This window comes from Brevirhabdus pacifica (genome assembly GCF_002797755.1).
Classification (GTDB): domain Bacteria; phylum Pseudomonadota; class Alphaproteobacteria; order Rhodobacterales; family Rhodobacteraceae; genus Brevirhabdus; species Brevirhabdus pacifica.
In genome coordinates this window covers 1-54,946 of record NZ_PGFI01000014.1, presented here as the reverse complement: position 1 = coordinate 54,946, position 54,946 = coordinate 1, and the positions used below count along the sequence as shown (strand labels likewise).

At 64.5% G+C, this 54,946-nt stretch carries 61 protein-coding genes and 1 tRNA gene (1 of these 62 cut by a window edge); 4 read left to right on the top strand and 58 right to left on the bottom strand.

The genetic code is table 11. From position 1 onward, the window contains the following. Window positions 1–168 carry the 3' end of a SixA phosphatase family protein gene (locus CLV77_RS14055; protein ID WP_076980191.1) on the top strand. 333 nt of this gene lie to the left of the window's left edge, so 168 of the gene's 501 nt are visible here — the last part of the coding sequence; its start codon lies off the left edge, out of view; it ends in the stop codon at window positions 166–168. Between the two features lie 27 nt (window positions 169–195). Here CLV77_RS14055 and CLV77_RS14050 read toward each other — a convergent pair whose 3' ends face one another. From CLV77_RS14050 to CLV77_RS13805, 50 genes are all read right to left on the bottom strand, one after another. Continuing rightward, the gene (locus CLV77_RS14050) at window positions 196–906 is read right to left on the bottom strand and encodes an amino acid ABC transporter ATP-binding protein (RefSeq protein WP_198764196.1); all 711 of its coding nucleotides are present in this window, start codon (window positions 904–906) and stop codon (window positions 196–198) included. A gap of 100 nt (window positions 907–1,006) precedes the next feature. After that, a complete protein-coding gene (locus tag CLV77_RS14045) occupies window positions 1,007–2,323 on the bottom strand; it encodes an amino acid ABC transporter permease (RefSeq protein ID WP_076980189.1) in 1,317 nt (438 codons plus the stop codon). A 1-nt stretch (window position 2,324) separates the two neighbouring features. Then, window positions 2,325–3,581 carry an amino acid ABC transporter permease gene (locus CLV77_RS14040; RefSeq protein ID WP_076980188.1) on the bottom strand — a complete coding sequence of 419 codons (1,257 nt, stop codon included), beginning with the start codon at window positions 3,579–3,581 and terminating at the stop codon, window positions 2,325–2,327. A 126-nt stretch (window positions 3,582–3,707) separates the two neighbouring features. Continuing rightward, entirely contained in the window at window positions 3,708–4,733 is a 1,026-nt protein-coding gene (locus CLV77_RS14035) for an amino acid ABC transporter substrate-binding protein (protein WP_076980187.1), read from the bottom strand. Window positions 4,734–4,994: 261 nt separating this feature from the next. Further along, entirely contained in the window at window positions 4,995–5,714 is a 720-nt protein-coding gene (locus tag CLV77_RS14030) for an ATP12 family chaperone protein (RefSeq protein WP_076980186.1), read from the bottom strand. Further along, entirely contained in the window at window positions 5,711–6,385 is a 675-nt protein-coding gene (locus CLV77_RS14025) for an HAD-IA family hydrolase (RefSeq protein ID WP_076980185.1), read from the bottom strand. Before CLV77_RS14025 ends, CLV77_RS14030 begins: the two co-directional genes overlap by 4 nt. Then, on the bottom strand, window positions 6,382–7,425 hold the full coding sequence (locus CLV77_RS14020; RefSeq protein WP_076980184.1) for an RluA family pseudouridine synthase: 1,044 nt from the start codon (window positions 7,423–7,425) through the stop codon (window positions 6,382–6,384). The genes CLV77_RS14025 and CLV77_RS14020 overlap by 4 nt, the downstream gene beginning before the upstream one ends. After that, window positions 7,422–7,799 (bottom strand): fluoride efflux transporter CrcB, encoded by a 378-nt coding sequence (gene crcB, locus CLV77_RS14015; protein ID WP_076980183.1) that lies wholly within the window; start codon window positions 7,797–7,799, stop codon window positions 7,422–7,424. Before crcB ends, CLV77_RS14020 begins: the two co-directional genes overlap by 4 nt. 31 nt (window positions 7,800–7,830) lie before the next feature. Then, window positions 7,831–9,159: a replication-associated recombination protein A gene (locus tag CLV77_RS14010; protein WP_076980182.1), complete on the bottom strand. Its 1,329-nt coding sequence runs from the start codon at window positions 9,157–9,159 to the stop codon at window positions 7,831–7,833. 99 nt (window positions 9,160–9,258) lie between these two features. Further along, entirely contained in the window at window positions 9,259–9,675 is a 417-nt protein-coding gene (rplQ, locus tag CLV77_RS14005) for a 50S ribosomal protein L17 (RefSeq protein ID WP_076980181.1), read from the bottom strand. A gap of 168 nt (window positions 9,676–9,843) precedes the next feature. Then, window positions 9,844–10,860, bottom strand: a complete 1,017-nt coding sequence (locus tag CLV77_RS14000; protein ID WP_076980180.1) for a DNA-directed RNA polymerase subunit alpha — start codon at window positions 10,858–10,860, stop codon at window positions 9,844–9,846. A 113-nt stretch (window positions 10,861–10,973) separates the two neighbouring features. Beyond that, a complete protein-coding gene (gene rpsK / locus CLV77_RS13995) occupies window positions 10,974–11,363 on the bottom strand; it encodes a 30S ribosomal protein S11 (protein ID WP_076980179.1) in 390 nt (129 codons plus the stop codon). Window positions 11,364–11,378: 15 nt separating this feature from the next. Beyond that, window positions 11,379–11,747 (bottom strand): 30S ribosomal protein S13, encoded by a 369-nt coding sequence (gene rpsM, locus CLV77_RS13990; protein WP_076980178.1) that lies wholly within the window; start codon window positions 11,745–11,747, stop codon window positions 11,379–11,381. Between the two features lie 242 nt (window positions 11,748–11,989). Next, window positions 11,990–12,637 (bottom strand): adenylate kinase, encoded by a 648-nt coding sequence (locus CLV77_RS13985; RefSeq protein ID WP_076980177.1) that lies wholly within the window; start codon window positions 12,635–12,637, stop codon window positions 11,990–11,992. Then, window positions 12,634–13,989 carry a preprotein translocase subunit SecY gene (gene secY / locus CLV77_RS13980; protein ID WP_076980176.1) on the bottom strand — a complete coding sequence of 452 codons (1,356 nt, stop codon included), beginning with the start codon at window positions 13,987–13,989 and terminating at the stop codon, window positions 12,634–12,636. The genes CLV77_RS13985 and secY overlap by 4 nt, the downstream gene beginning before the upstream one ends. Window positions 13,990–14,095: 106 nt before the next feature. After that, the gene (gene rplO / locus CLV77_RS13975; protein ID WP_076980175.1) at window positions 14,096–14,584 is read right to left on the bottom strand and encodes a 50S ribosomal protein L15; all 489 of its coding nucleotides are present in this window, start codon (window positions 14,582–14,584) and stop codon (window positions 14,096–14,098) included. 122 nt (window positions 14,585–14,706) lie between these two features. Then, window positions 14,707–14,895, bottom strand: coding sequence for a 50S ribosomal protein L30 (gene rpmD, locus CLV77_RS13970; protein WP_076980174.1), 189 nt, complete (start codon window positions 14,893–14,895; stop codon window positions 14,707–14,709). A gap of 12 nt (window positions 14,896–14,907) precedes the next feature. Then, complete coding sequence (gene rpsE, locus CLV77_RS13965; RefSeq protein ID WP_076980173.1) at window positions 14,908–15,477, bottom strand: 30S ribosomal protein S5; 570 nt, start codon at window positions 15,475–15,477, stop codon at window positions 14,908–14,910. A gap of 11 nt (window positions 15,478–15,488) precedes the next feature. Beyond that, the gene (rplR, locus tag CLV77_RS13960) at window positions 15,489–15,848 is read right to left on the bottom strand and encodes a 50S ribosomal protein L18 (RefSeq protein WP_076980172.1); all 360 of its coding nucleotides are present in this window, start codon (window positions 15,846–15,848) and stop codon (window positions 15,489–15,491) included. Between the two features lie 11 nt (window positions 15,849–15,859). Beyond that, window positions 15,860–16,393: a 50S ribosomal protein L6 gene (rplF, locus tag CLV77_RS13955; protein ID WP_076980171.1), complete on the bottom strand. Its 534-nt coding sequence runs from the start codon at window positions 16,391–16,393 to the stop codon at window positions 15,860–15,862. Window positions 16,394–16,405: 12 nt separating this feature from the next. After that, window positions 16,406–16,798 carry a 30S ribosomal protein S8 gene (rpsH, locus tag CLV77_RS13950; RefSeq protein WP_076980170.1) on the bottom strand — a complete coding sequence of 131 codons (393 nt, stop codon included), beginning with the start codon at window positions 16,796–16,798 and terminating at the stop codon, window positions 16,406–16,408. Between the two features lie 12 nt (window positions 16,799–16,810). Further along, window positions 16,811–17,116 carry a 30S ribosomal protein S14 gene (gene rpsN / locus CLV77_RS13945; protein WP_076980169.1) on the bottom strand — a complete coding sequence of 102 codons (306 nt, stop codon included), beginning with the start codon at window positions 17,114–17,116 and terminating at the stop codon, window positions 16,811–16,813. A gap of 21 nt (window positions 17,117–17,137) precedes the next feature. Next, window positions 17,138–17,701, bottom strand: coding sequence for a 50S ribosomal protein L5 (rplE, locus tag CLV77_RS13940; RefSeq protein WP_076980168.1), 564 nt, complete (start codon window positions 17,699–17,701; stop codon window positions 17,138–17,140). Further along, window positions 17,701–18,006 carry a 50S ribosomal protein L24 gene (gene rplX / locus CLV77_RS13935; RefSeq protein ID WP_076980167.1) on the bottom strand — a complete coding sequence of 102 codons (306 nt, stop codon included), beginning with the start codon at window positions 18,004–18,006 and terminating at the stop codon, window positions 17,701–17,703. Before rplX ends, rplE begins: the two co-directional genes overlap by 1 nt. After that, entirely contained in the window at window positions 18,006–18,374 is a 369-nt protein-coding gene (gene rplN / locus CLV77_RS13930) for a 50S ribosomal protein L14 (RefSeq protein ID WP_005621870.1), read from the bottom strand. Before rplN ends, rplX begins: the two co-directional genes overlap by 1 nt. 76 nt (window positions 18,375–18,450) lie before the next feature. Next, the gene (gene rpsQ / locus CLV77_RS13925) at window positions 18,451–18,681 is read right to left on the bottom strand and encodes a 30S ribosomal protein S17 (RefSeq protein WP_076980166.1); all 231 of its coding nucleotides are present in this window, start codon (window positions 18,679–18,681) and stop codon (window positions 18,451–18,453) included. Between the two features lie 14 nt (window positions 18,682–18,695). Beyond that, window positions 18,696–18,902, bottom strand: coding sequence for a 50S ribosomal protein L29 (gene rpmC, locus CLV77_RS13920; RefSeq protein ID WP_076980165.1), 207 nt, complete (start codon window positions 18,900–18,902; stop codon window positions 18,696–18,698). A gap of 324 nt (window positions 18,903–19,226) precedes the next feature. Further along, complete coding sequence (gene rplP, locus CLV77_RS13915) at window positions 19,227–19,640, bottom strand: 50S ribosomal protein L16 (protein ID WP_076980164.1); 414 nt, start codon at window positions 19,638–19,640, stop codon at window positions 19,227–19,229. A gap of 12 nt (window positions 19,641–19,652) precedes the next feature. Further along, on the bottom strand, window positions 19,653–20,354 hold the full coding sequence (gene rpsC, locus CLV77_RS13910) for a 30S ribosomal protein S3 (RefSeq protein ID WP_076980163.1): 702 nt from the start codon (window positions 20,352–20,354) through the stop codon (window positions 19,653–19,655). Continuing rightward, complete coding sequence (rplV, locus tag CLV77_RS13905) at window positions 20,354–20,734, bottom strand: 50S ribosomal protein L22 (RefSeq protein WP_076980162.1); 381 nt, start codon at window positions 20,732–20,734, stop codon at window positions 20,354–20,356. Before rplV ends, rpsC begins: the two co-directional genes overlap by 1 nt. Window positions 20,735–20,739: 5 nt before the next feature. Continuing rightward, on the bottom strand, window positions 20,740–21,018 hold the full coding sequence (gene rpsS, locus CLV77_RS13900; protein ID WP_076980161.1) for a 30S ribosomal protein S19: 279 nt from the start codon (window positions 21,016–21,018) through the stop codon (window positions 20,740–20,742). Between the two features lie 2 nt (window positions 21,019–21,020). Next, complete coding sequence (gene rplB / locus CLV77_RS13895) at window positions 21,021–21,863, bottom strand: 50S ribosomal protein L2 (protein WP_076980160.1); 843 nt, start codon at window positions 21,861–21,863, stop codon at window positions 21,021–21,023. 96 nt (window positions 21,864–21,959) lie between these two features. After that, a complete protein-coding gene (locus tag CLV77_RS13890; protein ID WP_076980159.1) occupies window positions 21,960–22,256 on the bottom strand; it encodes a 50S ribosomal protein L23 in 297 nt (98 codons plus the stop codon). Continuing rightward, the gene (rplD, locus tag CLV77_RS13885; RefSeq protein WP_076980158.1) at window positions 22,253–22,873 is read right to left on the bottom strand and encodes a 50S ribosomal protein L4; all 621 of its coding nucleotides are present in this window, start codon (window positions 22,871–22,873) and stop codon (window positions 22,253–22,255) included. The genes CLV77_RS13890 and rplD overlap by 4 nt, the downstream gene beginning before the upstream one ends. Further along, on the bottom strand, window positions 22,863–23,717 hold the full coding sequence (rplC, locus tag CLV77_RS13880; protein WP_076980157.1) for a 50S ribosomal protein L3: 855 nt from the start codon (window positions 23,715–23,717) through the stop codon (window positions 22,863–22,865). The genes rplD and rplC overlap by 11 nt, the downstream gene beginning before the upstream one ends. Before the next feature lie 15 nt (window positions 23,718–23,732). Beyond that, window positions 23,733–24,041, bottom strand: a complete 309-nt coding sequence (gene rpsJ, locus CLV77_RS13875; RefSeq protein ID WP_076981124.1) for a 30S ribosomal protein S10 — start codon at window positions 24,039–24,041, stop codon at window positions 23,733–23,735. 487 nt (window positions 24,042–24,528) lie between these two features. Next, entirely contained in the window at window positions 24,529–25,704 is a 1,176-nt protein-coding gene (gene tuf, locus CLV77_RS13870; protein WP_076980141.1) for an elongation factor Tu, read from the bottom strand. A gap of 93 nt (window positions 25,705–25,797) precedes the next feature. Next, window positions 25,798–27,915 carry an elongation factor G gene (gene fusA, locus CLV77_RS13865; protein WP_076980156.1) on the bottom strand — a complete coding sequence of 706 codons (2,118 nt, stop codon included), beginning with the start codon at window positions 27,913–27,915 and terminating at the stop codon, window positions 25,798–25,800. Window positions 27,916–27,939: 24 nt separating this feature from the next. After that, a complete protein-coding gene (gene rpsG, locus CLV77_RS13860; RefSeq protein WP_076980155.1) occupies window positions 27,940–28,410 on the bottom strand; it encodes a 30S ribosomal protein S7 in 471 nt (156 codons plus the stop codon). Between the two features lie 12 nt (window positions 28,411–28,422). Then, entirely contained in the window at window positions 28,423–28,794 is a 372-nt protein-coding gene (gene rpsL / locus CLV77_RS13855; protein WP_076980154.1) for a 30S ribosomal protein S12, read from the bottom strand. A 335-nt stretch (window positions 28,795–29,129) separates the two neighbouring features. Beyond that, window positions 29,130–30,032: a DMT family transporter gene (locus tag CLV77_RS13850; RefSeq protein ID WP_076980153.1), complete on the bottom strand. Its 903-nt coding sequence runs from the start codon at window positions 30,030–30,032 to the stop codon at window positions 29,130–29,132. Window positions 30,033–30,333: 301 nt separating this feature from the next. After that, window positions 30,334–34,572 (bottom strand): DNA-directed RNA polymerase subunit beta', encoded by a 4,239-nt coding sequence (gene rpoC, locus CLV77_RS13845; RefSeq protein WP_076980152.1) that lies wholly within the window; start codon window positions 34,570–34,572, stop codon window positions 30,334–30,336. Window positions 34,573–34,656: 84 nt separating this feature from the next. Beyond that, window positions 34,657–38,793 carry a DNA-directed RNA polymerase subunit beta gene (gene rpoB / locus CLV77_RS13840; protein WP_076980151.1) on the bottom strand — a complete coding sequence of 1,379 codons (4,137 nt, stop codon included), beginning with the start codon at window positions 38,791–38,793 and terminating at the stop codon, window positions 34,657–34,659. Window positions 38,794–39,038: 245 nt separating this feature from the next. Continuing rightward, window positions 39,039–39,419, bottom strand: a complete 381-nt coding sequence (rplL, locus tag CLV77_RS13835) for a 50S ribosomal protein L7/L12 (RefSeq protein ID WP_076980150.1) — start codon at window positions 39,417–39,419, stop codon at window positions 39,039–39,041. Between the two features lie 61 nt (window positions 39,420–39,480). Continuing rightward, window positions 39,481–39,999 carry a 50S ribosomal protein L10 gene (rplJ, locus tag CLV77_RS13830; RefSeq protein WP_076980149.1) on the bottom strand — a complete coding sequence of 173 codons (519 nt, stop codon included), beginning with the start codon at window positions 39,997–39,999 and terminating at the stop codon, window positions 39,481–39,483. 248 nt (window positions 40,000–40,247) lie between these two features. After that, entirely contained in the window at window positions 40,248–40,946 is a 699-nt protein-coding gene (gene rplA / locus CLV77_RS13825; protein WP_076980148.1) for a 50S ribosomal protein L1, read from the bottom strand. Window positions 40,947–40,950: 4 nt separating this feature from the next. Further along, window positions 40,951–41,379 (bottom strand): 50S ribosomal protein L11, encoded by a 429-nt coding sequence (gene rplK / locus CLV77_RS13820; RefSeq protein ID WP_076980147.1) that lies wholly within the window; start codon window positions 41,377–41,379, stop codon window positions 40,951–40,953. 104 nt (window positions 41,380–41,483) lie between these two features. After that, entirely contained in the window at window positions 41,484–42,017 is a 534-nt protein-coding gene (nusG, locus tag CLV77_RS13815) for a transcription termination/antitermination protein NusG (protein ID WP_076980146.1), read from the bottom strand. Between the two features lie 188 nt (window positions 42,018–42,205). Continuing rightward, complete coding sequence (gene secE, locus CLV77_RS13810) at window positions 42,206–42,403, bottom strand: preprotein translocase subunit SecE (RefSeq protein ID WP_076980145.1); 198 nt, start codon at window positions 42,401–42,403, stop codon at window positions 42,206–42,208. Between the two features lie 136 nt (window positions 42,404–42,539). Further along, window positions 42,540–42,615 (bottom strand) — tRNA-Trp (locus CLV77_RS13805). A 118-nt stretch (window positions 42,616–42,733) separates the two neighbouring features. Between CLV77_RS13805 and CLV77_RS13800 the strand changes: the two genes are divergently transcribed. Continuing rightward, a complete protein-coding gene (locus tag CLV77_RS13800) occupies window positions 42,734–43,582 on the top strand; it encodes a hypothetical protein (RefSeq protein ID WP_143815139.1) in 849 nt (282 codons plus the stop codon). Window positions 43,583–43,698: 116 nt separating this feature from the next. Continuing rightward, window positions 43,699–45,120, top strand: coding sequence for a sensor histidine kinase (locus tag CLV77_RS13795; RefSeq protein ID WP_158086726.1), 1,422 nt, complete (start codon window positions 43,699–43,701; stop codon window positions 45,118–45,120). A 38-nt stretch (window positions 45,121–45,158) separates the two neighbouring features. Here the strand turns inward: CLV77_RS13795 and CLV77_RS13790 are convergent, their stop codons facing one another. The 7 genes from CLV77_RS13790 to parC form a co-directional block, all read right to left on the bottom strand. Continuing rightward, on the bottom strand, window positions 45,159–46,127 hold the full coding sequence (locus CLV77_RS13790; protein ID WP_076981123.1) for a zinc transporter ZntB: 969 nt from the start codon (window positions 46,125–46,127) through the stop codon (window positions 45,159–45,161). Window positions 46,128–46,213: 86 nt separating this feature from the next. Next, complete coding sequence (locus tag CLV77_RS13785; RefSeq protein ID WP_076980142.1) at window positions 46,214–46,513, bottom strand: hypothetical protein; 300 nt, start codon at window positions 46,511–46,513, stop codon at window positions 46,214–46,216. Between the two features lie 163 nt (window positions 46,514–46,676). Next, window positions 46,677–47,852, bottom strand: coding sequence for an elongation factor Tu (gene tuf, locus CLV77_RS13780; RefSeq protein ID WP_076980141.1), 1,176 nt, complete (start codon window positions 47,850–47,852; stop codon window positions 46,677–46,679). Window positions 47,853–47,941: 89 nt separating this feature from the next. Beyond that, entirely contained in the window at window positions 47,942–48,583 is a 642-nt protein-coding gene (locus CLV77_RS13775) for a hypothetical protein (RefSeq protein ID WP_197685740.1), read from the bottom strand. An 84-nt stretch (window positions 48,584–48,667) separates the two neighbouring features. Next, window positions 48,668–50,026: a M48 family metallopeptidase gene (locus CLV77_RS13770; protein ID WP_076980140.1), complete on the bottom strand. Its 1,359-nt coding sequence runs from the start codon at window positions 50,024–50,026 to the stop codon at window positions 48,668–48,670. Then, window positions 50,023–51,288, bottom strand: a complete 1,266-nt coding sequence (locus CLV77_RS13765) for a DUF898 domain-containing protein (RefSeq protein ID WP_233128178.1) — start codon at window positions 51,286–51,288, stop codon at window positions 50,023–50,025. The genes CLV77_RS13770 and CLV77_RS13765 overlap by 4 nt, the downstream gene beginning before the upstream one ends. 1 nt (window position 51,289) lies before the next feature. After that, window positions 51,290–53,521 carry a DNA topoisomerase IV subunit A gene (parC, locus tag CLV77_RS13760; protein ID WP_076980139.1) on the bottom strand — a complete coding sequence of 744 codons (2,232 nt, stop codon included), beginning with the start codon at window positions 53,519–53,521 and terminating at the stop codon, window positions 51,290–51,292. A 132-nt stretch (window positions 53,522–53,653) separates the two neighbouring features. Here parC and CLV77_RS13755 point away from each other — a divergent pair, with 132 nt between their 5' ends. Further along, window positions 53,654–54,268, top strand: coding sequence for an SH3 domain-containing protein (locus CLV77_RS13755; protein ID WP_076980138.1), 615 nt, complete (start codon window positions 53,654–53,656; stop codon window positions 54,266–54,268). Window positions 54,269–54,387: 119 nt separating this feature from the next. Here CLV77_RS13755 and CLV77_RS13750 read toward each other — a convergent pair whose 3' ends face one another. Next, on the bottom strand, window positions 54,388–54,696 hold the full coding sequence (locus CLV77_RS13750; protein ID WP_076980137.1) for an H-NS histone family protein: 309 nt from the start codon (window positions 54,694–54,696) through the stop codon (window positions 54,388–54,390). Between the last annotated feature and the right edge of the window lie 250 nt (window positions 54,697–54,946).

Below are 54,946 nucleotides of genomic sequence, written 5' to 3'. Positions count from 1 at the left end.
GCCAATTTCGCGTCCAAGCTGTTGGCCCGCGCGCCCGGCGACATGCGTTTCGATCAATACCCCTCGGGGACGACGACGGTGATCGGCTTTCCAAACGAAAACTGGCCGGCCCTCGAATTCGGGACCGGCCAGCTTCTGGAATTCATCGTGCCGCGCGACCTGACCTGAGGGTCGGACGCGCGGGCACTATATGGATCAGTGACCCAGGATCTGGCTGAGGAACAGCTTCGTCCGCTCGGACTGCGGGTTGTTGAAGAATTCCTCGGGCTCGTTCTGCTCGACGATCTGGCCCTGGTCCATGAAGATCACCCGGTCGGCGACCTGACGGGCAAAGCCCATCTCGTGGGTGACGCAGAGCATGGTCATGCCGTCGTGCGCCAGCTCGATCATGGTGTCCAGCACCTCCTTGATCATCTCGGGGTCGAGGGCCGAGGTCGGCTCGTCGAAGAGCATGATCCGCGGCTTCATGCAGAGCGAGCGCGCGATGGCCACCCGCTGCTGCTGACCGCCCGAAAGCTGACCGGGGTACTTGTTGGCCTGCTCGGGGATCTTGACCTTCTCGAGGAAGTGCATCGCGGTTTCCTCGGCCTCGCGGCGAGGAACCTTGCGCACCCAGATGGGCGCCAGGGTGCAGTTCTCGAGGATGGTCAGGTGCGGGAACAGGTTGAAGTGCTGGAACACCATCCCGACCTCGCGCCGGATCTTGTCGATGTTCTTGAGATCCGAGGTCAGCTCGATCCCGTCCACCACGATCTGGCCCGACTGATGCTCTTCCAGCCGGTTGATGCAGCGGATCAGCGTCGACTTGCCCGAGCCCGAGGGCCCGGCGATGACGATCCGCTCGCCCTCGCGCACGGTCAGGTTGATGTCGCGCAGGACGTGGAACGCCCCGTACCACTTGTTCATGTTGGTGATCTGGATCGCCACCTGGTCGGTGAGGTGGGTCGGATCGGCGGTTCCGGCGGCGCCGGTCGGGTTGGTGGAAAGTTCAGACATGCGGAACTCCTTAACGGTGGCCGGTCTGAAGCTTGCGCTCCAGATACATCGAGTAGCGGGACATCGAGAAACAGAAGATGAAGAACATCAGGGCGATGAAGCCGTAGAGCTCCCACACCACACCGTTCCAGGCGGTGTCCGAGCGGATGGCGTTCGACAGGCCCAGCGGGTCCAGAAGACCGATGATCGACACCAGCGTCGTGTCCTTGAACACGCCGATGAAGGTGCTGACGATGCCGGGGATCGAGATCTTCAGCGCCTGCGGCATGATGATCAGCCGCTGCGCCTTCCAGTAATCAAGACCCAGCGCATCGGCGGCCTCGTACTGACCCTTGGGCAGGGCCGCGAGCCCCCCGCGCACCACCTCGGCCATGTAGGCCGCGGCGAAGAGCGTGACCATGATCATGACCCGCAGGATGATGTCGAAATTCGTGCCCGGCGGCAGGAACACGTTCAGCAGGACCGAGGCCACGAACAGCAGCGTGATCAGCGGCACGCCGCGGATGAACTCGATGAAGCCGACGCAGAGCGACTTGACGATGAACAGGTCCGACTGTCGGCCAAGCGCCAGCAGGATGCCCAGTGGCAGAGATCCGGCGATGGCGGTGACGCCGATCAGGATCGACAGCATGAAGCCACCGAAGGCCCGGCTTTCCACCGGCTCCAGCGCCAGGGGGATCGATTGCTCGAACTCCTGCACGACGGGGCCCATCAGGAACAGCCACCAGACGATCGCCACGACCACGGCCGCGATGGCGGCCACGATGGCCCCCGCCCGCGTTCCGACGAAACGGATCGTCAGGTAGGCGAAGACGAAGCCCATGAACGCACCGATCGGAAGCCAGACGGTGCCGCCCCACATCAGCCAGGCGCCGAGGAAGGGATAGATGACCGTCAGGTACAGCAGCGCGCGCGGCACCCGCTCGAACAGGATCGGCGCGACGGCGAAGATCAGCAGCACGAAGGCCAGCGACGGCCGCCAGTAAAGCTCGGACGGGTAGAAGCCGTAGATCAGCTGCAGGTAACGCTCGCGGATGACGGCCCAGCAGGCGCCGGTGGTGCCTTCGCCATACATCTCGACGATCTGCGCCCGGCACTCGTTGAGCGAGGTCGCGGTCCAGCTGGACTGCACCAGCCAGGGCACAAGCTCCACCAGGGTGAAGAAGATCACCGCCAGCGAAAGCAGGGTCATGATGGTGTTGAACCACCCCGCAAACAGGTTGGTGCGCACCCAGGCGATGGGCCCGGCCGCCGACAGCGGCGGGGCCTGCTCGGGGAGCATGGTGTCACGCACGTAGCGGACGGTTTCGGCATGCGTTCCGCTCATGTCACCGCTCCACCAGTTTTACGCGATTGTTGTACCAGTTCATCACCGCCGAGATCGACAGCGAGATGGCAAGATAGACCAGCATCAGAAGCAGGACCGATTCAAGCTCTCGCCCGGTCTGGTTCATGGTGATGCCGCCAAGGGTGCCGGTGATGTCCATGTAGCCGACCGCGATCGCCAGGGACGAGTTCTTGGTCAGGTTCAGATACTGGGAGATCAGCGGCGGAATGATGACGCGCATCGCCTGCGGCAGGATCACCAGGTTCATCGTCCGGTTGGGCGAGAGGCCCAGGGCATAGGCCGCCTCGGTCTGGCCATGGCTGACCGCCAGGATGCCCGAACGGACGATCTCGGCGATGAAGGCCGCGGTATAGAGCGAGAGGGCCAGCCAAAGCGCGATCAGCGAGTTGCGCAGGTGGATGCCACCCTGGAAGTTGAAGCCCTTCAGCTCGGAATAACCGAGGTGGAAGCCAAGAGCGATCAGCGTGACCAGGACCGGCCCCACGATCAGGAGAAGCCGCTGCCACCAGGTCGTCGGACGGTCGCCCGTCGCCTCCTGGATGGCGTCGGCGCGGACGGCGACGCGATGGGCGGCCCAGAGACCGGCGGCCAGGACTGCCAGCAGGACCAGAAGGTCGATTGAAATTCCGAAGGCCCCGAAAACCGAGATGTCGCCCAGCGAACGGGTGAACAGCGGCTCGGGGATGTAGACGCCGCGGTTGGTGATCGCGACCGTGTCGTTTAACAGCATCGACGCCGTGGGGTCATCGCCGCGGAAGGCTCGGGGCGAGGGCAGCGTCTCGATCAGGACGGCCATGAAGAACACGATCCACAGCAGGACCGGCACGTTGCGGAAGGCCTCGACATAGATCGCCATCAGGCGCGAGACGATCCAGTTGCGCGACAGGCGCAGCACGCCGATGATCACGCCCAGCACCGTCGCCAGGGCACAGCCCAGGACCGCGACAAGCAGCGTGTTCAGCAGGCCGACGAACGCCGCCCGCAGGTGGGTCGAGCGGGACGTGTATTCGATAAGCCGCTGGTTGATGTCGTAACCAGCCGGATCTGCCAGATAGTCGAAGCCGATAGGCTTGCCCAGGGCCGCCAGGTTCTGCGCCGCGTTGCTGATAAGCCAGGCAGCCAGAAGCATGAAGCCGATAAGAGCCACCGCCTGGATCGTCAGGGAACGATAGCGGCTGTCGTAGATCAGCATGCCGAGTCGGAACGACTCCTTCGGCGGGTCGGTTACTATGGTCATTGAAGACCCCCCCGTAATCCCAAACTCGGACGGTCGGCCCCCGAGAAGGGGCATCGCCGTCCGTTATCATTGAAACTCAAACGGACGAAGGGCGCGGATTTCCCCGCGCCCCCCGCCTGGATCTGCTTACCGGAACGGCGGTGCATACATCAGACCACCTTCGGTCCACTGGGCGTTCAGACCACGCGCCAGACCGATCGGGGTGTTCTCACCGATGTTCTTCTCGAAGATCTCGCCGTAGTTGCCGGCAACCGCGATTGCGCGCTTGGCCCAGTCGGCGTCGAGGCCGAGCATCTCACCCAGGTTGCCCTCGGTGCCGAGCATGCGGTTGATCTCGGGGTTGTTGCCAGCTTCGGCAGCCATGTCGGCGACGTTGGCCGAGGTCACGCCCAGCTCTTCGGCGGCGATCAGCGCGTTCAGCGTCCAGCGAACCACGTCACCCCATTCGTTGTCGCCGTGGCGAACGAGCGGGCCGAGGGGCTCTTTCGAGATGATCTCGGGCAGGACGACGTGAGCAGCGGGATCCTCGAAGGTGGCGCGCGAAGCGGCCAGGCCCGAAGCGTCGGTGGTGTACACGTCGCAGGCGCCTGCGATGTACTGCTGCTGGGCTTCCGCGTTGGTCTCGATCGGCACGGGTTCGTACTCGATGTTGTTGATGCGGAAGAAGTCGGCCAGGTTCAGCTCGGTGGTGGTACCGGTCTGGATGCACACGGTCGCGCCGTTCAGATCACGCGCCGAGGTCACGCCCATTTCCTTGGGGATCAGGAAGCCCTGACCGTCGTAGTAGTTGACGCCCACGAAGTCGAACTTGAGGTCGACGTCGCGGCTGAAGGTCCAGGTGGTGTTCCGGGCCAGCATGTCGATCTCGCCCGAGGCGAGCGCGGTGAAACGCGTCTTGCCGGTGGTGGGCACGAATTCGACGGCGGCGGGATCGTTGAGAACGGCAGCAGCGACAGCGCGGCAAACCGCAACGTCAAAGCCCTGCCATTCACCGTTGGCATCGGGCGACGCAAAACCGGGGACGCCAGTCGCCACGCCGCAGTTCAGCTTGCCGCGGGTCTTGACGTCATCCAGGGTCCCGGCGGCGGCTGCACCAGCACCGGCGGCCAGGCCCATTGCGACGAACGTGCCAAAAACAACAGTTTTTTTCATTTCTACCTCTTCCTGATTTTCTGCGCGATTGGCAGAATTTTGGCCCCCGCTTGCGGGAAGCCAAGGCGATACCGTGAGGAATTCTCAGTCACTCAACGCTGGGAGTGTGGCCAACATTCGACCAGAAGGTCAAGGGCGCTGGAAGCCTATCGCAGCGTTCACAATATGAATGCTGAAAATAACGGCGCCATTTTCCACTTTTCGATCCGATACTTAGCCATGAACGAAATTAAAGCCGACAACCGCCAATTGTGAAGCCTGTCAGGAAGTTTCACTAAGCGCGAAGAAACGGTGCGCATGGTGAAATGCGCGTCGTTTGATTTCGGCATTCTGCTCGGCCTCATCGTCGCGGCCCCACTGTTCGATCTGCCATTCCTCATCGATTCGCGACAACCGCCAGAGGTCGTCGAGAGGGAAGGCATTTCTGCTGGCGGCGAGGCCGATGATCAGAGATCCGCTCATGGCCACCAGGTCGTGCAACGCCGTCAGGCGGAACGGATCAAAGGCGTGAACCTCGTGCCGCAGCCGGCTCAGCGCCTCGGGATCCTGAGGGCGGTGCATGATGCCGTTGACCGGGCGCAGCACGGCGCCCAGCTCCTCCCGGGCCCAGTCCAGGACCGGATCCCAGCCCTCGGCCTGGCGGTGGGCCAGGGCATCGGGCGCTTCGGCGCGATAGCACAGCAGATCGGAGTCGCCGTAGTCGGCCACCATGTTCGCGACCTCGGGGTGCTGGTCGGCTACCTTGTCGATCGCCGCGTTGGCCGAGCGTGTCACCGGCATCGTGTTGGGATTGATCTGGTCGGTCTGTTCGGCCCATTCGCCCGCCACGGCCTCTGCCATGGGTTCGGTTGGCAGTACCAGCCGGCGCTTGAGCGGCGTGCGCACCCCGCGCCCGTCCAGCAGCACCTCGAACCCGGTCCTGTCCTCGACCGGTGTGACTGTGGCGTCCTTCCAGAACCGCTTGGGGGCCCAATCGCTCATCTCTCGCTCCAGATCTCGTCCAGCGCCGCCGCCAGGTCGCCGAAACCGGGCAGCACATGCTCGGCCCCTGCCCCGCGCAGGCGTTCGGCCGGGTGATAGCCCCAGCTGACGCCGATGCGGCGGACGCCGGCGGCGCGCCCCATGTCCATGTCGAAACTCGTGTCGCCCACGATCACCGTGTCCTCGGGCGCGGCCCCCGTCTCGCGCAGGGCGGCCTCGATCATCGAGGGGTGCGGCTTGGACGGGTGATCGTCGGCCACCTGCGAGGTGATGAAGTAGTCGCCCAGGCTATGCGCCTCGAACACCCGGGTCAGCCCGCGCCGGGACTTGCCGGTGGCCACGCCCAGCAGGCAGGCCGCGTCCTGCGACAACAGGTCCAGCGCCGCCCGCGCGCCGGGGTAGAGGGGCGAAAGCACATCCTCCTGCCCGGCCTCGCGCACCGCCACGAACGAGGCGCGATAGGCCTCGGCCAGGGCGTGAGGGTCGCAATCGGGGTCAAGCTCTGCCATCGCCTCGGGCAGGGACAGCCCCACGATCGAGCGGATCCGCTCGTCGTCGGGACAGATGCGCCCGGCGCTGTCGAAGGCGCGGCGCATGGCCCCGATGATGTGGGTCTGGCTGTCGATCAGCGTGCCGTCCACATCGAAGATGACAAGGCGCAGGCGGCTCATTCTTCCTCCGCGAAGGGATCGGCAGGCACGTCGCGAATATCCCAGCCGACGGTCTTCCACGTGCGTGTCATATGCTCCGGCAGGGGGGCGTTCAGGTTCAGCATGGCGCCCGTGACGGGATGTTTCAGGGTCAGCGACCGGGCGTGCAGGTGCAGCTTGCGGCTGATGTCGCCGCCCAGCTGCGCGCCCCAGCCGTCGCCCAGGTTCTCCTGCCCCGAGCCGCCGTACTTGCCGTCGCCCACGATGGGATGCCCCAGTTCGGCCATATGGGCGCGCAGCTGGTGGGTGCGGCCGGTGACCGGCACCAGCGCGACCCAGGCGGCGCGTTTGGCCAGCGTCGTCAGCACCGCGTAATCGGTGGTGGCCCGCTTGGCGTCGGGGGTGCTGTCGACCTGATTGGGGTGGATGCACTGCATCTTCTCGGCCTCGCCGTGGCGACCGTGGCCGGGGGCCTTGACCAGACCATAGCGCACGGTGCCCATCCGGGGATGGGGCACGCCGGCGACCACGGCCCAGTAGATCTTGCGCGTCAGCCGGTTGCGGAAGGCCGAGGTCAGGGCCCCTGCGACGGCCTGGGTCCGCGCCAGCAGCAGCAGCCCCGAGGTGTCCTTGTCAATCCGGTGCACCAGACGCGGCTTCTCGTCATAGCCGAAGCGCAGTGCCTCGGACAGGTTGTCCACATGGCGGTTGTGGCCCGTCCCGCCCTGCACCGGCAGGCCCGGCGGCTTGTTCAGCGCGATGATGTGGTCGTCGCGGTAGACCACGCAGGCGCGGATCATCTCGGCGTCGGCGTCCGAGATGTCGGTCTTGGGTCCGGCGGTGATCTCTTCGGGGGCGGGCAGCGGCGGCACGCGCACCGCCTGCCCCGGCGCGATCCGGGTCGAGGCCTTGACCCGCCCGCCATCCACCCGCAGGTCGCCCTTGCGGCACATCTTCTCGATCCGGCCCTGGCTGACATGGGGGAACATCCGCCGCATCCAGCGGTCCAGCCGCTGCTCGGCCTCGTCTGTCCCGACGGTCAGGATCTGCACACCACTCATAGAAATACCCCTCGTGCGGCGGCAAGCCCGCCGGCGATGGCCATCAGCGACAGGATCACCGAGGCCGCAACATAGATCAGCGCCGTCTGCACGTCGCCCCGTTCCCAAAGCGTCAGCGCATCCAGCGAGAAGGCGGAAAAGGTCGTGAACCCGCCCAGGATCCCGGTCATCAGGAAGGGGCTGAAGCGGTTGCCGCCCTTGGCCGCCAGCCAGACCACCAGCACCCCCATCAGGAACGAGCCCGCGATATTCACCGCAAGCGTTCCCCAGGGAAAGCCGGGCCCCGCCAGACGCAAGGTCGCCACGCCGGTCAGATACCGGGCCACCGCCCCAAGGGCACCGCCAGTCGCAACTTGTAACAAGGTCCAGATCATCGCGCCTACCTCTTGCGCGGCGGGGGGATTGTCAACCGCCCTGCCGCTTGTCCCTGAGCTTGGCGAAGTAATCCAGCCGCCGCTTCAACTCGCGCTCGAACCCGCGTTCGACCGGGGTGTAATAGACGCCCCGCTTCATGCTCTCGGGGAAATAGTTCTGCCCCGAAAAGCCGGCCTCGGCATCATGGTCATAGGCATAGCCCTCACCGTAGCCCTGTTCCTTCATCAGCGAGGTGGGCGCGTTCAGGATATGCTTGGGCGGCGGTTCCGATCCGGTCTTGGTGGCGGCGGACATCGCATTCTTGAAGGCCGCGTAGCCCGCGTTCGACTTGGGCGCCAGCGCCAGATAGACGATCGCCTGCCCCAGCGCCAATTCCCCCTCGGGAGAGCCGAGCCGCTCGTAGGTTTCCCACGCCTGAAGGCAGACCGCCTGTGCCTGCGGATCGGCCAGGCCGATATCCTCGACAGCCATGCGGGTGATGCGGCGGGCAAGATACCGCGGATCCTCACCCCCCTTCATCATCCGCGCCAGCCAGTAAAGGGCCGCATCGGGGTCCGAGCCGCGCACCGATTTGTGCAGCGCCGAGATCAGGTTGTAATGCTCGTCGCCCGACTTGTCGTATTTGGTCGCGCGGCGCATCAGCCGGGTCGCCAGCCCCTCGCGGTCCAAAGGCCCCGCCACCTTCCAGGCCATCACCTGTTCGATCAGGTTCAGCAATGCGCGGCCGTCGCCGTCGGCCATCTCCAGCAGCGCCTCGCGCGCCGGGCCGTCCAGCGGCAGGGGGCGGTCCAGTTCCTTCTCGGCGCTCTGGGCCAGCCGCTCCAGGTCCCGAGGCGTCAGGCGGTTCAGCACCATCACCTGCGCCCGGCTGAGCAAAGCCGCGTTCAGCTCGAACGAAGGGTTCTCGGTCGTGGCACCGACCAGCAGAATGGTGCCGTCTTCCATATGCGGCAGAAACCCGTCCTGCTGGGCCTTGTTGAAACGGTGGATCTCGTCGACGAAAAGCAACGTGCCCTGCCCGTTGGCATGGCGAATGCGGGCGGCCTCGAACACCTTGCGCAGCTCTGGCACGCCGGTGAAGATCGCGCTGATCTGGACGAAGGCCAGATCCGTCTCGTCGGCCAGCAGCCGGGCGATGGTGGTCTTGCCCACCCCCGGCGGGCCCCAAAGGATCAGCGACGACAGGCTTCCCGACGCCAGCATCACGCCAAGAGGCCCCTCGGGGCCCAGAACGTGATCCTGCCCGATCACCGCATCCAGACGCCGCGGCCGCAGCCGGTCGGCCAGCGGACGCGGTCCGGCGCCCGAAGGTGCGCGGTCGGTCGATCCGTCTGCGGGGGTGTCGAAAAGATCAGCCATGGGGGAAATCTAGGGGTCCGGCCCTGTCAGGGAAAGGTGAAACGCAAACGGCCCCCGCCTATGGCGAGGGCCGTCCGTAATGGGATGGGCGGGGCTGCCTTATTCGGCGGCTTCCTCGGCCTCAAGGCGGGCGCGGTCGCCGGCGCCCTTGGCGTCGACATCGCGGTCGACGAATTCGATGATCGCCATCGGCGCCATGTCACCATAGCGGAAGCCGGCCTTCAGGACGCGGACATAGCCGCCCTGACGCTCGGCGTAGCGGGGGCCGAGCACGTCGAACAGCTTGGCGACATATTCGTCCTGCTTCAGCTGTGCACCGGCCTGGCGGCGGGCGTGCAGATCGCCGCGCTTGCCCAGAGTGATGAGCTTTTCGACGATGCGGCGAAGTTCCTTCGCCTTGGGCAGGGTGGTCTTGATCTGCTCATGTTCGATGAGCGAGCCGGCCATGTTCGCGAACAGCGCCTTGCGGTGTTCATGGGTGCGGTTCAGGCGGCGGTAGCCTCGTGCGTGACGCATGGGTCTTCTCCGTTAACGTGTTTTGCTTTGTCCGGCGGTCCCTGGTCCTGGGTCCGCTCTCCTTGGGGCTTGTGCCCTGATGTTCCCCGGCTGGACCGGGCATTGTCTTGGTCTTCGGTCGTGGTCTTCGGGGGGCCGTCTAGGCGACCGCCCCCCATCTTGTCAATCTCAGAGGTGGTCTTCGTATTTCTTGGCCAGTTCCTCGATGTTGTCGGGCGGCCAGTCCACGATATCCATGCCCAGGTGGAGACCCATCCCGGACAGCACTTCCTTGATCTCGTTCAGCGACTTGCGGCCGAAGTTCGGGGTGCGGAGCATCTCGGCTTCGGTCTTCTGGATCAGGTCGCCGATGTAGACGATGTTGTCGTTCTTCAGGCAGTTTGCCGAACGCACCGACAGTTCCAGCTCGTCCACCTTCTTCAGCAGAAGCGGGTTGAACTCCAGATCGTCCTCGTCGTCCTGGCTGCGGGCGGCCTCGGGCTCGTCGAAGTTGACGAAGACCGACAGCTGGTCCTGCAGGATGCGCGCGGCATAGGCCACGGCGTCGTCGGGGGTGATCGAGCCGTCGGTCACCAGCTTGAGCGTCAGCTTGTCATAGTCCAGCACTTGGCCCTCGCGGGTGGGCTGCACGTCATAGCTGACCTTCTTCACGGGCGAGTAGATCGCGTCGATCGGAATCAGGCCGATAGGGGCGTCCTCGGGGCGGTTCTTGTCCGCGCTGACATAGCCCTTGCCGGTGTTGACCGTCAGTTCCATGAACAGATCGGCACCCTCGTCGAGGTGGCAGATCACGTGATCCTTGTTCAGGATCTCGATGCCGGCGGTCTCGGCGATGTCACCGGCAGTGACGACACCGGGGCCCTTGGCATTGACCGACAGACGCTTGGGGCCTTCGACCTCCATGCGGACGGCGACGCCCTTGAGGTTCAGGACCACGTCGGTCACGTCTTCGCGAACACCAGAGATGGACGAGAATTCGTGCAGCACGTTGTCGATCTGGACGCTGGTGATGGCGGCACCCTGAAGCGAGCTCATCAGCACCCGGCGCAGGGCGTTGCCCATGGTCAGGCCGAAGCCACGCTCCAGCGGTTCGGCCACGACGGTCGCTTCGCGCGAGGGGTCGTTGCCGGGTTTGACGTCAAGCTGGGTCGGTTTGATCAGCTCTTGCCAGTTCTTGTGGATCATATGTCGCCTCCATCCTTGTTCCCGGTGGGATCCGGTTCCGGGAACGCCCGAGGTTTCAAAAAGACGCACTCGGGCCGCGTTCCGAAAACGCGGCCCGAGCGGTAGAAATTAGATCAGACGCGGCGCCGCTTGGGGGGGCGCACGCCGTTGTGGGCGATCGGGGTCACATCACGGATGGCCGTGATGTTGAAGCCGGCAGCGGCCAGAGCGCGCAGGGCGCTCTCGCGGCCCGAACCGGGGCCCTGCACTTCGACTTCCAGCGTCTTGACGCCGTGTTCCTGGGCCTTCTTGCCCACGTCCTCTGCGGCCATCTGGGCGGCATAGGGGGTGGATTTACGGCTGCCCTTGAAACCCATCGTGCCGGCCGAGGACCACGCGATCGCGTTGCCCTGAACGTCGGAGATGAGGATCTTGGTGTTGTTGAACGAAGAGTTCACATGCGCAACGCCGGTGGCGATGTTCTTGGAAACCTTGCGCTTCGTTTGACGACGATCTCGTGCCATTGTGCTTGCCCTCCCTTATTTCTTCTTGCCGGCGATCGGCTTCGCCGGGCCCTTGCGGGTGCGGGCGTTGGTGTGGGTGCGCTGGCCGCGCACGGGCAGGTTGCGACGATGACGCAGGCCGCGGTAGGCGCCCAGGTCCATCAGACGCTTGACGTTCATCTGCACTTCGCGGCGCAGGTCGCCTTCAACGGTGAAGTTGGCGTCGATGTGCTCGCGGATCTGAAGCACTTCGGCGTCGCTCAGCTCGTTGACGCGGCGGGTCGGTTCGATACCCACGGCGTCGCAGATTGCGCGGGCCGAGGTGTTGCCGATACCGGTGATGTAGGTGAGGGCGATGGGGACGCGTTTCCCGGTCGGGATGTTGACGCCAGCAATACGTGCCACGTGTCACTTTCCTTTTCGTTGCGATTCCGTAGTGCCGGAACCTTTTTTCACAACGGCGGCCCGGTCCGGAATGCCGGTGGGCCGCGTCATATCTGAAGAAGGGCGATTCGCCGGTGCGGACACTCAGCAAAACAAGCCTGATCCCGTTAGGGATGGGGTGACTTATTGGTTTTTGGAACCAGCGTCAAGCCGCCGGTTCCGGGGGCGGGGCAAAACGCCCCTACCCCGGATCGCAAAGTGGCTCAGCCGCGGTCGAGGATGCCGCGAATCTCGTTGGCGACGGCGTCGATCTCGCCCAGGCCGTCGACCGCCCGCAGGCTGCCCTTGGCATGGTAGTAGCCGATCAGCGGCGAGGTCTTCTTGTAGTATTCCATCAACCGCTGGCGCAGGCTTTCCTCGTTGTCGTCGGCACGGCGCTGCAGATCGGTCGAGCCGCAGACATCGCAGACGCCTTCCTTGGCGGTGGGCTTGGTATCGTCGTGATAGACTTCGCCGCAATTGCCGCAGGTGAAGCGGCCGGTGATGCGGCGCACCAGCGCCACGTCATCGACGCGCATCTCGATCACCGCGTCCAGCTTCTGTCCCTTGCGCTCCAGCAGCTCGCCCAGGGCATCGGCCTGGGCCAGGGTGCGGGGGAAGCCGTCGAAGATGAAGCCGCCGCCGGACTCGGCGTTCAGCTTCTCCTCGATTAGGCCGATGACGATCTCGTCTGTGACAAGCTGGCCGCGGGCCATGACGTCGGCAACCAGGTTGCCCATTTCGGTGCCGCTGCTTTTGGCTTCGCGAAGCATGTCGCCGGTCGAGAGCTGGATCATCCCCCTCTCTTCCACCAGGATCCGCGCTTGCGTGCCTTTGCCTGCGCCCGGCGGGCCGAGAAGAATGATGTTCATCGTCTAGCTGTCCCCTTCTTGCCGCGACGCTTGCCGCGCAGTTGAGATTTTTCGATCAGGCCCTCGTACTGATGCGCCAGAAGATGGCTCTGGACCTGCTGGATCGTGTCCATCGTCACCGAGACCACGATCAGAACCGAGGTGCCGCCGAAGTAGAACGGGATCGCCAGCTGGCTGCGCAGGATCTCGGGCAGCAGCGTCACCAGGGTCAAGTAGCCTGCGCCCAGGACCAGGATGCGGTTGACCACGTAATCCAGGTATTCCTCGGTGCGCTTGCCGGGTCGGATCCCCGGGATAAAGCCGTTCTGGTTCTTCAGGTTCTCGGCCACGTCGTCGGTCTTGAACGCGACGTTGGCGGTGTAGAAGAAGGTGAAGAAGATCACCATGGCGGCGAAGAACAGCAGGTAGAGCGGCTGTCCGGGGCCGAAGTAGGCCAGGATGGTCGACATCACCGGGCCGGTCTGGCTGCCCGAGAAGGTGCTGATCGTGGTCGGCAGCAGCAGCAGCGAGCTGGCGAAGATCGCGGGGATCACGCCGGCCGGGTTGACCTTGATCGGCAGGTGCGACGAGCCGCCGTCATAGACCTTCATCCCCACCTGACGGCGCGGATACTGGATGTGGATCTTGCGCAGGGCGCGTTCCATGAACACCACGAAGGCGATGGTCAGGATCACCATGATGATGACGCCCACGATCACCGCGGGGCTCAGCGCGCCCGAGCGGCCCGAGGCGAAGAACTGTGCCAGGGCGGCGGGGACTTCGGCGATGATGCCGACGAAGATGATCAGCGAGATGCCGTTGCCGATCCCGCGCGAGGTGATCTGTTCGCCCAGCCACATCAGGAACATCGTGCCGCCCACAAGCGTGATGACGGCGGATGCCTTGAAATAGAGGCCTGGATCGGTCGCCAGGTCGCCGGCCTCGAGGCTGGCGGCCAGACCGTATGCCTGGAACGTGGCCAGAAAGACGGTGCCGTAGCGGGTATACTGGTTGATCTTCTTGCGGCCCTGCTCACCCTCTTTCTTGAGCTGCTCAAGCGAGGGGACCATCGCGGTCAGAAGCTGCACGATGATCGAGGCCGAGATGTAGGGCATGATCCCCAGGGCAAAGATGCCCATACGGCCGATGGCGCCGCCGGTGAACATGTTGAGGATGCCGCCCAGGCCGGTTGCGGCTTCCTGCACGAACTGGCGCAGGGCCGTGCCGTCGATGCCGGGGACGGGAATGTAGGTGCCGAGGCGATAGACAATGAGAAGAGCCAGCGTGAAGAGGATGCGCTGCTTCAGCTCGGTAGCCTTTCCGAAGGCCCCCCAGCTCATGTTCGCTGCCATTTGCTCTGCTGCGGATGCCATGTAACGGCCTTCCTTTCATGACGACGCCGCCGAACCGTTTTCCGGTCGGCGGCGCAGGGAAAACATCACAAGTGGTGTAAGCGGCCCCGGGGCCGCTCACAACCGCTTATTCGGACGCTTGCTCGGAAGTCGCCGCCGGGGTCGAAACCTTGAGCGAGCCGCCGGCCTTCTCGACAGCCTCGATGGCCGACTTGGAGGCGCCGGTGACTTCCAGGTTCACCTTGGCGTTGAACTCGCCCTTGGCGAGGATGCGGACACCGTCGAGCTTGCGACGCACCAGGCCCGATTCGACCAGGACGTCCTCGGTGATGGCCTTCGAGCCGTCGATCTTCTTGTCGTCCAGGAACTTCTGAAGCAGGCTCAGGTTCAGGACGGCGAATTTCTTGCGGTTCGGCGGGGTGAAGCCACGCTTGGGAAGCCGCTGGTAGAGCGGCATTTGGCCACCCTCGTAGCCATTGATCGAGACGCCCGAACGGGACTTCTGACCCTTGATACCACGGCCGGCGGTCTTGCCGGTGCCGGAACCCGGGCCGCGGCCAACGCGCTTGCGCTTCTTGGTTGCGCCGGGATTGTCGTGAAGTTCGTGAAGTTTCATGTCGCTCTCTCCGTGCCGGATGTGGCCCAGGAGCGAAGGGGCCAACCGCGGCGTTGATTGTAAATTGGGTGGGGTGCGCCCTGCCCTTTCAGGCCGGCGCACCCCGGAATGCAGTCAGAGGCTTAGTCGCGCTCTTCGATGATTTCCACCATGTGGGAGATGGAATTCACCATGCCGCGCACCGAGGGGGTATCCTCAAGCTCACGGGTCTTGTGCATCTTGTTCAGGCCCAGACCGATCAGCGTTGCACGCTGCTTGGCGGGGCGGCGGATCGGCGAGCCGATCTGCTTGACGACGATGGTTTTTGCCATGGATCCGTATCCTTACGCTTCGACCGACTCGGAGGCCGCTTCGGCTTCGGGCTTCTTGAGGATGTCCGCGACCTTCTTGCCGCGACGCTGCGCGACCGAACGGGGCGAAGCCTCGCGGCCAAGGCCGTTCAGCGTCGCGCGGATCATGTTGTAGGGGTTCTGGGACCCGATCGACTTGGCGACCACGTCCTGAACGCCCAGCATCTCGAACACGGCGCGCATCGGACCACCGGCGATGATGCCGGTACCCTGGGGGGCGGTCCGCATCACGACCTTACCAGCGCCGTGACGGCCCTCGATGTCGTGGTGCAGGGTACGACCCTCGCGCAGCGGTACGCGGACCATCTGACGCTTGGCTTGCTCGGTGGCCTTGCGGATGGCCTCGGGGACCTCCTTGGCCTTGCCCTTGCCGAAGCCCACGCGACCGCGCTGGTCACCGACGACGACCAGAGCAGCGAAGCCGAAGCGCTTACCGCCCTTGACCGTCTTGCTGACCCGGTTGATCGCCACGAGACGATCGGCGAATTCGGGGGTTTCTTCGCGCTCGCGACGATTTCCCCGACGATTGTCTTCTCTTGCCATCTATCGTCTCCTCAGAACTTCAGGCCGTTTTCACGGGCGGCGTCGGCAAGTGCCTTGACCTTCCCGTGAAACAGGAAACCACCACGGTCGAAGTAGCATTCTTCGACCCCGGCCTTTTTCGCGCGCTCGGCGATGGCGGTGCCCACCTTCGCCGCCGCTTCGACGTTGTTCTTGCCCAGAACGCCCAGGTCCTTCTCCAGCGAGGAGGCCGAGGCGAGCGTGACGCCGTTCACATCGTCGATCAGCTGCACGCTGATGTTCTTGTTCGAGCGGTGAACCGACAGGCGCGGACGCCCGGCGTTCATCTTCCGCAGCTTGTTCCGAACGCGCAGGCGGCGCTTCAGAAACAGGGTTCTTTTGCTGTTTGCCATTTCTCGCGTCCTTACTTCTTCTTGCCTTCCTTGCGGAAGATGTACTCGTCCTTGTACTTGATGCCTTTGCCCTTGTAGGGCTCGGGCTTCCGCCATTCGCGAATATTGGCCGCGACCTGGCCGACGAGTTGCTGATCGATGCCTTCCACGACGATCTCGGTTTGCTTGGGGGCCGTCACGGTGACGCCCTCGGGCACTTCGAAATTCACGTCATGGCTCAGGCCCAGGCTCAGCTTCAGGGTGTTGCCCTGCATCTGCGCGCGGTAACCCACACCGTTGATCTCCAGCTCTTTCTTGAAGCCGGTGGAGACGCCGGTCACCAGGTTGCCGACCATCGTGCGGGACATGCCCCACTGCTGGCGGGCGCGCTTGGACGAGCCACGGGGCGCGATCGAGATGACGTTGTCGTCCACCGAAATGGTGACATCGTCGGTTGCAGTGAAGCTGCGGGTACCCTTGGGGCCCTTCACTTCGACGGTCTGGCCGGAGACGGTTGCCGAAACACCCGACGGCAGCTCGACCGGTTTCTTACCAATACGAGACATTGCCTTACCTCCTTAGAAGACCGTGCAAAGCACTTCACCACCAACATTGGCAGTGCGCGCATTTGCATCCGACATCACGCCGCGAGGCGTGGAGACGATCGAGACACCCAGGCCCTGACGGACCGAGGGGATGTCCTTGACGCCCATGTAGACACGACGGCCGGGCTTCGAGACCCGCTTGATCTCGCGGATCACCGGGGTGCCTTCGTAGTACTTCAGGCTGATCGACAGGGCCGGGTGGCCGTCCTTGCCGGTCGTCTTCTCGTAGCCGCGGATGTAGCCTTCGTCGGCCAGCACGTCGAGCACCCAGGCGCGAAGCTTGGAGGCGGGGGTTTCAACCGTGGACTTGCCGCGCAGCTGTGCGTTGCGGATCCGGGTGAGCATATCGCCGATAGGATCGTTCATCTCGGGACCTCCTTACCAGCTCGACTTGACCAGGCCGGGGATCTGGCCGTTCGAGCCAAGATCCCGCAGCGCGATCCGGCTCATCTTCAGCTTACGATAGTAAGCGTGCGGACGACCGGTCAGCTGGCAGCGATTGTGAAGACGGGTAGCCGAGCTGTTGCGCGGCAGTTTTGCAAGCTTCAGACGCGCTTTGAAACGCTCTTCCATCGGCTTGGATTCATCGCGCGCGATCTCTTTCAGCTCGGCACGTTTGGCGGCGTATTTCTCCACCAGGGCCTGACGCTTCTTCTCGCGCTCGATCATTGCTTTCTTAGCCATGTTCTCTTCTCCTCGCCGCGATCAGCTGTTGAAGGGCATGTTGAAATGCTTCAACAGCGCCTTGGCTTCTGCGTCGGTACCTGCGGTGGTGCAGATGACGATATCCATACCCCAGACCTCATCGACCTTGTCGAAGTTGATCTCGGGGAACACGATGTGCTCTTTCAGGCCGGTGGCGTAGTTGCCACGACCGTCGAAGCTCTTGCCGGACACGCCGCGGAAGTCCCGGATACGGGGCATTGCGACGGTGATCAGGCGATCGAGGAATTCGTACATGCGCTCGCCGCGCAGGGTCACCTTGGCGCCCAGCGGCATCTCTTCGCGGACACGGAAGCCGGCGATGGATTTCTTGGCCTTGGTGATCAGCGCCTTCTGGCCGGCAATCGCGGTCAGGTCTTCCTGAGCGGATTTGGCCTTCTTGGTGTCGCGGACCGCCTCGGCGCCACAGCCGATGTTGAGAACGATCTTGTCGAGACGCGGGATCTGCATCTCGTTCGCGTAGCCGAATTCTTCCTTCAGCTTGGCGCGGATCTCGTCGGTGTAGAGCGTCTTGAGACGCGGGGTATAGGTCGCAGCGTCCAGCATCAGATCACGTCCCCCGTGGTCTTGGCAAAGCGCACCTTCTTGCCGTCTTCCGTGCGGAAGCCGACGCGGGTTGCCTTGCCGTTGGAGTCCAGCAGTGCCAGGTTCGAAAGATCGATCGGCATCGGGGTCGGCACGCGGCCGCCCTGGCTGTTCTGGCTTTGACGGGTATGGCGGATCGCCACGTTCACACCGTCCACGATGGCCTTGTTGGCCGCAGGCATGACGCGGGTGATCTCACCCTCCTTGCCCTTGTCCTTACCGGCCAGCACGACGACCTTGTCGCCCTTCTTGAGTTTGGCAGCCATCAGAGAACCTCCGGAGCCAGCGAGATGATCTTCATGAAGTTCTTCGCGCGCAACTCACGAACCACCGGCCCGAAGATACGGGTGCCGACGGGCTCGTTGTTGTTGTTGAGGATGACGGCCGCGTTCCGGTCGAACCGGATTGCGGTGCCGTCTTCGCGACGGACTTCCTTGGCGGTGCGCACGACGACGGCCTTGCGGACGTCACCTTTCTTCACGCGGCCGCGCGGGATGGCTTCCTTCACCGAGACGACAATGATGTCGCCGACGGAGGCGTATTTACGCTTGGAACCACCCAGGACCTTGATGCACTGCACCCGGCGAGCGCCGGAGTTGTCAGCGACATCCAGATTGGTCTGCATCTGGATCATGTGGTTTCTCCCGACCTATGGGGGGCGTTTTCCTCGCCTGTTCCCCAGGGTTTCGACACAATCGAAAGGGGCCGCCTTAGTTGGCGACCACCTCCCAACGCTTGGTTTTCGAAATCGGCGCGCACTCCTGGATGCGGACCTTGTCACCGACCTTGAATTCGTTCTTCGGATCGTGCGCGCGGTACTTCTTCGAAGCGCGGACGGTCTTGTTCAGCAGAGGATGCGTGTAGCGACGCTCGACCAGGACCGTGACAGTCTGCTCGTTCTGGTCGCTGGTGACGGTGCCGTTGAGGATACGTTTGGGCATCTGTCAGGCTCCTCTTATTCTTCTGCGGCCGCAGCAGCGGCCTTCTGGTTGAGAACGGTCTTCACACGGGCAACGTCGCGACGGACGGTGCGCATGCGTGCGGTGTTCTCAAGCTGTTGCGTAGCCTGCTGGAAGCGCAGGTTGAACGCTTCCTTCTTCAGCTCGGCCAGCTGATCCTTCAGCTGGTCGGGGGTCTTGTCGTTGAGTTCCTTGGCGTTCATCGCCCAGTTCCTTTCACATCACCAGTCGGCCCCCTTGAGAGGGTCACCCTGAGTCCGGTGGAGTCATTGATGAAGCGGTCCAATACAAGGCCGCGACCACGATGGCAACCCATAAACCCCGGGGCGCCGGGATTCCTTGTTTTCCTGGTCATTCCGTCGCGTCCGCCGCCCCTGGGGTGGCCGCGATCCTGCCGCGTGCGGCGGGGCGATTCTTGGCCGCGCCCCCTGCCCCGCCCGACGGGGTCGCGCGTGGAGAAAGGGGGCCGGAAACGAGAAAGGGCGGGGAAGACCCCGCCCTTTTTCAATTGTCGCGATCCTCGCGGATCACCAGTCTTCGCGGACCACGGTGCGGGTCTTGATCGGCAGCTTCATCGCGGCCAGGCGCAGGGCCTCGCGCGCGACGGCTTCGGAAACACCGTCGATCTCGAACATCACCCGGCCGGGCTTGACCTTGGCGGCCCAGTAATCGACCGAACCCTTACCTTTACCCATACGGACTTCGGTCGGCTTCGAGGTGACCGGCGTATCGGGGAAGATACGGATCCAGACACGGCCCTGACGTTTCATGTGGCGCGTCATCGCGCGGCGAGCCGCCTCGATCTGACGTGCAGTGATCCGCTCGGGCTGCGTGGCCTTGAGGCCGAAGGTGCCGAAGTTCAGGGTGGAGCCACCCTTGGCTTCGCCGTGGATACGGCCCTTGTGCTGCTTGCGGAATTTTGTGCGCTTTGGCTGAAGCATCTGTCTATCTCCTTACCGGCGCGGACCGCGAGGTGCGGGCCCTTCCTGCAGTTCCTGTTGCTTGCGGTCACGGGCCGACGGGTCGTGCTCCATGATCTCGCCCTTGAAGATCCAGACCTTGATGCCGATGATCCCGTAAGGGGTCTTGGCTTCGGCCAGGGCGTAGTCGATGTCGGCGCGAAGGGTGTGCAGGGGCACGCGGCCCTCGCGGTACCATTCGGTCCGGGCGATCTCGGCGCCGCCCAGACGGCCGGCGACGTTGACCCGGATGCCCAGCGAACCCATGCGCATTGCGTTCTGGACCGAGCGCTTCATGGCGCGACGGAACGAAACACGACGCTCAAGCTGCTGCGCGATGCTTTCGGCCACCAGGGCGGCGTCCAGCTCGGGCTTGCGCACCTCGAGGATGTTGAGGTGCAGTTCGCTTGCGGTCATCGAGGCGAGCTTCTTGCGCAGCGTCTCGATATCCGCGCCCTTCTTGCCGATGATGACACCGGGGCGGGCGGTATGGATGGTGACGCGGCACTTGCGGTGCGGACGCTCGATGATGACCTTCGAGATACCGGCCTGCTTGCACTCTTCCTTGATGAACTCGCGGATCTTGATGTCCTCGAGAAGCAGATCACCGTAATCCTTGGTGTCGGCGTACCAGCGGCTGTCCCAGGTGCGGTTGACCTGGAGGCGCATGCCGATCGGATTGACTTTTTGACCCATTACGCTTGCTCCTCGACCTGACGGACCTTGATGGTGAGTTCCGAGAACGGCTTGACGATCTTGCCGAACCGGCCACGAGCCCGCGGACGACCGCGCTTCATGGTCAGGTTCTTGCCGACATAGGCTTCGGCCACGACCAGCTCGTCAACATCCAGGTTATGGTTGTTTTCCGCGTTGGCGATTGCCGACTGAAGGCATTTCTTGACGTCGGCCGCGATCCGCTTCTTCGAGAAGGTGAGGTCGGCCAGGGCCTTGTCCACCTTCTTGCCGCGGATCATGGCGGCGACGAGGTTCAGTTTCTGCGGGGACGTCCGAAGCATGCGCGTCTTGGCGAGTGCTTCGTTGTCGGCCACGCGGCGGGGATTTTTCTCTTTACCCATGGCTCTTACTTCCGCTTCGATTTCTTGTCGGCAGCGTGACCGTAGTAGGTCCGCGTCGGCGAGTATTCACCGAACTTCTGGCCGATCATGTCCTCGGTCACGTTGACCGGGATGTGCTTCTGGCCGTTGTAGACGCCAAACGTCAGACCCACGAACTGGGGCAGGATCGTCGAGCGGCGCGACCAGATCTTGATGACTTCGTTGCGACCGGATTCTTTGGTCTTCTCGGCCTTCTTGAGGACATAGCTGTCGACAAAAGGGCCCTTCCATACAGAACGCGACATGATTACCGGCCCTTCTTCTTGGCGTGACGCGAGCGGATGATCAGCTTGCTGGACGCCTTGTTCTTGTTCCGGGTGCGGGCACCCTTTGTGGGCTTGCCCCAGGGCGTGACCGGGTGACGACCACCCGAGGTCCGGCCTTCACCACCACCATGGGGGTGATCGACCGGGTTCATGACCACACCGCGGACCGACGGGCGGATGCCCTTGTGACGGTTGCGACCGGCCTTGCCGAGGTTCTGGTTGGAGTTGTCGGGGTTCGACACGGCACCGACGGTGCACATGCATTCCTGACGGACCATGCGAAGCTCGCCCGAGCTCAGGCGGATCTGGGCGTAGCCACCGTCACGACCGACGAACTGGGCGTAGGTACCGGCGGCGCGGGCGATCTGGCCACCTTTGCCGGGCTTCAGCTCGATGTTGTGGACGATCGTACCGATCGGCAGGCCCGAGAAGGGCATCGCGTTGCCGGGCTTCACGTCGGCCTTGGCCGAGGCGACAACGCTGTCACCGACGGCAAGACGCTGGGGCGCCAGGATGTATGCCTGCTGACCATCTTCGTATTTGATCAGGGCGATGAAGGCGGTCCGGTTCGGATCGTATTCGATCCGCTCGACGGTCGCCGTCATGTCCAGTTTCGTGCGCTTGAAATCCACGATCCGGTAGAGACGCTTTGCGCCACCGCCGCGGCGGCGCATTGTAATCCGTCCGGTGTTGTTCCGGCCGCCCTTCTTCGTCAGACCCTCGGTGAGGGATTTGACAGGACGTCCTTTCCAAAGCTCCGAACGGTCGATCAGAACCAGCCCACGCTGGCCCGGCGTCGTCGGTTTGTACGACTTGAGTGCCATGCTTTCTGTCTTCCGTCAGCTCTGAGGCAGTGTGCCTCGGTTTTCGTAAAAGCCCACGGCCCCCACGAGGGGGGCCGGGAGATTCGCGGCCTTCTATCAGAGGCCCGTAGTGACGTCTATCGTATTGCCCTCTTCGAGGGTGACATACGCTTTCTTGACGTCCTTGCGGCGGCCAGGCTGGCCGCGGAACTTCTTGACCTTGCCCTTGGTGATGGTGGTGTTGACCGCCTTCACCTTGACGCCGAACAGACCCTCGACAGCCGCCTTGATCTGCGGCTTGTTGGAGTCCATCGCCACCTCGAAGACAACAGCGCCCGCGTCGGATGCCATGGTTGCCTTTTCGGTGATGATCGGCTTGCGGATCACGTCGTAATGTTCAGCCTTCGCGCTCATTTCAGTCGAGCCTCCAGTGCTTCGACACCCGCCTTGGTCAGAACGAGGGTATCGCTCCGCAGGATGTCATAGACGTTTGCGCCCATCGACGGCAGCACATCGACACCGTCGAGGTTGCGTGCGGCGCGGGCGAAGTTCTCGTCCACGGTCGCGCCATCGATGACCAGGGCGCGCTTCCAGCCCAGGTCCTTGACCTGCCGGGACAGGACGGCCGTCTTGGCGTCCTTCAGTTCCAGCGTGTCCAGGATGACCAGCTCGCCCGCGGATTGCTTGGCGGACAGCGCATGGCGCAGGCCCAGCTTGCGGAACTTCTTGGTCAGCTCGTGGCCGTGGCTGCGCGGGGTCGGACCCTTGTAGATACCACCCTTACGGAAGATCGGCGCGTTCCGGTCACCGTGGCGTGCGCCGCCGGTGCCCTTCTGGCGATAGATCTTCTTGGTCGAGTAGCTGGTCTCGGACCGGGTCTTGACCTTGTGGGTGCCCTGCTGCGCGTTGTTGCGCTGCCAGCGGACCACACGGTGCAGGATGTCTGCGCGGGGCTCGAGCCCGAAGATCGCGTCGTCCAGCTCGACCGAGCCGGCCTTGGCGCCATCAAGTTTGATCGCATCAGCTTTCATTGTTGTCGCCTCCTTCGGGCGCGGCGGTGTCGTCAGAGGCCTCGGCCTCCTTCAGCGCGGCGGCCTGCTCGGCAGCGGCAGCCTCGGCGGCGGCCTTCTCGGCGGCTTCGGCTTCGGCAGCGGCCTGCTCGGCAGCTTCCTTGGCCAGACGCTCGGCTTCCTCGGCGGCCGACTTCAGCGCGGCGGGATAGATCACGTTCTCGGGGATCGGCTTCTTGACCGCATCCTTGATCGTGACCCAGCCACCCTTGGAGCCGGGGACAGCGCCCTTGACCATGATCAGGCCACGGTCGGCGTCGGTGCGGATGACCTGCAGGTTCTGCGTGGTCACGCGGGCGGCGCCCATGTGACCGGCCATCTTCTTGCCCTTGAACACCCGGCCGGGGTCCTGACACTGACCGGTGGAGCCGTGCGAACGGTGGCTGATCGAGACACCGTGCGTGGCGCGCAGGCCGCCGAAGTTGTGCCGCTTCATGGCACCGGCAAAGCCCTTACCGATCGAGGTGCCCGAGACGTCCACGAACTGACCTTCGAAGTAATGGTTGGCGGTGATTTCCTCGCCGACCTCGATCAGGTTCTCGGGCGCCACGCGGAATTCCGCGATCTTACGCTTGGGTTCGACCTTCACGGCGGAGAAAACGCCGCGCATGGCCTTAGAGACGCGCTTGGCCTTGGCGGTACCGGCGCCGAGCTGAACGGCCGAATAGCCGTGCTCGTCCGCGGTGCGCGTGCCCACGACCTGAAGCTTGTCCAGTTGAAGGACCGTCACGGGAATCTGCTTCCCGTCGTCCATGAAAAGGCGGGTCATCCCGACCTTCTTTGCGATTACACCAGAGCGCAACATGTTCGTCTGCCCTCCTTAAACCTTGATCTCGACGTCGACACCGGCAGCCAGGTCGAGCTTCATCAGCGCGTCCACGGTCTGGGGGGTCGGATCGATGATGTCGAGCAGGCGCTTGTGCGTGCGGATCTCGAACTGATCACGGGATTTCTTGTCGATGTGCGGTCCACGCAGAACGGTGAACTTCTCGATCTTGTTCGGCAGCGGGATCGGTCCGCGCACCTGCGCGCCGGTCCGCTTGGCCGTATTTACGATTTCCTGGGTCGAGGAATCCAGCACCCGGTAGTCAAACGCCTTCAGGCGAATACGGATGTTCTGGCTTTGAATGGCCATATGCATATCCCTTGGCTTGGGATTTCAACGGAGAGGAAGACCGGCGCTCATCGCGGATCTTCTTCGCGTCCTGTTAACTGAAACGGGGCGCGCGTGAACACACCCCGAGTCAGTGGAGTTGCTATAGGGGGTCGGGCCACAGGTGGCAAGGCCAAGTTTTCAAGAGCGGCCTCGCCCCTGGGGCCCCGTCGGCGCCCGGCTCATGGCCCCCTGCCCGGATCCGTTGCATAGGCCCCGACACCCCTTGTCAGCGCGCCCTTCATGCCTCTCCGGGCTCCGCGGCCACTCCCGACCGCGTGCCCGGTGCCCGTCGGACGGGGAAAGCTGTCGGAATTGATCCGTTCATCACAGTGCGAGGGCTGGCTGGCCATGGGCGAATCGGGCCCGGGCCTCGGGCCCAAACGAAAAGGGCCGGTCCCCTGAAGGACCGGCCCTATTGTCTTTATCACCGTGCCACCCCGTATCGAGGCGACCGCGCGGATCAGGCGATGATCTTCGACACCACGCCGGCGCCGACGGTGCGGCCGCCTTCGCGGATGGCGAAGCGGAGGCCGTTTTCCATGGCGATCGGTGCGATCAGCTCGACCTCGAACTTCAGGTTGTCGCCGGGCATGACCATCTCGGTGCCCTCGGGCAGGGTGACGGTGCCGGTGACGTCCGTGGTGCGGAAGTAGAACTGCGGACGGTAGTTGGCGAAGAACGGCGTGTGACGGCCACCCTCGTCCTTGGTCAGGATGTAGGCCTCGGCCTCGAACTTGGTGTGGGGCGTGACCGAGCCGGGCTTGCACAGCACCTGGCCGCGCTCGACGCCTTCACGGTCGACACCGCGCAGCAGCGCGCCGATGTTGTCGCCGGCCTCACCGCGGTCCAGCAGCTTGCGGAACATCTCGACACCGGTGCAGGTGGTCTTCTTGGTGTCGCGGATGCCGACGATCTCGATCTCGTCGCCGACGTTGATGACGCCACGCTCGACACGGCCGGTCACGACGGTGCCGCGGCCGGAGATCGAGAACACGTCCTCGATCGGCATCAGGAAGGGCTGGTCGACCGCACGCTCGGGCGTGGGGATGTACTCGTCGACGGCGGCCATCAGTTCCTTGATCTTGTTCTCGCCGATCTCGGGATCGCGGCCTTCCATGGCAGCCAGGGCCGAGCCTGCGATGATCGGGATCTCGTCACCGGGGTAGTCGTAGGAGGACAGCAGTTCGCGGATCTCCATCTCGACGAGCTCCAGCAGCTCCTCGTCGTCCACCTGGTCGACCTTGTTCATGAAGACGACCATCTTCGGGATGCCGACCTGGCGACCCAGCAGGATGTGCTCGCGGGTCTGGGGCATCGGACCGTCGGCGGCGTTCACGACCAGGATCGCGCCGTCCATCTGGGCGGCACCGGTGATCATGTTCTTGACGTAGTCGGCGTGGCCGGGGCAGTCGACGTGGGCGTAGTGACGGGCCTCGGTCTCGTACTCGACGTGGGCGGTCGAGATGGTGATGCCGCGGGCCTTCTCTTCGGGCGCGCCGTCGATCTGGTCATAGGCGCGGAAGTCGCCGAAATACTTGGTGATCGCAGCGGTCAGCGTGGTCTTGCCGTGGTCAACGTGGCCGATCGTGCCGATGTTGACGTGCGGTTTGTTACGCTCAAACTTAGATTTAGCCATCGTGGCCTCCTTGATTTCCTCGGGCGGTGCGCAGGGGCGCGCACCCTACAGGGGTTGGTTAGTAGGGTGCGCGCCAATGCGCGCACCGCTCGGTCATGCGTATTTTGCCTGGATTTCTTCGCTGATGTTCTGCGGAACAGGCTCGTAATGGTCGAACTGCATCGTGAACTGCGCGCGGCCCGAAGACATGGAGCGCAGCGTGTTGATGTAGCCGAACATGTTCGCCAGCGGAACGAAGGCGTCGATGGCGATGGCGTTGCCGCGGGTGTCCTGACCCTGAACCTGGCCACGACGCGAGGTGAGGTCGCCGATGATGCCACCGGTGTATTCCTCGGGCGTCACGACCTCGACCTTCATGATCGGTTCCAGCAGCTTGGCGCCGGCCTTCTTCATGGCTTCGCGCATCCACTGACGGGCAGCGATTTCGAAGGCCAGAACCGACGAGTCGACGTCGTGGAACTTGCCGTCGATCAGCGCGACCTTGAAGTCGATGACCGGGAAGCCGGCAAGCGGGCCGGAGTCCATGACCGACTTCACGCCCTTCTCGACACCGGGGATGTATTCCTTGGGAACGGCACCACCAACGATGCGGCTCTCGAAGGAGAAACCCTCGCCCGGCTCTGTCGGGCTGATGATCATCTTGACCTCGGCGAACTGACCCGAACCACCCGACTGCTTCTTGTGGGTGTAGGTATGCTCGGCCTCGCGCGAGACGGTCTCGCGGTAGGCAACCTGCGGCGCACCGATGTTGGCCTCGACCTTGAACTCACGCTTGAGGCGGTCGACCAGGATGTCGAGGTGAAGTTCGCCCATGCCCTTCATGATGGTCTGACCGGACTCGAGGTCGGTCTCGACGCGGAAGGAGGGATCCTCGGCGGCCAGACGGGCCAGACCCTGGGACATCTTCTCCTGGTCGGCTTTGGTCTTCGGCTCGACCGCGATCTCGATGACGGGATCGGGGAAGGTCATGGTTTCCAGAACCACCGGGTCGTTGACGGCGCAAAGCGTGTCACCCGTGGTGGTGTCCTTCAGACCGGCCAGCGCGATGATGTCGCCGGCGAATGCCTCGTCGATCTCTTCGCGGTTGATCGAGTGCATCATCATCATCCGGCCGACACGCTCTTTCTTCCCCTTGGTGGAGTTGAGCATCGTGTCGCCCTTCTTGAGGACGCCCGAGTAGATACGGGTGAAGGTCAGCGAGCCGACGAAGGGGTCGTTCATGATCTTGAACGCCAGGCCCGAGAAGGGCATGTCGTCATCGGCACGACGGGGGATGTTGCGGGTCTCGGTCTCGTCGCCGGGCTTGAAGCCCATGTAGTCGACAACGTCCAGCGGGCTGGGCAGATAGTCGATCACGGCGTTGAGCAGGGGCTGAACGCCCTTGTTCTTGAAGGCCGAACCACACAGGACCGGAACGAAGGACATCGACAGCGTGCCCTTGCGGATCAGCTTGCGGAGGGTCGCCACGTCGGGCTCTTCGCCCTCGAGGTAGGCTTCCATCGCGACGTCGTCCATCTCGACGGCGGTCTCGACCAGCTTGGCGCGCCACTCGGCGGCGACGTCCTGCAGGCTCTCGCGAATGTCTTCCTGAACCCAGCTCGCGCCGAGGTCCTCACCGCGCCAGACCCACTCCTTCATGGTGACCAGATCGACGATGCCCTCAAGCTCGTTCTCGGCGCCGATCGGAATTTGGATCGGGGCCGGAACCGCACCGGTGCGGTCGGCGATCATGTGCACGCAGTTGAAGAAGTCGGCGCCGATCTTGTCCATCTTGTTGACGAAGACGATGCGCGGAACTTTGTAGCGGTCGGCCTGGCGCCAGACGGTCTCGGTCTGGGGCTCGACACCGGCGTTGGCGTCCAGAACGGCGACGGCGCCGTCCAGAACGGCCAGCGAACGCTCGACTTCAATGGTGAAGTCGACGTGGCCGGGGGTGTCGATGATGTTCAGGCGGTGCTTCGGGGTATCGGCCGACTGACCGTCCTCGGTGCGCTCCCAGAAGGTGGTGGTCGCAGCAGAGGTGATCGTGATGCCCCGCTCCTGCTCCTGCTCCATCCAGTCCATCGTCGCGGCACCGTCATGCACCTCGCCGATGTTGTGGGACTTGCCGGTGTAGAACAGGATCCGCTCCGAACAGGTCGTCTTGCCTGCATCGATATGCGCCATGATCCCGAAGTTGCGGTATCGCTCGAGGGGGTAGTCGCGTGCCATTTCGGTCGTGCCTCTAAACCAGAGTTACCAGCGGTAATGGCTGAACGCTTTGTTCGCGTCGGCCATCTTGTGGGTGTCTTCGCGCTTCTTGACGGCCGTGCCGCGGCTGTTGACCGCATCGCTCAGCTCGCCTGCAAGGCGCTCTTCCATCGTGTTCTCGTTCCGGGCGCGGGCAGCCTTGATCAGCCAACGGATGGCCAGGGCTTCGCGGCGCTCGGGGCGGACCTCGACGGGAACCTGATACGTGGCACCACCGACGCGGCGCGAGCGCACCTCGACCGAGGGCTTCACGTTGTCCAGCGCCTCGTGGAACACTTCGATCGGGGCGCGCTTCAGACGCTCCTCGACCCGCTCCATGGCGTTGTAGACGATGGATTCGGCGACAGATTTCTTGCCGTCGATCATCAGGTTGTTCATGAATTTCGTCAGAACCCGATCGCTGTACTTAGCATCGGGCAGGACTTCGCGTTTTTCTGCGGCGTGACGACGGGACATCGAGGCCTCTCCTTACTTCGGACGCTTGGCGCCGTATTTCGAACGGCGTTGCTTACGGTCTTTGACGCCCTGGGTATCCAGAACACCGCGCAGGATGTGGTAACGGACACCCGGAAGGTCTTTGACCCGGCCGCCGCGGATCAGGACCACAGAGTGCTCCTGAAGGTTGTGGGATTCACCGGGAATGTAGCTGATGACCTCGAAGCCATTGGTCAGGCGCACCTTGGCAACCTTCCGCATGGCCGAGTTCGGCTTCTTCGGTGTGGTCGTGTAGACTCGCGTGCAGACGCCGCGCTTCTGGGGGCAACCCTCCAGGTGCAGCGACTTCGAGCGTTTGACTTTGGGCTGCCGCGGCTTGCGGATCAGCTGTTGGATCGTTGGCATTGGGTATCGTTCCCCGTGTTGCAACACATTTCAGTTCGGCGGGGCGCGCGCACCCCAGTTACGTCAATTGCGTCTCTCGCGTCCGAAAAACGCAAACACCGCATTCGCCCCCTCGCATGCGGGGACGACGCGGTGGAATTCCAGAGGATCGGGCATTCAGACCGGATCGTGACCGCTCAAGTTTTGACTTCGCAGACGCAGCAGGGGGTTTTCACCCCACGCCTGAGTGGGCGTTTCATAGGGGGAGTCGCGGGGGGTGTCAACAGCCGCGGGACGGGCTTGTTCCCACGGCAGTCACCAGCGGCACAAGCCTGCCCGGATCGGCCCCCCGGCACTCAGCGCAGGCGCTGCATCACCGGCATGCGGCGGCGGGCGAAGCGGCGCTCGCGCCACAGGGTGAAGATGCCGGTCGCCGCGATCAGGGCGCTGCCGGTCAGGACAAGCGGCCCCGGCGTCTCGCCGAAAAAGAGCACGCCCAGCAGGATCGCGACAAGAAGGCCGGTGTAGCGGAAGGGGGCGACAAAGGCCACCTCCCCCACCCGCATGGCCATGACGCTGGTCAGGTAGGCCGCCACCACGAACAGCACCGCGCCCCCCAGCTGCAGGCCCCGGTCTCCGCGCAGCGGCACCCAGTCGACGAAGATCGACGCCACACCCGAGAAGACCAGGACCGCCACCGCCGCCGCCAGGGCGACGGACATCGAGGGTATGGCCCGCGAGAGCCGCCGGGTTGCCAGGTCGCGCACGGTGACACAGGCCACCGCGCCCAGCACGTAGAGGGAATAGATGCTGAACCCGTCGCCCCCCGGCTGGACGATCAGCAACACCCCGCAGAACCCGATGAAGATCGCCGTCAGCCGGCGCCAGCCCAATGGCTCGCGGAACAGGACCGCCGCCGTCAGGGTGATGGTCAGGGGCAGCGATTGCAGGATCGCGGTCACGTTGGCGATCGGCATGTTGAAAAGGGCCGTAATGAAGAAATAGGCGGCCGCCGCTTCGGCGACGCTGCGGATCACGACAAGCTTGAGGTCCCGCGGATCCGACGGCAGGCGCAGGCCGTCCTTGCGCCACGACAGGAAGGCCAGCAAGGCGACCACGGCGATGCTGCGCAGGAACACTGCCTGGAACAGCGGCACCTCCTCGCCCAGAGCCTTCATGAAGGCATCGTTGAGGGTGAAGGCCGACATGGACATGACCATGAAGAAGGCGCCGCGGACGTTGTCGCTGAGGATCGGCATCGGGTGACCTTGCAGTTCCGGGGGCGGACCGGGCCGCGGCGCCGCGCGATTGGGCGGGCGCAGCGGCGGGCCCGCATCCTCGGGCAGTAGCACCCCGGAGGGGACCGCGCCAGCGGCCTCGGCCCGCCCCATTCCCGAACCCGGGTTTGCACCCGCCACCCCGGTTGGCCCTTGCCCCACCCCGCCCCATACCCCGGGCGAGGGCCCGGCGCCGCAAAGCAAAAGGCCCCGCCGGTGAGGCGGGGCCTTTCGTGATCTGGTGGGCGACCGGCCGCGAGGGCCGGTGCCGGAAAGCTGCGACTTACTCGTCGCGGCTTTCGGGGGCGCCCATGCCGAAGCCATCCTCGACCGGCTGCGCCGCCTCGTCCGGCGCGTTCAGCGCCAGCGCGGCCTCGGCCTCGGCCTGGCGCTGCTCGATGACCTTGCGGTCCCGCTCGGTCGCGATCTGGCGGACGCGCTTGGTAGCACCACCCGTGCCGGCGGGGATCAGGCGACCCACGATGACGTTCTCCTTGAGGCCGACCAGCTTGTCGCGCTTGCCCTGAACCGAAGCCTCGGTAAGAACGCGGGTCGTCTCCTGGAAGGACGCCGCCGAGATGAACGAGCGCGTCTGCAGCGAGGCCTTGGTGATCCCTAGCAGGATCGGCTCGCCCTGGGCGGGGCGACCGCCGCGGGCAATGGCCTTGTCGTTGGCTGCATCGAACTCGGCCTTGTCGACATGCTCGCCCTTGAGCAGCGTCGTCTCGCCGCTGTCCGAGATCTCCCACTTCTGGAGCATCTGGCGCACGATGACCTCGATGTGCTTGTCGTTGATCTTAACGCCCTGAAGGCGATAGACGTCCTGCACCTCGTTGATCATGTATTCAGCCAGAGCCTCGACACCCATGATCGACAGGATGTCGTGGGGCGCGGGGTTGCCGTCCATGATGTAGTCGCCCTTGTTGACGAAGTCACCTTCCGCGACGGGAATGTGCTTGCCCTTGGGCACCATGTATTCGACGGGCTCCATCGACTCGTCCGCCGGTTCGATCGTGATGCGACGCTTGTTCTTGTAGTCGCGACCGAAGCGGACGTAGCCGTCGATCTCGGCGATGATCGCGTGATCCTTGGGGCGACGTGCCTCGAAGAGTTCGGCCACACGCGGCAGACCACCGGTGATGTCCTTGGTCTTCGCACCTTCGCGCGGAATGCGCGCGACCACGTCACCGGCACGGACCTCCTGCCCTTCCTCGACGGACAGAACGGCGTCCACCGACATCGGGTAGGTGACCGGGTTGCCGTTGTCGTTGCGGACAGGCTCGCCATCCTCGCCGACGATCAGGATCTCGGGCTTGAGCTCGTTGCCCTTGGGGGCCGCGCGCCAGTCCATGACGATCTTCTGGGTCATGCCGGTGGCATCGTCCGTCTCGTCGCGCACGGCGATGCCGCTCACGAGGTCCACGAACTTGGCCTTACCGGCCTTCTCGGCGATGATCGGCAGGGTGTAGGGATCCCATTCGAACAGCTTGTCGCCACGGGACACCTTGGCGCCGTCCTCGACGAAGATCTTGGTGCCGTAGCCCAGCTTGTGGCTGGCCCGCTCGGCGCCGTCACCGTCGACGATCGCCAGGATCATGTTCCGGCCCATGACGATGGTCTCGCCGGCGTCGTTCTTCAGGACAACGGCGTTGCGGTACTCGATCTTGCCGTCTTGCGACGCCTCGAGGAAGGACTGCTGACCACCCTGTGCAATACCGCCGATGTGGAAGGTCCGCATCGTCAGCTGCGTGCCGGGCTCGCCGATGGACTGGGCCGCGATGATACCGACGGCCTCGCCTTCGTTGACGATCGTGCCGCGGGCAAGGTCGCGCCCGTAGCACATGGCGCAGACGCCTTCTTCTGCCTCACAGGTCAGCGGGCTGCGGATACGCATCCGCAGGACACCGGCCTGCTCGACCGCGTCGGCCTTGCGCTCGTCGATCAGCTCGCCCTTGGACAGAAGCACCTCGTCGGTGCCCGGCATCAGGACGTTCTCGGCGGCGACACGGCCAAGGATCCGCTCGGCCATCGACGACACGACCTCGCCGTCGTTGACGGCAGGCTCAGCGGTGACGGCCAGATCGGTGCCACAGTCGTGCTGACGCACGATGCAGTCCTGTGCCACGTCCACCAGACGGCGGGTCAGGTAGCCCGAGTTCGCAGTCTTGAGCGCGGTATCGGCCAGACCCTTACGGGCACCGTGGGTCGAGTTGAAGTATTCAAGAACGGTCAGACCTTCCTTGAAGTTCGAGATGATCGGCGTCTCGATGATCTCGCCCGAGGGCTTGGCCATGAGGCCGCGCATGCCGCCCAGCTGTTTCATCTGGGCGGGCGAACCACGCGCACCCGAGTGGGACATCATGTAGACCGAGTTCGGCTCCATCTCGGCACCGGCGTCGTCCTTACGAACGGCCGAGATCTCGGACATCATGGCGGCCGCAACCTCGTCCGAGCACTTGGACCAGGCGTCGACGACCTTGTTGTACTTCTCGCCCTGGGTGATCAGGCCGTCCATGTACTGCTGTTCGAACTCTTTCACCTGACCGCGGACGTCGTCCACGATCTTCCACTTGGCTTCGGGGATGGTCATGTCGTCCTTGCCGAACGAGATGCCGGCCCGGAAAGCCTCGCGGAAACCGGTGGTCATGATCTGGTCGCAGAAGATGACCGACTCTTTCTGACCGCAGTAGCGGTAGACGGTGTCGATGACCTGCTGCACCTCTTTCTTGCGCAGCAGACGGTTCACCAGATCGAAGGGCGCCTTGGCGTTCATCGGCAGAAGCGCACCCAGACGGACGCGGCCCGGCGTGGTTTCGAACCGGCGCATGACCTCGTTGCCCTCGTCGTCGATCTGCTTGAGACGCGCGGTGATCTTCGAGTGCAGGTGCACCTCGCCTGCGTCCAGCGCGTGCTGCACCTCGTCCACATCGGCGAAGACCATGCCCTCGCCCTTCATGCCCTCACGCTCCAGCGTGATGTAGTAGAGACCCAGGATCATGTCCTGCGACGGCACGATGATCGGTGCGCCGTTGGCGGGCGACAGAACGTTGTTCGTGGACATCATCAGCACGCGTGCTTCCAGCTGGGCTTCCAGCGAAAGAGGCACGTGAACGGCCATCTGGTCACCGTCGAAGTCGGCGTTGAAGGCCGAGCAGACGAGCGGGTGCAGCTGGATCGCCTTACCTTCGATGAGGATGGGCTCGAACGCCTGGATGCCAAGACGGTGCAGGGTGGGTGCACGGTTCAGCATCACCGGATGCTCGCGGATCACCTCGTCCAGGATGTCCCAGACCTCGGGGCGTTCCTTTTCAACGAGCTTCTTGGCCTGCTTCACGGTCGAGCTGAGGCCCTTCGCCTCGAGCCGCGAGTAGATGAACGGCTTGAACAGCTCCAGCGCCATCTTCTTGGGCAGGCCGCACTGGTGCAGCTTGAGCTCCGGTCCGGTCACGATGACCGAACGGCCCGAGAAGTCGACCCGCTTGCCCAGAAGGTTCTGGCGGAAGCGGCCCTGCTTGCCCTTGAGCATGTCCGACAGCGACTTCAGCGGGCGCTTGTTGGCACCGGTGATGACCCGGCCACGGCGACCGTTGTCGAACAGAGCGTCGACCGATTCCTGCAGCATCCGCTTTTCGTTGCGCACGATGATGTCGGGCGCACGAAGCTCGATCAGGCGCTTCAGACGGTTGTTGCGGTTGATGACGCGACGGTAAAGGTCGTTGAGGTCCGAGGTCGCAAAGCGGCCACCGTCCAGCGGCACCAGCGGGCGCAGCTCGGGCGGGATCACGGGGATCACGGTCAGGACCATCCACTCGGGGCGGTTGCCCGACTCGATGAAGTTCTCGACGATCTTCAGGCGCTTGATGATCTTCTTGGGCTTCAGCTCGCCGGTGGCCTCGGCCAGATCGGCGCGCAGCTGCTCGGCCTCGGACTCGAGGTCGATCGCGGCCAGCATCTCGCGGATGGCCTCGGCGCCGATGCCGGCGGTGAAGGCGTCGGTGCCGTAGGCGTCCTGGGCGTCCAGGAACTCTTCCTCGGTCATCAGCTGACCATAGGTGAGGTCCGTCAGGCCCGGCTCGATGACGACGTAGTTCTCGAAATACAGGATCCGCTCAAGATCGCGCAGGGTCATGTCCAGCATCAGGCCGATGCGCGAGGGCAGCGACTTGAGGAACCAGATGTGCGCGACGGGCGAGGCCAGTTCGATGTGGCCCATCCGCTCGCGACGGACCTTCTGCAGGGTGACTTCCACACCGCATTTCTCGCAGACGACGCCGCGATACTTCATCCGCTTGTACTTGCCGCACAGACATTCGTAATCCTTGATCGGGCCAAAGATACGCGCGCAGAACAGGCCGTCACGCTCGGGCTTGAACGTACGGTAGTTGATGGTTTCGGGCTTCTTGATCTCACCGAAGGACCACGAGAGGATCCGCTCGGGCGAGGCCAGCGACACCTTGATCTCGTCGAACTGCTTCGGCGGGGTCAGCGGGTTGAACGGGTTGTTTGTCAGTTCCTGGTTCATATTCAAATCCTTGAAGTGGGGCAGAGGGGGCGCGGCACGGACGGGCCGCCCGTCCCCTTGGGAACAGGCAGCCGCATCCGGCCGTTAGTCGTCGCCCTCCGCGTCCAGGAGTTCCATGTTGAGGCCCAGACCCCGGACCTCCTTGACCAGAACGTTGAACGATTCCGGCACGCCGGCCTCGAAGTTGTCCTCGCCCTTGACGATGCTCTCGTAGACCTTGGTGCGGCCTGCGACGTCGTCCGACTTCACCGTCAGCATCTCCTGCAGGGTGTAGGCGGCGCCATAGGCTTCCAGGGCCCAGACCTCCATCTCACCGAAGCGCTGACCGCCGAACTGGGCCTTACCACCCAGCGGCTGCTGGGTAACCAGGCTGTAGGGGCCGGTCGAACGGGCGTGGATCTTGTCGTCCACCAGGTGGTGCAGTTTCAGCAGGTACTTGACGCCCACTGTGACCTGCCGGGCGAATTGCTCGCCGGTGCGGCCATCGAACAGGACCGACTGGCCCGACATGTCGAACCCGGCCCGCTGAAGGGCGTCGTTGACATCGGCTTCCTTGGCACCGTCGAAGACGGGGGTCGCGATGGGAACACCACGCACCACGTTGTCGGCGGCCTCGACCAGACGGGTCTCGTCCATGTCGGCGATGCCCTCGTCGTAGACATCGTCGCCATAGGCGATCTTCATCGCGTCGCGCACCGGGGTCATGTCGCCGGAACGGCGGTATTCACCCAGGGCTTCGCCAATCTGCTCGCCCAGACCGCGTGCGGCCCAACCCATGTGGGTCTCGAGGATCTGACCGACGTTCATCCGCGAGGGAACGCCCAGCGGGTTCAGCACGAAGTCGACAGGCGTGCCGTCACCGAGGAAGGGCATATCCTCCATCGGAACGACCTTCGAGATGACACCCTTGTTGCCGTGACGGCCGGCCATCTTGTCGCCGGGCTGAAGCTTGCGCTTCACGGCCACGAAGACCTTGACCATCTTCATCACGCCGGGGGGCAGGTCGTCGCCGCGGCGAACCTTCTCGACCTTGTCCTCGAAACGGGCATCCAGCGACAGCTTCTGCGCCTGATACTGCTCGTTCAGGGCCTCGACGATGCTTGCGTCGGCCTCTTCCTTCAGCGCCAGCTGCCACCACAGGCCGCGGCTGAGCGTTTCCAGAAGCTCCTCGGTGATCTCCGAGTTGGGCTTGACGCCCTTGGGGCCCTTGACCGCGGTCTTGCCGAGGATCTGGGTTTTCAGACGGGCGTAGATGTTGCGATCCAGGATCGCCAGCTCGTCGTCCCGGTCACGGGCCAGACGCTCGACTTCCTCGCGCTCGATCTGCAGGGCGCGCTCGTCCTTGTCGACACCGTGACGGTTGAAGACGCGGACCTCGACGATCGTGCCGTAGTCACCCGGCGGCAGGCGCAGCGAAGTGTCGCGCACGTCCGAAGCCTTCTCGCCGAAGATGGCGCGAAGCAGCTTTTCCTCGGGGGTCATGGGGCTTTCGCCCTTGGGGGTGATCTTGCCCACAAGGATGTCGCCCGGACCGACGTCGGCACCGATGTAGACGATGCCCGCTTCGTCGAGGTTGCGCAGGGCCTCCTCGCCGACGTTGGGGATGTCGCGGGTGATCTCTTCCGGCCCGAGCTTGGTGTCGCGGGCGGCGACCTCGAACTCCTCGATGTGGATCGAGGTGAAGACGTCATCGCGCACGATCCGCTCGGAGATCAGGATCGAGTCCTCGTAGTTGTAGCCGTTCCAGGGCATGAACGCGACGACCACGTTCTTGCCGAGGGCCAGTTCGCCCAGATCGGTCGAGGGGCCATCGGCGATGACCTCGTTCTTGCCGACCGTGTCGCCCACCTTCACCAGCGGACGCTGGTTGATGCAGGTGTTCTGGTTCGAACGCTGGAACTTGCGCAGACGGTAGATGTCCACGCCGGGATCGCCCGGCTCCAGATCCTGGGTGGCGCGCACAACGATACGGGTGCTGTCCACCTGGTCGATGATGCCGCCGCGACGGGCCATGATCGCAGCGCCCGAGTCGCGGGCCACGATCTCTTCGATGCCGGTGCCCACCAGGGGTGCCTCGGCCTGAAGCAGGGGAACCGCCTGACGCTGCATGTTCGAGCCCATGAGGGCGCGGTTGGCGTCGTCGTTTTCCAGGAACGGGATCAGCGAGGCCGCGACCGACACCAGCTGCTTGGGGCTGACGTCGATGAGGTCCACGTTCTCGTTGGGCTGGAGCATGTATTCGCCGGCCTGACGGGTCGAGACCAGGTCGTTCACGAAACGGCCCTGCTCGTCGAGCTTGGCGTTGGCCTGGGCCACGGTGTGACGCATCTCTTCGGTCGCCGACATGTAGCTCACGTCATCGGTGACCTTGCCGTTCTCGACCTTGCGATAAGGCGTCTCGATGAAGCCGTACTTGTTGACACGGGCGAAGGTGGCGAGGCTGTTGATCAGACCGATGTTCGGGCCTTCCGGCGTTTCGATCGGGCACATCCGGCCATAGTGGGTCGGGTGCACGTCGCGCACCTCGAAGCCGGCGCGCTCGCGGGTCAGACCGCCCGGCCCAAGCGCCGACAGGCGACGCTTGTGCGTCACTTCGGACAGCGGGTTGGTCTGGTCCATGAACTGCGACAGCTGGCTGGAGCCGAAGAACTCGCGCACCGCAGCCGCGGCGGGCTTGGCGTTGATCAGGTCCTGCGGCATCACGGTGTCGATCTCGACCGAGGACATGCGCTCCTTGATGGCACGCTCCATCCGCAGCAGGCCGACGCGATACTGGTTTTCCATCAGCTCGCCGACGGAACGGACGCGACGGTTGCCCAGGTGGTCGATGTCGTCGATGTCGCCCTTGCCGTCACGCAGTTCGACCAGCGCCTTGATGCAGGCGATGATGTCTTCGCGGCGCAGGGTGCGCATGGTGTCGGGCGCATCCAGTGCCAGACGCATGTTCATCTTGACCCGGCCCACGGCCGACAGGTCGTAACGCTCGGAATCGAAGAACAGCGTGTCGAACAGCTGGCTTGCGGCCTCGACGGTGGGCGGCTCGCCCGGACGCATCACGCGGTAGATGTCCATGAGCGCGGTGTCGCGGCCCATGTTCTTGTCGACCACCATCGTGTTGCGGATGTAGGGACCGACGTTGATGTTGTCGATGTCCAGCACCGGGATCTCGGTGATGCCCGCGTCGGTCAGGTCCTTGAGGCTGCCGCCGGTGAGTTCGCCTTCCTTGTTGAACTCCTGCGTCAGCTCATCGCCGGCCTCGACATAGATCGCGCCGGTGTCCTCGTTGATGATGTCCTTGGCGACGAAGCGACCGACGATCTGGTCGTAGGGAACCAGGATCTCGGTGACATCACCCTTGTCGATCAGTTGCTTGACCGCGCGCGGGGTGACCTTCTTGCCGGCCTCGGCGATCACCTCGCCCGAACCGGCGTCGACGATGTCATAGGTCGGGCGGGTGCCGCGAATCCGCTCGGGGAAGAACTTGGTGGCCCAGCCTTTGTTCTTTTCCAGACGGTAGGTAACCGTATCGTAATAGGCATCCATGATACCTTCCTGGTCCAGCCCGAGGGCATAGAGCAGGGTCGTCACCGGCAGCTTGCGGCGACGGTCGATGCGGGCGAACACGATGTCCTTGGCGTCGAACTCGAAGTCGAGCCAGGAACCGCGGTAGGGGATGATGCGGCAGGCGAACAGCAGCTTGCCCGACGAGTGGGTCTTGCCCTTGTCGTGGTCGAAGAACACACCGGGCGAACGGTGCATCTGGCTGACGATCACGCGCTCGGTTCCGTTGACGACGAAGGTGCCGTTGGGCGTCATCAGGGGCATGTCGCCCATGAACACGTCCTGCTCCTTGATGTCCTTGACCGACTTGGCGCCGGTGTCCTCGTCGACATCGAACACGATCAGGCGCAGCGTCACCTTCAGGGGTGCGCTGTAGGTCATGTCACGCTGCTGACATTCCTCGACGTCGTATTTCGGCTTTTCCAGCTCGTACTTGACGAACTCAAGCACGGCGGTCTCGTTGAAATCTTTGATCGGGAAGACCGACTGGAAGACACCCTTGATGCCTTCGCCGTCCATCGGCTCGGTCTGATCACCGGATTTCAGGAACAGGTCATACGAGGATTTCTGAACCTCGATGAGATTCGGCATCTCCAGGACTTCGCGGATCTTGCCGTAATATTTGCGGAGTCGTTTCTGGCCAAGGTAGGATTGAGCCATGCGCTGCGTCACCTTCTTCTTCTCGCAGGCGCATCCACCGTCGGGCCACGGCGATGCGCCCTGTTGAGACAGGGGGTTCGGTCAATACATGGCCACCGTCCCACCGGCGACCTCCCGACCCTTGAACCACTCCTTGGCAAAAGCGTCCGCGGACGCCCTTGCCAAGACAGGTTCGGCTGGGCCCGAAAAGTCTTTCGGACCCAGCCATGTCGTGTCGTTCCGAGGGGCGCGAGGCCCCCGTCGGATTACTTGAGCTCGATCTCGGCGCCAGCTGCTTCCAGCTTGCCCTTGATGTCTTCGGCTTCTTCCTTGGAAACGCCTTCCTTGACGGCTTTTCCACCGGCTTCAACCAGCTCTTTCGCTTCTTTCAGGCCCAGGCCGGTGATGGCGCGGACTTCTTTGATGACGTTGATCTTCTGGGCGCCAGCGGCCTTCAGGATCACGTCAAACTCGGTCTGTTCCTCGCCTGCGTCGCCACCGGCGTCGCCAGCAGGACCTGCCATCATGACAGCGCCGCCAGCAGCGGGCTCGATGCCGTACTCGTCCTTGAGGATGGTTTTCAGTTCTTGTGCTTCGAGAAGGGTCAGACCCACGATCTCTTCAGCAAGTTTCTTCAGATCAGCCATAATACTGTTTCCGTTTCTCTAGATGTGTTCCAACGTCGGGTCGTGCAACCCCACGAATGTCTCAAGCCGCTTCCGCGCGCTCTTCGATTGTCGAAAGAATGCTCGCGATGTTCGAAGCAGGCGCGCCAATCGCACCGGCGATGTTCGAAGCAGGCGCACCGATCATGCCAGCGATGGTAGCAATAAGCTCCTCGCGCGACGGCATTTTCGACACGGCCTCGACACCGGCCCGGTCCAGAGCGTTCTCGCCCATAGCACCGCCAAGGATTTCGAACTTTTTGTTCTCCTTGGCGAAGTCCTCGGCCACCTTGGCTGCTGCCACGGGGTCCTCGGAATAGGTCAGAACGGTCATGCCCGTCAGATAGTCGGCAATGCTTGCGCAGGGCTTTCCATCAAGGGCGATCTTGGCGAGCTTGTTCTTGGCAACGCGAACTGCACCACCTGCGTCGCGCGCACGCGCCCGCAGATCCTGCATTTCGGCAACCGTGAGACCTTCGTAGTGGGCAACCACAACGACGCCAGAGCTTTCGAAGATTTGGCCGAGCTCTTCGACCAATTTTTCTTTCTGGGCTCTATCCACAGTTTCACTCCAATTAGGGGGTCTCCCCCCGGCTCAGTTGCGCCCTGGACCGTTGTGGCCAGGGCATTCGGGTCCGCTTCCGGGTCCCGAAAACCAGATCGCCCGAGGAGTGATCCCCAGAGAAATCGTCGTCCCGTTCCCCGTCTCAGGAAGGAATTACCGGACTTGCGCCCAACCCTCCGTCTCGGACAGGACGGGGCCGATAAGGGCCCCGCCATTCATCCCCGGCCGAGGCCGGGGGCGAATTCTCAGTTGCCGGTTGCGGACGTGATGTCCACCGACACGCCAGGCCCCATGGTGGAGCTCAGCGAAACCTTCTTCATGTAGGCGCCCTTGGCACCTGTCGGCTTGGCCTTGGCGACCGCGTCCACGAAGGCGCGGACGTTCTCGACCAGCTTGTCGACCTCGAACGAGGCCTTGCCGACGCCGGCGTGGACCACACCGGCCTTCTCGGCGCGGAACTGGACCTCGCCGCCCTTGGCGGCCTTGACGGCTTCGGCGACATCCATGGTGACCGTACCCACCTTGGGGTTCGGCATCAGGTTGCGCGGGCCCAGGACCTTACCCAGGCGGCCGACGATCGGCATCATGTCGGGCGTGGCGATGCAACGCTCGAAGTTGATCTCGCCGCCCTGGATGGTCTCCATCAGGTCCTCGGCACCAACGATGTCCGCACCGGCTTCCTTGGCTTCGTCTGCCTTGGCGCCACGGGCGAAGACGGCGACGCGAACGGTCTTGCCGGTGCCGTTGGGCAGGGTCACCTTGCCGCGGACCATCTGGTCGGCGTGGCGCGGGTCGACACCCAGGTTCATCGCAATCTCGACGGTCTCGTCGAATTTGGTCTTGGAGTTGTCCTTAATCAGGGCAATCGCCTCCTCGACGGTGAGGTCGTGCTTGTCGGCGAAGGCGGCCTTGGCGGCTGCTGTGCGTTTTCCGGTCTTTGCCATGATCTTAACCTTTCACCTCGATACCCATCGAACGGGCCGAGCCCAGGATGATCTGCATTGCACCCTCGATGTCGTTCGCGCTGAGGTCCTTCATCTTGGTCTCGGCGATCTCGCGCACCTGAGCGACGGTCACGTAACCGGCGGTCTCACGGCTGGGGGTCTTGGCGCCGGACTTCAGCTTGGCGGCCTTCTTCAGCAGGTAGGACGCCGGGGGCGTCTTGATGTCCATGGTGAAGGACTTGTCCTGGTAGTAGGTGATCACGGTCGGACAGGGGGCACCCTGCTCCATCTCCTGCGTCTTGGCGTTGAACGCCTTGCAGAATTCCATGATGTTGATGCCGCGCTGACCCAGGGCGGGGCCCACGGGCGGCGACGGGTTTGCCTGGCCCGCGGGGACCTGGAGCTTCATCGTACCAGCTACTTTCTTGGCCATGTGGCCTCTCCTTTTTCAACACCTCCGGGTCGCGACCCGCAGGTTTCGGTTGGCGTGGTGCGGATCGGCGGACGCGTCCACCTCCCCTCCCACGCGGGGCACGGTCAGATCTCTTTCGAGACTTCCGTGTATTCCAGTTCGACCGGGGTCGCCCGGCCGAAGATCGACACCGACACCTTGAGGCGCTGGTTGTCGTCGTCCACTTCCTCGACCATACCGTCGAACCCTTCGAAGGGTCCGCCGTTGACCTTGACCTTCTCGCCGACCTCGAAGGAGATCAGTTGACGCGGGGCCTCCTGGCCTTCCTCGACGCGGTTGAGGATCTGGTTCACCTCGGCGTCGCGCATGGGCATCGGCTTGCCCTGGGGACCGAGGAACCCGGTCACCCGGTTGATCGAGTTGATCAGGTGATAGCCGCGATCCGACATCTCCATCCGCACCAGCACATAGCCGGGCATGAAGCGCCGCTCGGCGGTCACCTTCTTGCCGCGCCGGACCTCGATCACCTCTTCGGTGGGGACCAGCACTTCCTCGATCTCGTCCTCAAGACCGGCGGCGGCCACGTCATGCCGGATCTGCTCGGCGATCTTTTTCTCGAAGTTCGAGAGGACGCTTACCGAATACCACCGTTTCGCCATCTGTCTCGTCACCTCGGGCCTGACCGGCGCAGGGCCGGAAAATCGTTGAAATCTCAGACGGTTGAACCGCCCTTCCCGGAATAAAAAGCGGCGCGCAACACGAATCGGTGCACGCCTGATCTGGGATTGCCGCCCGCATTACAGCCACGGGGCCGTGAATTCAAGGGCTTGGAATCGCTCAGGCAGGATCAGCCGAAAAAGCCAAGCACCGCCTGAAGCCCGCTGCGGATGATGAAATCCACGAAAAAGAAGAACACGGCCGTCAGCGAGGCCATCACGAAGACCATCGCCGTGGTCAGCAGAACCTCGCGCTGGGTCGGCCATACGACCTTCGCGACCTCGGCCCGGACCTGCTGCATGAATTTGAGTGGGTTCGCCATCGCCATTGCGCGCGCCTTCGTCTTGGGTTCGATGCGGCTCAATATCGGGATGAGGGGACGAGTTCAACCCGCTTGTCGGGCCGTCCGCGATCGGGCGTCCCCCCGGAAGCGGCCAGCGATTGCGGGCGATCCGGTGCCGGCCTGGCAGGGGCGGAGGGACTCGAACCCACGACCCTCGGTTTTGGAGACCGATGCTCTACCAACTGAGCTACACCCCTAGGCCGGGGGTCGTCCTATGGCAGGGCGGGGATGAAATCAAGTGGCCTTTTCATCCCTCCGGCTGGTTTCGCGCGGCCAGGTTTGCTACCCCCGTGAAGGGGCGACAAGGACATGGACGTGAGTGACCGACTGAAGGAACTGCAGGGGCGCCCCTGGCTGGACATTCCCTATTATTCGCTGGGCAGCGCCCGCCGCGTGCCCACCATGCTGAGCCGCCACGAACAGCTGCTTTATTATTGGCTGGGGGCGGTCTGGGCCCGGGGGGTCGGGGAATTCGTCGATGTCGGCTCCTATGTCGGCGGATCCACCGCCTGCCTGGCCGAGGGGCACATCACCGCCAACCTTCCGACCCGCATCCACGCCTTCGACCGCTTCACCTCCAGCGAGGCGCTGAAGCGCCGGATGCTCTACGCCGCCGGGATTGACCCTTTCGAGGGCGAGGACATCCTGCCTCTGGCCAAGGAACTGCTGAAACCCTGGGCCGGCCGCGTCACCTTCCACCATGGCGAGATCACCGACCAGACCTGGGACGGCTCCCCGATCGAGGTTCTGACGCTGGATGCCTCGAAGGTGGCGCTGAAGACCGACGCGATGGCGCGGATGTTCCTGCCCGCGATGGTGCCCGGCCAATCGGTCCTGGTGCAGCAGGACTACCTGCATTGCTCGCAGCCCTGGATTGCCGCGCAGATGGAGCTTCTGGCCGACCACTTCGCCCCCGTCGGCCACTGCCCCGACGACAGCATGGTCTATCTCTGCACCCGGCAGGTCGACGAGGAGGCGCTGGAGCGGGCCGAGATCGGCCTGCTGACCGACGCCGAGATATTCGACCTTCTAGATGCCGCGCGCGCGCGGCACGCGGGGCGCGGCCTGGACGACCGGTTCGACATGATGATCCGGGCGCTGGAGGCCAATCCAGACAAGCGGATCGCCTGGCAGTTCACGCCCGCGCCCCCACCGGCGGAGTGACGCGCGTCCCGCCGATCTAGGTTGCGCAGGCTGATATTGTCCGTCACTCTGTCCACATGGACAGCCCGGACCGGATGGTTTCCCTCGGGCTATGGAGACCCATGGACCAAATCGAGATGCTGCGTAAGATTGATCCCGCCGAAATCGTTGCCAGCCTGAACGAAAGCCTGCTGGTGCTGAATGACAGGCTGGAGGTCATCTTCGTGAACGATACCTTCCTGGAAACCTTCGGTGTCGATCGGGACGCCACCCTGAACCGCCCCCTGGCAGAGCTGGGGTCGGGCCAATGGGCACGTGCCGGACTGACTTCGGCCCTCGAGGCGGTGAAGGCCGGCGGTCCGCCCCTCAAGGGCTACCTGATCGATGCGCAATTTCCCGTGATCGGGCGCCGGGTGATGCGCCTCAACGCGCGGATGACCCGCCCTGTGGACGGCGGCGCCCCCCAGCTTCTGGTGGCCTTCGAGGATGTCACCGTGGAGACTGACCTGGAACACGCGCTGGACCGCCAGCGGCGGGTTTCCAAGGGCGTGATCGACACCCTGCGCGAACCCTTCCTGGTCCTGGACGAGAACCTGGTCGTGAAAACCGCCAGCCGCTCCTTCTACCAGAAGTTCCGCGTCGAGGAGCACCAGACGATCGGCCTGCCGCTGGTCGAGCTGGGCAACGGACAGTGGAACATCCCCGCGCTGGTGGAGCTTCTGACCAACGTGATCCCGGACAACATCACGGTCGAGAATTACGAGATCACCCATGATTTCGAATCCATCGGCCAACGGGTGATGAGCCTCAACGCGTGCAAGATCTTCCGCGAGGGCAACAACTCCCGCACCATCCTTCTGGCCCTTGAGGATCTGACCGACCGCCGCCAGCTCGAGGCCGAGCGCGAGGCCGCCCTGGCCCAGGCCAACCGGCTGCTGGTCGAGTTGAACCACCGGGTGATGAACTCGCTCAGCATGATCGGCTCGGTCATCGCGCTGGAGGCGCGCAACCTGACGGATGTGGAATGCCGCGCGGCCTTCGACCGGATGCGCGCGCGCATTGGCGCCGTCGCCGCCCTTTACCGCAACCTGTCGCACGCGGGTTCGATCGACACGGTCGATGGCGAGAAATACCTCAGCGCCCTGCTCGAGGGGGTCGTCGCCGCCAACCAGCGCCGGGGCCTGAAACTTGAGCTCGATGTCACCGGCGTCAGCGTCCCGCTCTCGACCCGGCTGGCCGTGCCCTTGGGCCTCATCATCAACGAGCTTGCGACCAACAGCTTCAAATACGCCTTCACCGATCGGGAAAACGGCGTGCTGGGCCTGCGGATGGAACTGGCGCAAGAGGTGCTGAAACTGACGGTCTGGGACAACGGGGTCGGCATCGACGCCGATGCGCGGGTCGATTCGGGGCTGGGCCAGAAGCTGACCAGCGCCTTCTGCCGCCAGATCGACGCGACGCTGGAACGCGAAAGCGGTGCCAACGGCACCAGCCATGTGCTCAGCGTGCCCCTGCGGCCCACCTTCGACGAGCTGTCGCCGGCATCCGCCGCCGGCTGATCGGCCCCGGTCTCGGCCCCAGTTTTGACCGGGCGCGCCTAGCGCCGCCGTATCCTGCGCAGCCACAGGATGCTGAGCCCCGTCACCACCAACAATCCCGCCACGAAAAGCCAGAACCCGTTGGGCGAGTCGGCCCCCGGCATGCCGCCCAGGTTGATCCCCATCAGCCCGGTCAGGAACCCCAACGGCAGGAAGATCGCCGAGACAATCGACAGGAAGTAGAGGTGCTGGTTCTGCCGGTCCGACAGGGCCGCCGCCAGCTCGTCCTTGACGACTTGGGCCCGCTCTCGGATCGCGTCCAGATCCTCGATCGTGCGCAGGAGCCGGTCCTGCGATTCCAGCAGCCGCCGGCGATCAAGATCGTCCAGCATGTCGTTGGGATGATCGCGCAGCGCCGCCACCGCGTCCCGCTGCGGGGCGATGTAGCGGCGGAAGGTGATGGCCCGCCTGCGCACCTCGGTGATGGGACGGCGCAGGGCCGGCGAGGCCTCGTCGATGACCTCTTCCTCAAGGCTGTCGGCCTCGTCGTCCAGCGCCCTGAGCAGCGGCTCCATCCGGTGGGTCAGCCGTTCGATCAACAGCGACAGGAAGGCGCCCGCATCCTCGGGCCCCTGCCCCGCGCGGATCCGCTCTACGATATCGCCCACGGCCTTCAGCTGCCGGCGCTGTAGCGAGATGATGCGATGCGGGTCGATCCACAAGCGGATCGAGACCATGTCTTCGGGATCCGCCCCCTCGTTCAGATTGACGCCGCGCAGGAACACCAGCACGCCGTCGCCGATGGGGGTCGCCCGGGGACGGGTCTCCTCGGCCAGCAGGGCCTCGACCGCGTGGGGATCCAGATAGGGGACGTTCTCGGCGATCCAGTCGGCGGCGCCGGGGTCGAGCGCATCGAGATGCACCCACGCCAGATCGTCCGAGCGCAGCAGCCGGGCGATCTCGGGGCCGGAAAGGGCCTGGCCCCGCTGGTCGCCCGACAGGGCGTAGGAGAAAAGGATATGACGCATGAGGGCCATGGTTCGGCGATCACGCCGCCCTTGGCAAGGCCCTAGCGCGGGCTGGCCCACGTCGGGCCGGCCCGGTCACGGCGTGCCTACCGGCGGGTGGTGAACTGGCACAGAAGCGGCAGGCAGTCGCCCAGCGTGCCCCGGACCAGGCCGATGATGTCGCCGGTGCCGCGATCGCTGTGGATCAGGTGGTTGATCTGGGCCACCTGGGCATCGCTCAGCAGGTCCACGTCGACCGGATCGCCCGGCAGCATGATCGCCAGCTCGGCCTTCAGCCCGTCGCGCATCCGCTCCAGCCCGGCCTGAGCGGGCGACGGGGCGAGGCCCGCGGCAAGGGTGGCGGCAAGAACGGCCGGGACCGCAGCCCGGCAAAGGATCGAATTCATCGCGAAATCTCCCGGCGCGGCGCGCGGACCGAAGATCCCCGCGCATCTGGCGCCCAATGAAAAGGGCCGGTCCCCTGAAGGACCGGCCCCGATGGTAGCACGTGACCGCGCCACCACAAGTTCCTGCAAGCGGCCGCCAAGCGCGTCGGCGGCCAATCGCGGATCAGGCGATGATCTTGGAGACGACGCCGGCGCCGACGGTGCGGCCGCCTTCGCGGATGGCGAAGCGGAGGCCGTTTTCCATGGCGATCGGTGCGATCAGCTCGACCTCGAACTTCAGGTTGTCGCCGGGCATGACCATCTCGGTGCCCTCGGGCAGGGTGACGGTGCCGGTGACGTCCGTGGTGCGGAAGTAGAACTGCGGACGGTAGTTGGCGAAGAACGGCGTGTGACGGCCACCCTCGTCCTTGGTAAGGATGTAGGCCTCGGCCTCGAACTTGGTGTGGGGCGTGACCGAGCCGGGCTTGCACAGCACCTGGCCGCGCTCGACGCCTTCACGGTCGACACCGCGCAGCAGCGCGCCGATGTTGTCGCCGGCCTCACCGCGGTCCAGCAGCTTGCGGAACATCTCGACACCGGTGCAGGTGGTCTTCTTGGTGTCGCGGATGCCGACGATCTCGATCTCGTCGCCGACGTTGATGACGCCACGCTCGACACGGCCGGTCACGACGGTGCCGCGGCCGGAGATCGAGAACACGTCCTCGATCGGCATCAGGAAGGGCTGGTCGACCGCACGCTCGGGCGTGGGGATGTACTCGTCGACGGCGGCCATCAGTTCCTTGATCTTGTTCTCGCCGATCTCGGGATCGCGGCCTTCCATGGCAGCCAGGGCCGAGCCTGCGATGATCGGGATCTCGTCACCGGGGTAGTCGTAGGAGGACAGCAGTTCGCGGATCTCCATCTCGACGAGCTCCAGCAGCTCCTCGTCGTCGACCTGGTCGACCTTGTTCATGAAGACGACCATCTTCGGGATGCCGACCTGGCGACCCAGCAGGATGTGCTCGCGGGTCTGGGGCATCGGACCGTCGGCGGCGTTCACGACCAGGATCGCGCCGTCCATCTGGGCGGCACCGGTGATCATGTTCTTGACGTAGTCGGCGTGGCCGGGGCAGTCGACGTGGGCGTAGTGACGGGCCTCGGTCTCGTACTCGACGTGGGCGGTCGAGATGGTGATGCCGCGGGCCTTCTCTTCGGGCGCGCCGTCGATCTGGTCATAGGCGCGGAAGTCGCCGAAATACTTGGTGATCGCAGCGGTCAGCGTGGTCTTGCCGTGGTCAACGTGGCCGATCGTGCCGATGTTGACGTGCGGTTTGTTACGCTCAAACTTAGATTTGGCCATGTGTCGGACGCCTCGTCTGTTGGGGGGGCAACCTCTGCCCGGTTCGATATCGCGGGCGATCTATCCATTTGACCGCCGGAAATCAAGCGTCAGTTGGCGCTGACGGCAGATTTGGCGGCGGTCGACGCAGATGCCGTCCCCGGGGCGGTCCCGGCGGTGGCCGCGGCGGCTGCCCCGGCAGCGACGGGCGCGGGCCCCTCGAACCACTGGGGATTGGCGCGCAGGTATTTCTCGATCGCGCGCGCCGCGTTCTCGGTCAGGTTCTTCAACTGGACCTCGCGGCTCTGAGTCAGGCCCGAGCCGACGATCGTCTCGCCCGAGATCTGCTCGAGCACCGTGATCTGGTGCGACCGCTCGGTGGTCTTGGCGCCCTTGGCGTCGTCCCAGACATTGACGCTGATGATCAGTGCGGATTTCGGCGAGGCCACCACGGGCACCCCCGGCACGGCCAGCAGGAAGCCGTCGATGTTGACGCCCAGGTGATAAAGCTTCTCACCCTCGTAGCGGCCCATGCGGTCCTGGATGGCGCCGGTCAGGGTCGATTTGAGTTCCTCGGCGGACGCCGGGCGCGACAGGGGCAGCTTGGTCGCGTTCTTGGCCACGACGATGTTGTGGCCCAGGCGGAAGTTGCCCAGCGGTTCGGGTTTCTCGGCCAGGTCGGCGGTGCCGCCGCATGCGGCAAGCGCGGTCAGGGCGAGGACGCCGGCCAGGCGGCTGATCGTGGCGAACATGGAAACTCCTATCAAGACCTTGGCCATCCTTTAGCCCGTGGGACGTCCGGGCGCAATTCACGGCTGCGTCCGGGCGCGGGCGTCCTAGCGGCAGATCCGGCGCAGGGCGCGCCATTCGGCACTGTCCATCAGCGGCACGCGGGCCAGCTCATCACCCAGCCCCGCCTTGCGATCCGCCTCGCGCGCGGCGCGGATGCGCCGGGACAGGGCGGGATGGGACGAAAAATGGCCAAAGATCCCCTCCTCCTCCGCCTCGGCGTCATCGGGCGGCCCGGACCCGCCGTCTTCCGTGGTCGGCAGGTCGCGCCACGGGGGGATGGGCTGTCCGCCGGCGGCGTCGCTACCTTCCTCGTCGTCGCCGTGGGGCTGCTCTCCTTCCTCGTAGCTTCCGCCCGGGTCGTGGGGGCTGGGCGTGGGCGGGGCGTCCTCTGCCGCGCGCATGCGTTCGAACATGGCGCCCAGCGCCCCGGGGGGCAGGCCGGCGCGGGTCAGCAGGTCGTGGGAATAGGCGTCGGCGGCCAGCTCGGCGTCGCGGGAATAGCGAGCCTCGATCAGCCTCTCGGTCAGGACCAGCACCAGGGTGCCACCCGCGAAATCCCCCATCAGAAGCCCCAGCACCCCGACCGAGCCGGCCGTGCGCAGCGCGGCGCGGGTGGGATCGCGGGCAGCCACATGGCCCAGTTCGTGTGCCAACACGGCCGCCAGTTCTTCGGGGGTGCCGGCGGCCTCGATCAACCCGCGAAACAGGACCACGTGCCCGCCCGGCAGTGCGAAAGCGTTGACCATGGGATGGTCCAGCACGTGCAGGCTAAGCGGATAGGGCAGGCCCGCGTAGGGGCGGAAACGGTCGACCATCAGCTCCAGCGCCTCGGTCCCACGGGGGGCATCGCAAATGGCGACGGTGCGGCCGCTCTCGTCGGTCAGGGCGGTGCGGATCTGCTCGAAAGTCGTGTCGCCCAGCGCCTTTTCGCCGCCCGGCGGGATGAGCGGCGCAAGCTGGTCGGCCATCAGCGGCACCAGCAGGAAGACGATCGCCAGGACGGAACCGACGGCGGCGGTGCCCCAGGCCGCGATGCGCCCGCGCCCGGCCACCGGCACCATGCGCCCGACCGGCACGGCGTGGGCGCGAAGCTGCCGGGTGAGCGCCCCCTCGGCGACCAGCAGCCGCGCCATCGGCGCCCCGGCCGAAGTCAGCAACAGATCCCCGCCCGCCTGGTCCCGCAGACGGCGCAGCCCCGAAAGCGGCCAGCGGCGAGCGGCCCCCTCGGGCAGGGTGATGACCAGCGCGGCCTCCTGCCCCGAATCCCCGGGATCCAATGCGAGGGCCACGCGCTGCACCCGTGCACGGGTGCCGTCGAAATAGTCGGCGAAGCCGGCCAGCTCGGATGCGCCCGGCGCCTCGGCCGCCCGGTTCCGCCGGAAGAAGAAGCGGCGCCCGCTCATATCCCCGCCCCCAGGTCCAGCGCCTCGGCCAGGCCGTCGGCCTCGGCAAAGCTGTCGGCGCCGCGCTGATGCACCTGCGCCAGGGCCAGCGGGTCGGTGATGGTCAGCGTCTCGGCGTAATGGGCAAGGACCGGCATCGTCACGAAGACCTGCCGCAGCACACCCCACAGGATGAAGAAGGCGAAATAGGCGGTCACACCCACCGCGCCCTGGACCAGCAGCGGGGCCGATCCCAAGCGCTCCAGCACGTCGGGCGCGCCTTGAGAGAGGGCGGCGAAGGCCCCCTCGGCCAGCCCCACCAGCAGCGCCAGAAGAACCCCGAGGGGGATCAGCGCCAGCAGCATCAGCAGGATCGCCAGCAGGTTGCCGAACACCTGGATCCGCAGCACCCGCCCCGTCCGCGCGGCAGAACGCAGGCCTGTCGCGGGAACCGATACCTCGCCCGGCGCCTCCAGCCCGCTCTCCCCGGGAAGGACCAGACGCTTTCCCGCTGTCAGAATGCGAAAGCTGCGCACCCGGTAGTGCAGCACCCCGACCACGAACCAGGCCAGGCCCGCCGCGATCACGATTACCGACAGATCGCCGATCTCCCCCTCGGGGTCGGCGAGGAACAGCATCGACGCCCCCGCCAGCAGCACCAGCGCGCCCAGGCCCGCGTGGATCCCCCCGCGATAGAGGCTTTGCCAGCGGCCGGTTTGCTCCAGCCGCGCGTCGCCGAACCAGGTCCGGTCGGTGCGGAATTTCTCAAGCGCGAAGGTCATGCGCGGCCATAGCAGGCCCAGCGATAGGATGGTCACCGCCCAATGGGCCATCGCCCGCCAGGCATAGCCCCAGGCCGCGGGCTCCGACCCGAAGCGGATGCCCCGCCAGCGGGTCCGGGCCAACATGTAGCGCCGGGCGCGGTAGCGGGCGTAGAAAACCACCGGGATCAGCCCCACGAACGAGGCCGAGTAGGCAAAGGCGTCCCCGCCCAGCAGGGTGAAGGCCAGGAACATCAGCACCAGGTTTACCACGCCGATGTAGAAGGCCAGGAACGCCACCGCGATCAGGAAGCCCAGAAGCTTCTCCAGCGGGTCGCCCACGTATTCCAGCGGATGACCGCCTGGCCGGATCGCGGACCAGTACCAGCGGCGCAGGCGGGTCTTCATCCAGAACCGGTAGAAGCCCAGCGTCAGCACCGTTAGAAGCGAGGTGCGCAGCGCCAGACCGAACAACGCGCCCCGCCTGCCAGCGAAACGCGTGTTCAGATCGGGCAGGATCATCTCAGTTGAACCGGTTGTCCCGCGGGAAGCCGCGCGGCGCCATGCGACCGGCCCCGGCCCGCTTGCCCGTCCATTCCTCAAGCTCGGTCTGGGTGCGGGTTCGGCCGGCCGGATCCTTCCAGCTGAGCCCTTCGGTCAGGGTGAAGGTGGTCAGGTCGCTCAATCCGCCGTCTTTGTACTTTTGCAGGCGGACGCCCTTGCCCCGGCCCATCTCGGGCAGCTCGTCAATGGGGAAGACCAGCACCTTGCGGTTCTCCCCGACCACGGCCACGTGATCGCCACTGACCGGGTGGCAGACCTTGGCCACCGTGTCGCCGCGCACGTTCAGAACCTGGCGCCCGGTGCGGGTCTGGGCCAGCACGTCGACCTCGGGCACGATGAACCCGTCCCCCGCGGACGAGGCCACCAGCAGGCGACGCCCGGCCTCATGGGTGAAGAGGTCCACGATCTCGGCCTCGTTCGGAAGATCCACCATCAGGCGCAGCGGCTCGCCCATGCCCCGCCCGCCCGGCAGGGTCGAGGCCGAGACGGTATAGAAACGCCCATTGGTGCCGAAGACCAGCAACCGGTCGGTGGTTTCGGCGTGGAAGGCAAAGCGGGGGCCGTCGCCATCCTTGAACTTGAACTCCTGATCCAGCGCGATGTGCCCCTTCATGGCGCGAATCCAGCCCATTTGCGAGCAGACCACCGTCACCGGCTCGCGGTCGATCATGGCTTCCAGCGGGACCTCCTCGACCACGCCGGCCTCGGCGAATGTGGTGCGGCGGGCGCCGCCCTCGTAGGTGCGGCCGAACTGGCGACGGGTCTCGCGCAGCTGCTCGGCGATGCGCTGCCACTGCAGCTCTTCGCTGGCCAGCAGGTCCTCGAGGCCCGCGCGCTCCAGCAGAAGGGCCTCATGCTCGCGCTTCAGCTCCATCTCTTCGAGACGGCGCAGCGAACGCAGGCGCATGTTCAGAATGGCCTCGGTCTGCACGTCGGTCAGGTCGAACTCGGCCATCATCACGGGCTTGGGCTCATCCTCGGTGCGGATGATCTCGATCACCCGGTCGAGGTTGAGGAAGGCGACGATATAACCTTCGAGCACCTCAAGCCGGTGGTCGATCTTGTCCAGCCGGTAGCGCGAGCGGCGCAGCAGCACCTCGCGGCGGTGGGCCAGAAACGCCTGCAAAACCTCGCGCAGCGAACAGACCTTGGGCGTCAGCCCGTCGATCAGCACGTTCATGTTGAGCGAGAAGCGCACCTCGAGGTCCGAGTGCCGGTAGAGCATGTTCATCAGAACGTCGGGGCTGACGTTCTTGGACTTGGGCTCCAGCACCAGCCGGACATCATCGGCGCTTTCGTCGCGCACGTCGCCAAGGATCGGGATCTTCTTGGTCTGGATGATCTCGGCGATCTTCTCGATCAGCTTGGATTTCTGGACCTGATAGGGGATCTCGGTGACCACGACCTGCCACTGGCCACGGCCCAGTTCCTCGACCTCCCAGCGGCAGCGCAGGCGGAACGACCCCCGCCCTGTGCGATAGGCCTCAAGGATGTTCTCGCGCGGCTCGACCAGCACGCCGCCGGTCGGGAAATCGGGGCCGGGCACATGCTCCAGCAGCGTCTCGTCGCGGGCGTTGGGCGATTTGATCAGATGCAGGCAGGCGTTGCACAGCTCTTCGATGTTGTGGGGCGGGATGTTGGTCGCCATGCCCACCGCGATCCCGCTGGAGCCGTTGGCCAACAGGTTCGGGAAGGCCGCCGGCAGCACCACGGGTTCGGTCAGCGTGCCGTCGTAATTCTCGCGGAAGTCGACGGCGTCTTCGTTCAGACCCTCAAGCAGCGCCTCGGCGACGGCGGTCATGCGGGCTTCGGTGTAGCGGCTGGCGGCCGGGTTGTCGCCGTCGATGTTGCCGAAGTTGCCCTGCCCGTCGACCAGCGGGTAGCGGACGTTGAAGTCCTGCGCCAGACGCGCCATCGCGTCGTAGATCGCGGCATCGCCATGGGGGTGATAGTTGCCCATCACGTCGCCCGAAATCTTGGCCGACTTGCGGAAGCCTCCGTTCGAGCTGAGGCGCAGTTCGCGCATGGCATAGAGGATGCGGCGGTGAACCGGTTTCAGCCCGTCGCGGGCGTCGGGCAGGGCCCGGTGCATGATCGTCGAGAGCGCATAGGTCAGGTAACGCTCGCCAATCGCGCGGCTGAGGGATTCCGAAAGTTCGTCGGACGGAGCTGTGTCGGTGATGTCGTTCATCCAGTCGTGATAGCCGTGCCACCGTTACACGTAAAGCACGTGCGGGGAAGGATCGTGAACTTTCCCCGTAACCCTGTGGCACGGCATCTGCTAGCTTTGCGGAGTACGAGTTTTCACGAGGGTTTTTTCCCAATGCTTCGCCTTACTTCCCTCCTGGCGGCCGCCATCGTCGTGGTCATGGCCGCTTTTGGACAGATCGACCCCGAGGGTCGTGACGATATCGCATACGAGTCCGACGACGGATCCTCCGGCCTGCTGGCCCGCTCGGACGGCACAGTCATCCTGACCCCCGAAGAGATCGACCGCATCGCCGTCGAGGCCGCACTTGAGCGTGCGCGCCAGCGCCGCGACGACGTCGCGATCCTGCGCGACGGCGAAAGCCGCGCGGCCCGCATGTCCATCGACAATATCGAACAGGTTACCTACCGCGCCGATCCCGACCGGATCGCCGTTCCGGCCGCCGCAATCGATGCCGCCGTGGCCCGCGCCATCCAGCCCGCGTCTGCGGATGCGGCCGGGGATGCGACCGCCGCCCTGCCCGAGTTTCTTGCCAGCCACGTGGTCACGGGCTCGGCCGTCAACCTGCGCGAGGGGCCCGGCACCTCATACGCGCGGCTGGAGGCATTGCCCCGCGGCACCCGCGTCGAGGTCCTGTCGCGCAATGTGGGCGGCTGGGCCCGCCTGCGGCTTGCCGATGGCACCACCGGGTTCATGGCTTCAAACTACCTGGGCGCGCCCGACCGCTGACCCTGCAAATGAAAAAGAGCGTGGCCCGCCATGGGACACGCTCTTGATCGCATTGGCTCGGATCCGTCACGCCGCCTTCAATGGACGCGATCGGCGCGGGCATACCCGCGAATTCCGCCTCAGTCCTTTCCGATCAGGAAATCCTCTAGGTCGCGGCCCGATTGCTCGATCCATTTCGGGCGGCGACCACGGCCGGACCACGTTTGCTCGGGGGCTTCGGGATTGCGGTATTTCGGGGGGGCCTTCGATTTCTTTTGGGACTTGCTCAGAAGTTCCTCGAGGGAATAACCCTTTTCGCGTGCAAGCTGTTGCAGGTCCCGGCGCACCTGATCGCGCTCACGCTCCTTGCCTGACTCGATTGCCTTGTCGACCTCCTTGCGCAGGCTCTGCAGCTCCGCAACGGTCATGCTCCCCAGATCGATTCCCATTCCAACTCGCCCTTTGGTTGTTTCGATTTATTTTATGCACAATTAAATTGGACAGATCAAGCCTGTCGCGTACGGAATTGCGTTTTTGAAACGTATGGTGAGCGATCTGTTTGATCCGGATGAAATCGAATTAAGTTGCGCTTTCACTAATACGTGGCTCTGTTGCACAAATCGCGTGAGGGATTCATCTTGTGAATCCAGCGTGGTAGCCGGGCTCCATGAGCAAACCGACATCCCCGACCTACAAGAC

Bases quoted from the DNA above. Each gene is read 5' to 3' on its own strand.
- CLV77_RS14050 (WP_198764196.1), bottom strand. From the start codon at position 906: ATGAACAAGTGGTACGGGGCGTTCCACGTCCTGCGCGACATCAACCTG.
- CLV77_RS14045 (WP_076980189.1), bottom strand. From the start codon at position 2,323: ATGAGCGGAACGCATGCCGAAACCGTCCGCTACGTGCGTGACACCATG.
- CLV77_RS14040 (WP_076980188.1), bottom strand. From the start codon at position 3,581: ATGACCATAGTAACCGACCCGCCGAAGGAGTCGTTCCGACTCGGCATG.
- CLV77_RS14035 (WP_076980187.1), bottom strand. From the start codon at position 4,733: ATGAAAAAAACTGTTGTTTTTGGCACGTTCGTCGCAATGGGCCTGGCC.
- CLV77_RS14030 (WP_076980186.1), bottom strand. From the start codon at position 5,714: ATGAGCGATTGGGCCCCCAAGCGGTTCTGGAAGGACGCCACAGTCACA.
- CLV77_RS14025 (WP_076980185.1), bottom strand. From the start codon at position 6,385: ATGAGCCGCCTGCGCCTTGTCATCTTCGATGTGGACGGCACGCTGATC.
- CLV77_RS14020 (WP_076980184.1), bottom strand. From the start codon at position 7,425: ATGAGTGGTGTGCAGATCCTGACCGTCGGGACAGACGAGGCCGAGCAG.
- crcB (WP_076980183.1), bottom strand. From the start codon at position 7,799: ATGATCTGGACCTTGTTACAAGTTGCGACTGGCGGTGCCCTTGGGGCG.
- CLV77_RS14010 (WP_076980182.1), bottom strand. From the start codon at position 9,159: ATGGCTGATCTTTTCGACACCCCCGCAGACGGATCGACCGACCGCGCA.
- rplQ (WP_076980181.1), bottom strand. From the start codon at position 9,675: ATGCGTCACGCACGAGGCTACCGCCGCCTGAACCGCACCCATGAACAC.
- CLV77_RS14000 (WP_076980180.1), bottom strand. From the start codon at position 10,860: ATGATCCACAAGAACTGGCAAGAGCTGATCAAACCGACCCAGCTTGAC.
- rpsK (WP_076980179.1), bottom strand. From the start codon at position 11,363: ATGGCACGAGATCGTCGTCAAACGAAGCGCAAGGTTTCCAAGAACATC.
- CLV77_RS13985 (WP_076980177.1), bottom strand. From the start codon at position 12,637: ATGAACATCATTCTTCTCGGCCCGCCGGGCGCAGGCAAAGGCACGCAA.
- secY (WP_076980176.1), bottom strand. From the start codon at position 13,989: ATGGCATCCGCAGCAGAGCAAATGGCAGCGAACATGAGCTGGGGGGCC.
- rplO (WP_076980175.1), bottom strand. From the start codon at position 14,584: ATGAAACTTCACGAACTTCACGACAATCCCGGCGCAACCAAGAAGCGC.
- rpmD (WP_076980174.1), bottom strand. From the start codon at position 14,895: ATGGCAAAAACCATCGTCGTCAAGCAGATCGGCTCGCCGATCCGCCGC.
- rpsE (WP_076980173.1), bottom strand. From the start codon at position 15,477: ATGGCAAGAGAAGACAATCGTCGGGGAAATCGTCGCGAGCGCGAAGAA.
- rplR (WP_076980172.1), bottom strand. From the start codon at position 15,848: ATGGCAAACAGCAAAAGAACCCTGTTTCTGAAGCGCCGCCTGCGCGTT.
- rplF (WP_076980171.1), bottom strand. From the start codon at position 16,393: ATGTCTCGTATTGGTAAGAAACCGGTCGAGCTGCCGTCGGGTGTTTCG.
- rpsH (WP_076980170.1), bottom strand. From the start codon at position 16,798: ATGAACGATCCTATCGGCGATATGCTCACCCGGATCCGCAACGCACAG.
- rpsN (WP_076980169.1), bottom strand. From the start codon at position 17,116: ATGGCTAAGAAAGCAATGATCGAGCGCGAGAAGAAGCGTCAGGCCCTG.
- rplE (WP_076980168.1), bottom strand. From the start codon at position 17,701: ATGCTGGACGCTGCGACCTATACCCCGCGTCTCAAGACGCTCTACACC.
- rplX (WP_076980167.1), bottom strand. From the start codon at position 18,006: ATGGCTGCCAAACTCAAGAAGGGCGACAAGGTCGTCGTGCTGGCCGGT.
- rplN (WP_005621870.1), bottom strand. From the start codon at position 18,374: ATGATCCAGATGCAGACCAATCTGGATGTCGCTGACAACTCCGGCGCT.
- rpsQ (WP_076980166.1), bottom strand. From the start codon at position 18,681: ATGCCCAAACGTATCCTCAACGGCACCGTCACCAGCGACCAGAACGAG.
- rpmC (WP_076980165.1), bottom strand. From the start codon at position 18,902: ATGAACGCCAAGGAACTCAACGACAAGACCCCCGACCAGCTGAAGGAT.
- rplP (WP_076980164.1), bottom strand. From the start codon at position 19,640: ATGCTTCAGCCAAAGCGCACAAAATTCCGCAAGCAGCACAAGGGCCGT.
- rpsC (WP_076980163.1), bottom strand. From the start codon at position 20,354: ATGGGTCAAAAAGTCAATCCGATCGGCATGCGCCTCCAGGTCAACCGC.
- rplV (WP_076980162.1), bottom strand. From the start codon at position 20,734: ATGGGTAAAGAGAAAAATCCCCGCCGCGTGGCCGACAACGAAGCACTC.
- rpsS (WP_076980161.1), bottom strand. From the start codon at position 21,018: ATGTCGCGTTCTGTATGGAAGGGCCCTTTTGTCGACAGCTATGTCCTC.
- rplB (WP_076980160.1), bottom strand. From the start codon at position 21,863: ATGGCACTCAAGTCGTACAAACCGACGACGCCGGGCCAGCGTGGGCTG.
- CLV77_RS13890 (WP_076980159.1), bottom strand. From the start codon at position 22,256: ATGAGCGCGAAGGCTGAACATTACGACGTGATCCGCAAGCCGATCATC.
- rplD (WP_076980158.1), bottom strand. From the start codon at position 22,873: ATGAAAGCTGATGCGATCAAACTTGATGGCGCCAAGGCCGGCTCGGTC.
- rplC (WP_076980157.1), bottom strand. From the start codon at position 23,717: ATGTTGCGCTCTGGTGTAATCGCAAAGAAGGTCGGGATGACCCGCCTT.
- tuf (WP_076980141.1), bottom strand. From the start codon at position 25,704: ATGGCTAAATCTAAGTTTGAGCGTAACAAACCGCACGTCAACATCGGC.
- fusA (WP_076980156.1), bottom strand. From the start codon at position 27,915: ATGGCACGCGACTACCCCCTCGAGCGATACCGCAACTTCGGGATCATG.
- rpsG (WP_076980155.1), bottom strand. From the start codon at position 28,410: ATGTCCCGTCGTCACGCCGCAGAAAAACGCGAAGTCCTGCCCGATGCT.
- rpsL (WP_076980154.1), bottom strand. From the start codon at position 28,794: ATGCCAACGATCCAACAGCTGATCCGCAAGCCGCGGCAGCCCAAAGTC.
- CLV77_RS13850 (WP_076980153.1), bottom strand. From the start codon at position 30,032: ATGCCGATCCTCAGCGACAACGTCCGCGGCGCCTTCTTCATGGTCATG.
- rpoC (WP_076980152.1), bottom strand. From the start codon at position 34,572: ATGAACCAGGAACTGACAAACAACCCGTTCAACCCGCTGACCCCGCCG.
- rpoB (WP_076980151.1), bottom strand. From the start codon at position 38,793: ATGGCTCAATCCTACCTTGGCCAGAAACGACTCCGCAAATATTACGGC.
- rplL (WP_076980150.1), bottom strand. From the start codon at position 39,419: ATGGCTGATCTGAAGAAACTTGCTGAAGAGATCGTGGGTCTGACCCTT.
- rplA (WP_076980148.1), bottom strand. From the start codon at position 40,946: ATGGCAAAGACCGGAAAACGCACAGCAGCCGCCAAGGCCGCCTTCGCC.
- rplK (WP_076980147.1), bottom strand. From the start codon at position 41,379: ATGGCCAAGAAAGTAGCTGGTACGATGAAGCTCCAGGTCCCCGCGGGC.
- nusG (WP_076980146.1), bottom strand. From the start codon at position 42,017: ATGGCGAAACGGTGGTATTCGGTAAGCGTCCTCTCGAACTTCGAGAAA.
- secE (WP_076980145.1), bottom strand. From the start codon at position 42,403: ATGGCGATGGCGAACCCACTCAAATTCATGCAGCAGGTCCGGGCCGAG.
- CLV77_RS13795 (WP_158086726.1), top strand. From the start codon at position 43,699: ATGCTGCGTAAGATTGATCCCGCCGAAATCGTTGCCAGCCTGAACGAA.
- CLV77_RS13790 (WP_076981123.1), bottom strand. From the start codon at position 46,127: ATGCGTCATATCCTTTTCTCCTACGCCCTGTCGGGCGACCAGCGGGGC.
- CLV77_RS13785 (WP_076980142.1), bottom strand. From the start codon at position 46,513: ATGAATTCGATCCTTTGCCGGGCTGCGGTCCCGGCCGTTCTTGCCGCC.
- tuf (WP_076980141.1), bottom strand. From the start codon at position 47,852: ATGGCCAAATCTAAGTTTGAGCGTAACAAACCGCACGTCAACATCGGC.
- CLV77_RS13775 (WP_197685740.1), bottom strand. From the start codon at position 48,583: ATGTTCGCCACGATCAGCCGCCTGGCCGGCGTCCTCGCCCTGACCGCG.
- CLV77_RS13770 (WP_076980140.1), bottom strand. From the start codon at position 50,026: ATGAGCGGGCGCCGCTTCTTCTTCCGGCGGAACCGGGCGGCCGAGGCG.
- CLV77_RS13765 (WP_233128178.1), bottom strand. From the start codon at position 51,288: ATGATCCTGCCCGATCTGAACACGCGTTTCGCTGGCAGGCGGGGCGCG.
- parC (WP_076980139.1), bottom strand. From the start codon at position 53,521: ATGAACGACATCACCGACACAGCTCCGTCCGACGAACTTTCGGAATCC.
- CLV77_RS13755 (WP_076980138.1), top strand. From the start codon at position 53,654: ATGCTTCGCCTTACTTCCCTCCTGGCGGCCGCCATCGTCGTGGTCATG.
- CLV77_RS13750 (WP_076980137.1), bottom strand. From the start codon at position 54,696: ATGGGAATCGATCTGGGGAGCATGACCGTTGCGGAGCTGCAGAGCCTG.